The sequence below is a fragment of the Bacteroides faecis MAJ27 genome, from assembly GCF_900106755.1.
Taxonomy (GTDB): Bacteria; Bacteroidota; Bacteroidia; order Bacteroidales; family Bacteroidaceae; genus Bacteroides; species Bacteroides faecis.
In genome coordinates, this window is the sequence record NZ_FNNN01000010.1 from 57,672 (window position 1) to 115,342 (window position 57,671).

The 57,671-nt window shown below is 41.1% G+C and carries 33 protein-coding genes (2 of these 33 cut by a window edge); 20 read left to right on the plus strand and 13 right to left on the minus strand.

What is annotated here, in order from left to right; all coding sequences use genetic code 11:
- On the minus strand, nt 1-488 hold the beginning of the coding sequence (gene mnmG / locus BLW31_RS10490) for a tRNA uridine-5-carboxymethylaminomethyl(34) synthesis enzyme MnmG (protein ID WP_010536009.1). 1,399 nt of this gene lie to the left of the window's left edge; only the first 488 of its 1,887 coding nucleotides appear in the window; the start codon lies at nt 486-488; its stop codon lies off the left edge, out of view.
- Nucleotides 489-1,355: 867 nt separating this feature from the next.
- Between mnmG and BLW31_RS10500 the strand changes: the two genes are divergently transcribed.
- The 14 genes from BLW31_RS10500 to BLW31_RS10565 all read left to right on the plus strand — a co-directional run bounded on the left by BLW31_RS10500 (nt 1,356) and on the right by BLW31_RS10565 (nt 27,196).
- The gene (locus BLW31_RS10500) at nt 1,356-1,925 is read left to right on the plus strand and encodes an RNA polymerase sigma-70 factor (RefSeq protein ID WP_010536011.1); all 570 of its coding nucleotides are present in this window, start codon (nt 1,356-1,358) and stop codon (nt 1,923-1,925) included.
- A gap of 811 nt (nt 1,926-2,736) precedes the next feature.
- Nucleotides 2,737-3,945: a FecR family protein gene (locus BLW31_RS10505; protein WP_010536012.1), complete on the plus strand. Its 1,209-nt coding sequence runs from the start codon at nt 2,737-2,739 to the stop codon at nt 3,943-3,945.
- Nucleotides 3,946-3,988: 43 nt separating this feature from the next.
- Nucleotides 3,989-7,318 carry a TonB-dependent receptor gene (locus tag BLW31_RS10510; protein WP_010536013.1) on the plus strand — a complete coding sequence of 1,110 codons (3,330 nt, stop codon included), beginning with the start codon at nt 3,989-3,991 and terminating at the stop codon, nt 7,316-7,318.
- 13 nt (nt 7,319-7,331) lie between these two features.
- A complete protein-coding gene (locus tag BLW31_RS10515; protein ID WP_010536014.1) occupies nt 7,332-8,798 on the plus strand; it encodes a RagB/SusD family nutrient uptake outer membrane protein in 1,467 nt (488 codons plus the stop codon).
- Nucleotides 8,799-8,824: 26 nt separating this feature from the next.
- Nucleotides 8,825-9,535: a DUF4843 domain-containing protein gene (locus BLW31_RS10520; RefSeq protein WP_010536015.1), complete on the plus strand. Its 711-nt coding sequence runs from the start codon at nt 8,825-8,827 to the stop codon at nt 9,533-9,535.
- A gap of 19 nt (nt 9,536-9,554) precedes the next feature.
- Nucleotides 9,555-11,186, plus strand: coding sequence for a PKD-like family lipoprotein (locus BLW31_RS10525; protein ID WP_010536016.1), 1,632 nt, complete (start codon nt 9,555-9,557; stop codon nt 11,184-11,186).
- Between the two features lie 65 nt (nt 11,187-11,251).
- Nucleotides 11,252-13,834, plus strand: coding sequence for a zinc-dependent metalloprotease (locus BLW31_RS10530; RefSeq protein WP_010536017.1), 2,583 nt, complete (start codon nt 11,252-11,254; stop codon nt 13,832-13,834).
- An 8-nt stretch (nt 13,835-13,842) separates the two neighbouring features.
- Nucleotides 13,843-16,449: a zinc-dependent metalloprotease gene (locus BLW31_RS10535; protein ID WP_022301794.1), complete on the plus strand. Its 2,607-nt coding sequence runs from the start codon at nt 13,843-13,845 to the stop codon at nt 16,447-16,449.
- A gap of 262 nt (nt 16,450-16,711) precedes the next feature.
- Nucleotides 16,712-17,281: an RNA polymerase sigma-70 factor gene (locus BLW31_RS10540; RefSeq protein WP_010536019.1), complete on the plus strand. Its 570-nt coding sequence runs from the start codon at nt 16,712-16,714 to the stop codon at nt 17,279-17,281.
- Nucleotides 17,282-17,479: 198 nt separating this feature from the next.
- Nucleotides 17,480-18,664: a FecR family protein gene (locus BLW31_RS10545; RefSeq protein WP_010536020.1), complete on the plus strand. Its 1,185-nt coding sequence runs from the start codon at nt 17,480-17,482 to the stop codon at nt 18,662-18,664.
- A gap of 33 nt (nt 18,665-18,697) precedes the next feature.
- Nucleotides 18,698-22,246: a TonB-dependent receptor gene (locus BLW31_RS10550; RefSeq protein WP_010536021.1), complete on the plus strand. Its 3,549-nt coding sequence runs from the start codon at nt 18,698-18,700 to the stop codon at nt 22,244-22,246.
- Between the two features lie 14 nt (nt 22,247-22,260).
- Entirely contained in the window at nt 22,261-23,721 is a 1,461-nt protein-coding gene (locus BLW31_RS10555) for a RagB/SusD family nutrient uptake outer membrane protein (RefSeq protein ID WP_022301796.1), read from the plus strand.
- Nucleotides 23,722-23,727: 6 nt separating this feature from the next.
- A complete protein-coding gene (locus BLW31_RS10560; protein ID WP_032836648.1) occupies nt 23,728-24,627 on the plus strand; it encodes a hypothetical protein in 900 nt (299 codons plus the stop codon).
- Between the two features lie 19 nt (nt 24,628-24,646).
- Nucleotides 24,647-27,196, plus strand: a complete 2,550-nt coding sequence (locus BLW31_RS10565; protein ID WP_010536024.1) for a zinc-dependent metalloprotease — start codon at nt 24,647-24,649, stop codon at nt 27,194-27,196.
- A gap of 93 nt (nt 27,197-27,289) precedes the next feature.
- Here BLW31_RS10565 and ybeY read toward each other — a convergent pair whose 3' ends face one another.
- Complete coding sequence (gene ybeY / locus BLW31_RS10570) at nt 27,290-27,703, minus strand: rRNA maturation RNase YbeY (protein WP_008767506.1); 414 nt, start codon at nt 27,701-27,703, stop codon at nt 27,290-27,292.
- A gap of 15 nt (nt 27,704-27,718) precedes the next feature.
- Complete coding sequence (locus BLW31_RS10575) at nt 27,719-28,951, minus strand: nucleoside recognition domain-containing protein (RefSeq protein ID WP_010536025.1); 1,233 nt, start codon at nt 28,949-28,951, stop codon at nt 27,719-27,721.
- A 119-nt stretch (nt 28,952-29,070) separates the two neighbouring features.
- On the opposite strand from BLW31_RS10575, the gene ruvB reads away from it, so the two are divergent.
- From ruvB to BLW31_RS10600, 5 genes are all read left to right on the plus strand, one after another.
- Nucleotides 29,071-30,102 carry a Holliday junction branch migration DNA helicase RuvB gene (gene ruvB, locus BLW31_RS10580; protein WP_010536026.1) on the plus strand — a complete coding sequence of 344 codons (1,032 nt, stop codon included), beginning with the start codon at nt 29,071-29,073 and terminating at the stop codon, nt 30,100-30,102.
- A gap of 106 nt (nt 30,103-30,208) precedes the next feature.
- Nucleotides 30,209-30,976, plus strand: coding sequence for a carboxylesterase family protein (locus BLW31_RS10585; RefSeq protein WP_010536027.1), 768 nt, complete (start codon nt 30,209-30,211; stop codon nt 30,974-30,976).
- 35 nt (nt 30,977-31,011) lie between these two features.
- The gene (locus tag BLW31_RS10590) at nt 31,012-32,463 is read left to right on the plus strand and encodes a lipopolysaccharide biosynthesis protein (protein ID WP_010536028.1); all 1,452 of its coding nucleotides are present in this window, start codon (nt 31,012-31,014) and stop codon (nt 32,461-32,463) included.
- Between the two features lie 2 nt (nt 32,464-32,465).
- Nucleotides 32,466-33,821 carry a TIGR00341 family protein gene (locus BLW31_RS10595; RefSeq protein ID WP_029425178.1) on the plus strand — a complete coding sequence of 452 codons (1,356 nt, stop codon included), beginning with the start codon at nt 32,466-32,468 and terminating at the stop codon, nt 33,819-33,821.
- Between the two features lie 38 nt (nt 33,822-33,859).
- Nucleotides 33,860-36,001, plus strand: coding sequence for a S46 family peptidase (locus tag BLW31_RS10600; protein WP_010536030.1), 2,142 nt, complete (start codon nt 33,860-33,862; stop codon nt 35,999-36,001).
- A gap of 11 nt (nt 36,002-36,012) precedes the next feature.
- Here BLW31_RS10600 and BLW31_RS10605 read toward each other — a convergent pair whose 3' ends face one another.
- Nucleotides 36,013-36,879 carry a DMT family transporter gene (locus BLW31_RS10605; RefSeq protein WP_010536031.1) on the minus strand — a complete coding sequence of 289 codons (867 nt, stop codon included), beginning with the start codon at nt 36,877-36,879 and terminating at the stop codon, nt 36,013-36,015.
- A gap of 203 nt (nt 36,880-37,082) precedes the next feature.
- On the opposite strand from BLW31_RS10605, the gene BLW31_RS10610 reads away from it, so the two are divergent.
- Complete coding sequence (locus BLW31_RS10610; RefSeq protein ID WP_029425179.1) at nt 37,083-41,348, plus strand: glycoside hydrolase family 2 TIM barrel-domain containing protein; 4,266 nt, start codon at nt 37,083-37,085, stop codon at nt 41,346-41,348.
- A gap of 199 nt (nt 41,349-41,547) precedes the next feature.
- On the opposite strand, the gene BLW31_RS10615 is transcribed toward BLW31_RS10610, so the two are convergent.
- The 9 genes from BLW31_RS10615 to BLW31_RS10655 all read right to left on the minus strand — a co-directional run.
- Nucleotides 41,548-43,791 carry a GH92 family glycosyl hydrolase gene (locus BLW31_RS10615; RefSeq protein ID WP_010536033.1) on the minus strand — a complete coding sequence of 748 codons (2,244 nt, stop codon included), beginning with the start codon at nt 43,789-43,791 and terminating at the stop codon, nt 41,548-41,550.
- A 27-nt stretch (nt 43,792-43,818) separates the two neighbouring features.
- The gene (locus BLW31_RS10620) at nt 43,819-45,363 is read right to left on the minus strand and encodes a glycoside hydrolase family 76 protein (protein ID WP_010536034.1); all 1,545 of its coding nucleotides are present in this window, start codon (nt 45,361-45,363) and stop codon (nt 43,819-43,821) included.
- A 12-nt stretch (nt 45,364-45,375) separates the two neighbouring features.
- Nucleotides 45,376-46,380, minus strand: a complete 1,005-nt coding sequence (locus BLW31_RS10625; RefSeq protein WP_010536035.1) for a DUF4973 domain-containing protein — start codon at nt 46,378-46,380, stop codon at nt 45,376-45,378.
- A 19-nt stretch (nt 46,381-46,399) separates the two neighbouring features.
- Nucleotides 46,400-48,430 (minus strand): RagB/SusD family nutrient uptake outer membrane protein, encoded by a 2,031-nt coding sequence (locus tag BLW31_RS10630; protein WP_010536036.1) that lies wholly within the window; start codon nt 48,428-48,430, stop codon nt 46,400-46,402.
- A 10-nt stretch (nt 48,431-48,440) separates the two neighbouring features.
- Nucleotides 48,441-51,530 carry a SusC/RagA family TonB-linked outer membrane protein gene (locus tag BLW31_RS10635; protein ID WP_010536037.1) on the minus strand — a complete coding sequence of 1,030 codons (3,090 nt, stop codon included), beginning with the start codon at nt 51,528-51,530 and terminating at the stop codon, nt 48,441-48,443.
- 20 nt (nt 51,531-51,550) lie between these two features.
- On the minus strand, nt 51,551-52,969 hold the full coding sequence (locus tag BLW31_RS10640; protein WP_010536038.1) for an IPT/TIG domain-containing protein: 1,419 nt from the start codon (nt 52,967-52,969) through the stop codon (nt 51,551-51,553).
- A gap of 72 nt (nt 52,970-53,041) precedes the next feature.
- Nucleotides 53,042-55,195, minus strand: a complete 2,154-nt coding sequence (locus tag BLW31_RS10645; RefSeq protein WP_010536039.1) for a TIM-barrel domain-containing protein — start codon at nt 55,193-55,195, stop codon at nt 53,042-53,044.
- 48 nt (nt 55,196-55,243) lie between these two features.
- Nucleotides 55,244-56,710 carry a glycoside hydrolase family 125 protein gene (locus BLW31_RS10650; RefSeq protein WP_010536040.1) on the minus strand — a complete coding sequence of 489 codons (1,467 nt, stop codon included), beginning with the start codon at nt 56,708-56,710 and terminating at the stop codon, nt 55,244-55,246.
- A 44-nt stretch (nt 56,711-56,754) separates the two neighbouring features.
- Nucleotides 56,755-57,671: the 3' portion of a glycoside hydrolase family 76 protein gene (locus tag BLW31_RS10655; RefSeq protein WP_029425182.1), read on the minus strand. 274 nt of this gene lie beyond the right edge of the window; the window shows 917 of its 1,191 coding nt (coding positions 275-1,191); the start codon falls outside the window, past its right edge; its stop codon occupies nt 56,755-56,757.

Consider the following 57,671-nt stretch of genomic DNA (forward strand, 5'->3'; position numbering starts at 1 on the left):
ACGTGCATCAGTCCGTTCAGGAAAGTTCCTGCCGTCAGTACGATGCATTTCGCTTTGAATGTGACACCCCAGAGGGTAACGAGGCCGGTTACTTCGCCGTTCTCGACGAGCAGTTCGCTCACAGTGTCCTGCCAGATATGAAGGTTGGGGGTGTTTTCCAGCCTTTCACGCCATGACCAGATAAACTTGGCACGGTCGCATTGAGCGCGGGGGCTCCACATGGCCGGTCCTTTCGAACGGTTCAGGATTCGGAACTGTATGGCGGTTTCGTCCGTCACCAATCCCATCTGTCCGCCCAGTGCATCTATTTCACGTACTATTTGTCCTTTGGCGATTCCTCCTACTGCGGGGTTGCAACTCATCTGCCCGATCTTGTTCATGTCCATCGTGATGAGGCAAGTCTTGGAACCTAAATTTGCAGCAGCGGCTGCTGCTTCGCAACCGGCATGTCCGCCACCAATTACAATAACGTCGTACTTAAAATCCATTCTACCTTATTTATTATCAAACGCTGCAAAGTTACGGAAAAGTTGCGAGAAATGTGTCTTCTGCCTGTTTTTGCTTCCGAAATTTCGGGGAGGAGGCGGAGATGATTCTAAAAAACGCCGTAATTTTGAATTAGAAATATGCAGAATGTATTGTAATCTGGCTTGTATGTGGTGCGATGAGTCTGTGAATTCTTTCAAAATGCTAAGTATGTGCTTTGCTTTGATGCGTCAGACTTTCTTTTTGTCACATGAAAACGTGCAGGATTATTTGACGAAATAGAATGTGAAATGATTGTTCCGGCAAAAATAGTGTAAAACTTGTGGTCAGATATGTCTTTTGCATTCGATCTTCCCCCTTCTTCTTGACATAAGTCAAAAAAACAAGGGAAAAGATGTTTTTTAGCATAAAAGTTCTTGTTGTTTTCCAAAACACCTCTACCTTTGCATCGTAGTTGTGGAACTACTTATATTTTTAGGTATTAGAAAAAAGGTAATAACAAAAGGAAAAGAGTAGTTTTAGTTTATAGAATTAGGTATTAGATTATTTTTTTAAGGTATTAATTAGAAGATTAGTTTTTAGGAAAAAGATTGTTTGATTAGGTATTAGGAAAAAAGTAGTTTTTAGGTAACAAGTAAATTGAGATGCAGAAAAAAGAATCCCATTTATGGGGGATTCTTTAAGGGTGGGGCGGAATTATTCGCTCTTTTTTTATTTTATCCCCCTTTAATTCTGTTTTTTTATGTGTGGGTGTGAACTGACATTCTGAAAAAACAGATATATTTGTGGATTCTATATGCTATAACCAGTTTTTTGCAATAATCTAGGGAGAGTCGTATTCATGTTGATGAATAATGTTGTGTGGACATATGAATGGTAAAGATGATTTTATAGTGCTAGGAGTCAACCAGAAAGACAAGAAGATCTGGAGGGACTTTTATGATCGCTATTATGCTGCTTTGTGCTCTTATGTCAGCAAATTCTTATCCGTATCCGATGCTGTGGAAGATCTGGTGCAAGAAGTTTTTATTTCAGTGTGGGAAGGTAAGCGTATCTTCTCCGATTCCAAAGAACTGACTAATTATCTTTATCGTGCATGCTATAACAATGCATTACTCTATATCCGTAACAATCAGATTCGTGATTCTATACTAAGCTCCCTGCCTTCGGAAGAAGACTTTGAAGACGAGGAAATGATCTATGCGCTGACTGTAAAAGAGGAGGCCATCCGGCAACTCTATTTCTATATTGAAGAACTTCCTGCCGAACAACGCCGTATCATCTTGTTGAGAATTGAAGGTCATTCCTGGGATGAGATTGCATCTAAATTAGGTGTGAGTATCAATACGGTTAAAACCCAAAAGAGCCGCAGCTATAAATTCTTGCGTGAAAAGCTGGGCAATTCAACTTATTCCGTCCTGCTTTCTTTGATTTTTTAAGATACTATCCGGATAATTCTTTCATATTTACTCTCTATTGTTCGAAGATAAGAACCGTAATACAGCAGGTTTAATGCTGCAAGGTGGCGACATTAGTATGTAGCAAAGGCTTGATTAATGTGCTTGCTATATAGCATATTCTTGTTTCATGTACGTGGTTCGTTGAGCTTACGTACGTGATCCCGTCGCTCTATGTGCGTGAACCGATGGGACCACGTACGTGAACTGAAGTTTTGTTACTATGTGAAAATGTTAATTGAGGCTTCGTAACACATTGATGAACGGAAGGCTGACTATTAAATCCGGCATCTTTTATGGGGTTGTATGTGTTATTTGGGGGAGTATATTGTCTTTTGTTGATAGGAGCATCTTTGGGTAAAAGTGACAATAGAAAACTGAATATTTCTTATTGTCACTCTATTATCACCTCTTATTGTCACTTTTTAATTGTTGTATATCAGCCTACTAAGTCTTAAAAGTGATAAGTGACAATAGAAAAGTGTTTTTTGATTCTCCTGAAGAAGTTAAATATTGGATGAATTTAATAGCGGCAACCAAAAAAACAAATATTTTCTAAGATGTCTAATTGTCGTTCTTTAGTGCTTTTTATTTGCTATGCTGTAGTGACATTATTGTTAAAACACTCTGAATTGCCTGTGTTTAGTGATAAAATGATAGGATTTTCCTCTGTAAAGTCTTCGATAGGAATGCTTCATCTAAAAAATAATCATCTTTTTGTCACCCATTTATAGACGTTATGTATAACTATAGTAAAGCAAAGATAAAAATCTCACTAGAAATAGATAAAATTATGAAAAAGTTAGAAAACACATATCAGGATGCCTCTTTGATAAAAAAGGCTCTTTTGGGAGATGCAAGCGACGAAGAGCAGCTGGTGTTGGAACAACGTTTATCTGAGCACCCGGAACTGAAAACGGTGTATGAGAAATTGCAGGATAGTGAGGAACTGAAAGACTCTTTTAATAAGTATAAAGAATATTCATCGGAAAAGGCTTACGAGCATTTCCTTCAACAAATTCAACAAAAAGAAAATCCGTCTGACGGAAAGATACGTCGTATCCGGACGTGGTGGTATGCTGCTGCGGCTATGGTAGTATTGGCTGTGGGAATTTCTTTTTATGCCGTGAATCATTATCAGGCAATGGAGGACAACAAGGCACGTATTGCACTAATCGAGCCGGGTAGCAAACAGGCAGTGCTGACCTTACCCGATGGGAGCACAATTGATGTACAAAAGAAAGATATAAATGTAATAGTAGATGGCGTCCAAGTAAAATATAATAAAGGGGTGCTATCGTATCGACCGACCGTCACAACACAACAACACGCAGAAAAAAACGTCGATGAAAGTCCGGCCAAGTCAAATGAACTGGTTATACCGCGGGGAGGAGAGAATACTGTCCTTCTTGCTGATGGAACCACCGTTCATTTGAATGCCGGTTCTAAATTGATCTACCCGGCCCGTTTTGTCGGAAAACGCAGAATTGTAACGTTGGAAGGAGAGGCTTATTTTGATGTGAGGAAAGACGAGGAACATCCGTTCGTTGTCCGGACGCGCTTTGGAGAAGTAACGGTGCTCGGTACTGCATTTAATGTCAATGCATACAATGATGCGGACGCATGTTATACCACTCTTGTATATGGAAAAGTAAACTTCTCCACACCTGATCAGAAAATCATTACGTTGGCACCGGGTGAACAGGCTGTTGCTTCTTCCCGTGGAATTGAAAAGCGGGCAGTCGATGTAGATGAATATATCGGTTGGGCAAGAGGTGTGTATGTTTTCAATAACAAGCGACTGGGAGATATCATGAAAACCTTTGAGCGCTGGTATGATGTCCATGTCTATTATGAGGATGCATCTTTATGCGACTTGACATATAGTGGCGACTTACAGCGATATGGCACGATCAACACTTTCCTGGATGCTTTAGAACTAACCGGCGATATCTACTATAGAATAAACGGCAGAAATATATTGATATATAAGAATGAGTAATATTGAGTTTTGATTAAAAATTATGGAGAAAAGAAGAGTCTTTATGTTATGTCTGTTTGCATTGAGCATGATTCTCAGTGCATGGGCACTTCCACCTGATGAGAAGAAAGTGACACTTGATTTGAAGGATGTGCCGATGGAGACATTTTTAAACACGGTAAAACAGAAAGCTGGAATCAACATGCTTTATAACTCGAAGATGTTTAAAGGAGTTGAACCGGTGACTGTAAAAGCTACTAACGAGCCTTGGAGAGAATTGCTGGACCGCGTTCTTTCACCTAAAGGTTTCACTTATGCCACCAAAGATGGTATTGTAGTCATCAAGAAGAAAGATCAGAAAACACGTGTTTTGGAAGGTAGAGTGGTTGATGATATGGGTGGTGAACTGCCGGGAGTTACAGTTTTGATACTCGGAAAAGAGAGAAACATCGGAACCATGACAGATGCAGACGGTGCCTTTTCATTGGGACTCCCTGACGGAGACGCTACGATTCGTCTTTCTTTTGTGGGTATGCAATCTTTGGAAATACATACAGGTAAGTTGAATCTCGATAAAGTTCATACCTTTAAGTTGAAACCGGATTCCAAGCAGCTGGAAGAGGTGGTGGTAACCGGATATGCGAAAATTAGCAAGAATAGCTTTACGGGTACTTCAGTGACGGTTACGGCAGATCAGTTGATGTCGGTTTCCAAAACGAATGTATTGGGAGCTTTGCAAACGTTCGACCCCTCTTTTCGTATTGCAGAGAATAATTTAGCCGGGTCGAATCCGAATAATGTTCCAGAGTTATATATTCGTGGACGTTCAGGCATCGGAACCACTCAGTTGGATGCTCAAAGTCTTTCTAAAACATCATTGAAGAATAATCCTAACCTTCCGACTTTTATAATGGATGGTTTTGAGATCAGTGTGCAGAAATTGTATGATATGGACCCTAGCCGTATTGCAAGTATTACAATTTTGAAAGATGCTGCCGCTACTGCTATGTATGGTTCTCGTGCAGCAAATGGTGTAGTTATTATTACAACAGTTACTCCGAAAGCTGGTAAGGTTAATATTGATTATAATTTTACTGGAACGTTGGAATATCCTGATTTGACTGATTATAATATGATGAATGCGCGGGAAAAGCTTGAAACGGAGGTTGCAGCTGGTTTATTTAAGGCGGATTCAGAACAGGATTTTAATGAACAAAGTCGTTTGGATGCACTTTATAACCAAAAACTGAACAATGTAGTTCGTGGTGTTGATACTTATTGGTTATCCAAACCCCTTCGTACAGTATTCAATCACAAACATAGTTTGTATCTAGATGGCGGTACGGAGGATTTGCGCTGGGGAGCAGACTTTTCTTATAATAGTGGAGAAGGCGTTATGAAAGGTTCTTATCGCGATCGTATGGCTGGTGGGCTGTCTTTATCTTATCGGCTTGGAGCTTTTCAGGTAAGAAACTATTTCTCATATACTTATACTAAATCTCAGGAGTCTCCTTATGGAAGCTTTTCCGACTATACTTCAAAATTGCCATATGATGAATATATGGATGAGAATGGAAGATATTTGGAGACAACTTATCCTTGGACTGGAGGTTCAGGAGAAGTAAATCCTTTGTATGAAGCTACATTGAAGAATTATGATCGTAGTAAGTCTTGGGAATTGATTAATAATACAGAATTGTTGTGGAATATCGACAGTTACTGGTTATTAAAAGGACAATTTAGTGTTACGAAGTCAAATTCGGATGCACGTACTTTTCTTGATCCGCGTTCAAAGAAGAATGATGATTTGTTAGGTTTAAATAATGTGGTTTCAGGACAATTGGATATTGTTACTTCCAATAGTCTAAGTTGGGATGCTACTGCTACTTTATCTTATAATAGAAATATAAAGAAGCACAATCTGAATTTTTTGGTAGGTATTAATGCTACTTCAAGTACTGGTGATAGCTTTGGTATTACTTACAAAGGATTTCCTTCTGGCGAATTGTCTTCTCCAGGCTATGGTAATAAAGTCTCTGGATTGCCTTCAAATTCGGATAGTAAAAGTCGTCTTTTTGGTGCATTAGGGACATTCAATTATTCATTTGATAATATTTATTTGGCGGACGTTTCTGTACGCTTCGACGGAAACTCAGAGTTTGGTGCTGATCAACGTTTTGCACCTTTCTTTTCTGGTGGTCTTGGTTTGAACTTGCATAATTATAAGTTCATGAAACAGTTTGATTGGATGGACCGTCTAAAGATTCGTGGAACTTACGGTATTACTGGTAAGGTTGACTTCTCTCCCTATGAAGCGCAGACTATTTATAAAGTGGTAACAGATAACTGGTTTAAAACAGGTCTAGGAGCTTCATTGATGGCATTGGGAAATAATGGATTGGGTTGGGAAAAGACTCATAACATGGATTTAGGTCTAGATGTTGATATGTTTAAAGGACTACTCCAGATGAATTTTTCATATTATCGTAAGAAAACGGTGGACTTGGTTAATAGTGTTACATTACCTAGTTCTACAGGTTTTACTTCTTATAAAGATAATATCGGTGAGGTGATGAATAAGGGTGTTGAGATTCAATTGAGAAGTAATATATTGAATACTAAGGATTGGTTTGTTGCAGTTTTTGCGAATATGGCTCATAATGAGAATAAAATAACTAAGATCTCAGATAGTCTGAAAGAATACAATAAGCGCGTACAAGAAAAGTATGCGAAATATGATTCAGGAAAAGGAGATTCAAAATATAGTGAGACTTACTTGCAGTATGTAGAAGGTGGTTCGCTGACATCTATTTTTGGTGTTAGATCATTAGGCATCAATCCTGCAGATGGTAAGGAAATTTATCTTCGTCCTGACGGTACAATAACATATGATTGGAATGCGGCTGACCAAGTTGTAGTTGGAAACGAAGAGCCAAAACTCCAGGGTACTTTTGGATTTAACCTTCGTTGGAAGCAATTTTCTCTTTATTCTACCTTTATGTATGAATTTGGTGGACAACGTTATAATTCTACATTGGTAAGTAAAGTTGAGAATGCACATATTCAAAGTAGTAATGTAGACCGTCGTGTATTAACAGGGCGCTGGCAAAAGCCTGGAGATTGTACTCCTTATGGACGTTTGCAGACTGATGGGGTAGTTGCAGTAACTCGTCCTACTAGTCGTTTTATTCAGGATTATAATGTATTGACATTTAACTCTCTTACTTTAGGATATGATTTTAATGCTGAATGGTTGAAGAAAGCACATATCGGTCTGTTACGTGTAGAACTTTCAGGAAATGATTTATTCCGTGTTGCTACTGTACGTGCTGAACGTGGATTGGACTATCCGTATTCACGGTCTTTTGCAGCTTCGGTGAAAATGAGTTTTTAACAGTTTAAAGTAGATGAATAATATGAAGAAATTATATACGATATTACTGTTGGCTACAAGCCTGTTTACTACAAGTTGTAGTGATTGGCTGGATGTAGCACCGAGTAATCAGGTGAATGGGGATAAGCTTTTTGAAGTAGGAGATGGATATCGAAATGCTTTGAATGGAATATATTTGAATTTGGGGACTTCTTCCATGTATGGACGAGCAATGTCATGGGGATTTATGGATGCTATTGCTCAATATTATCAAACAGATAATAATTTTATACCTAAAAATTCAGCTTATTATAAATCGGCTAAGTTTCAATTTGATGATTCGGATGTGAAAACTTTTATTTCCAATATATGGTCTATTGGTTATAATAATATAGCTAATTGTAATAATTTGATTCTCAATGTTAGCAAAGCTAGTCCTTCTGTTTTCAAAGAGGGAGAATTTGAGAAAAATATGATTTGGGGAGAAGCATTGGCACTACGAGCTTTTATACATTTTGATTTACTTCGTTTATTTGCTCCCGCCATATCGAAAGATGATGGAAAGTCTTATATTCCCTATGTAGAGGTATATCCTACCATTATTCCTCCATATGAGAGTAGTAGAGAGATTCTTTCTAAAATAATTAGAGATTTAAAAGCTGCGAAAGAGATGTTAGCTAAATGTGATATAACTGATGAACATAAAATTTGGATGAGCACAAGTTATCGTATGTTGGCATCAAGCATGCTTTCTAACGATATAGCTTCTAGTGATGTATTCTTCGCTTATAGAGGATATCGTATGAATTATTATGCTATAGTAGCGACATTAGCACGTGTATATTATTGGGAAGGAGAATATGAACAGGCTTATAAAGAAGCAAAAGAGGTTGTAGAAGCGACTTATCCATATGGAAGCAAGCCTGAATCCTGTTTTAATTTTGTGGAATATTCAAGTTTAGGTACGAATCTCAAAGACTATAATAGCATTATTATGTGTTTTTTTAATAAAACATTACAAGAAGATTATATACCTTATATAACAAGAGGAAATCAAACACTGTTTATCCTTGACAGTGATAATATCTTTGCTGATAATAAAGAACAGGATCGTCGTTTCCTTCTACAGACAGGTTCTTATAATTCTAATGCATATTCCTTAAAATATGATATTAAGTTGGGACAGGATGGTTCAGATATGGTTCCAGGTATACGCTTGAGTGAGATGTATTATATCATGGGTGAGTACTTTGCTCGTAAAGGTGAATATTCTCAAGCTGGCAAAATGCTGGATGAAGTACGTTATGCGAGAGGAATTCTGACTACTAATATGGAGAACAGTATTGGGTCATTGGAAGGATTTCATACAGAGTTATTGAAGGATATGCGTAAGGAATTTGTAGGAGAAGGACAAATGTTTTTTCAATACAAACGTATGGATAAGAAACCGGTAGATAATGCAATTTTTGTATTTGATAAACCGGATAATGAGGATATTTAATGTGTGATAATCAACGAAAAAGAAAGATGAAAAAAAATATTCTATTTGCTTTAATATCTCTTTGTTTTTGGGGATGTTCGGAAGATGAGATAAAACCCTATCATGGTGGACAATATCTTTATTTTAGCCAATTGAAGGAATTTGGTGATGAGGATTTCGAAGTATCTTTCAATAACTATCCTACTAGTGATGCTATTATTGTGAAGATTGGTCTGGGGCTAGTCGGAAAACCGTTTTCAACAGATACACCTTACGAAGTAAGTGTGGTTGCGGAAGATGAGAGTGAAGATAAGATAAAGAATGCTGATCAGAAAAATTATCATTTGCCTGATAATCCAATGTTTAAAGCTGGATTATCTAATGATACATTGGAGGTTGTGTTGTTAAAAACGGAAGATTTGAAAGAGAATGTGAAGTTGTGTTTGAAAATTCTTCCAAATGAGTATTTCGAAGGATCAATACCGGAATACGAACAAATTAAAATTGTATTTAATAATATTATTAGTAAACCTTTATGGTGGACCAATGATGTCACGAAGTTGTATTTAGGTACATATTCTAGAAAGAAATATGAAGAGTTTGTAAAATGCACTAATATCTCAGATTTTGGAAAACTAAGTACTGCCGAAAAACGGCAATATGCATTGACATTCAAGTATTACATTGCAGTAAACAATGTAATGGATAAAAATGATACAACTGGTGAGGAGTTTCCGATGACTGTACCTATTAACTAATTAGAATAGAAATTGAAATATGAAAATGAAGATATTATTTGTTGTAATGTTCCTTTTGATCATCACGTCTTGTTATGAGGATAAGGGAAATTATGATTATAGAGAAATGAACGATATCGAGATTTCTGTAGAGACTGAAAGTTCTTCGTATGCGTTAGGAGATAAAGTGATATCAAAACCAAAATTAGTTTTCACTTTAGGAAAAGAACCTTCTGATTTATCATATGAATGGACGTTTGATGGACATGTCATAGCTGATACTAGAGACCTGGAGTGGATAGCGGATACAATTGCTAGTACTAAAGAACTTCGGTTGGCTGTGATGGATAATAACACAGGAGTTACCTATTTTGGTTCTACGTACATTTCTGTTTCTTCTGCTTATGCCTCTAACGGCTGGGTAGTACTCTCCGAGAAAGAAGGTATCAGTACTTTAGCTTTTTTGAGAGAACAGACTGAAGAGGGAATATTAAAACCTGTTGTTACACGTGATATTTATCAAATGATTAATGGTGTACCGATGGGAACACAGCCTGTTTCTATGTATCCTCACTGGACAGAACGCTGGGATGGAGAAGATAAAACCAGTTGGCTATGGGTAGCACAGAAGGGTGGCCAAGGAGCTATTGATATATCAGGTAGCAGTTATAAGCAGGAAGGGATATTGTCTCAAATGTTCCTTAGTAAATCATATCCAGAAGGATTTGTTCCGGTAGGTGTTATTGATATGCAGTTTCTTACAATGGCAATTGGTGAAGATGGAATTATTTATACCCGCGTTAAAGATAGCAATTTATTGTTTAACTCTAGTAATTTCCTTGACCGACCATTAACATCAGATGAAGAAGGTAAAATAAAGGTGGATGGTAGCATGATTGCTTATGCTCCTTTTGATGAACATGGAGGTATGGTTCTTTATGATAAAAATTCTTCGCAATATTTGCATATTGCTGATTATAAGAGTTGGCAAGGTTATAACTATTCTGGCAAGGTGCTACCTTTGAAGGTGGAGGAGTATGAGTATGGTCCTTCTGATGCTAGGCTAGATAACATGAAGGATTATTCTGTATACTTTGTAGGTGCTAGTTTGGTTGACTGGGGAGATGTCTCTTATATGTCTATTATTAAAGATAAGGCTGGCAAGTTCTATATACAGAAATTTACGGTAGAAGCTTATGGAGGGGGTAGTTCTGTCACCAAAGTTGGCGCTAGTTTTACATCTCAAAGTGAGATTGAGGGGCTAAGTTCAGTAATTGACGGAACGTCCAAAAACTGTTTTTATCTTTGTCGGAATCAGGATAAAGCTCCTTATCTGTTTATAAGTAAAGGGGAGACTCTCTATTTTTATTATACAGATGGGAATAAGTTATACACATGTGCTCAATTTGATTCTCCTATTGCTTCTATTGATGCCGAATGCTTTAATAATAAATATATTATAGTAGGTTTGGAAAATGGAGATGTCTATATTCTGAAAGGGGATGATGATAATTCGGATTATACTCTTAAGAAATATGTAATCCAACAGAATAAGGTAATTCAGGTGAATGATGCTGAAAATAAATTTGTATTGTTCCATGAAAAAGATTTTGGGCGGATTATTCAGGTTCGTTATAAATGGAAAGAATCTTGGAATGAATCATTTAGTTAAAACTTAAAAACGATAAAACTTTGAAAAAACTGTATTTACTTCTTCTAGTCGTACTATGCGGGGCTATGACTAACCCCGCTGTGGCTAAGAAGAAAAACAAGAAGAAAGCTTCTACCGAAGCGACTACGAAGAAAGAGAAGAAGGAAACCAAGTATGACAAACTGTTTAAAGACAAGAAGGTCACCACAGCTAAAGGTTTCATCACTCTTCATAAGTTGGACAATAAGATCTATTTTGAGTTACCGATTAAGGTGATGAATCGGGATATCCTGCTCGGTTCTACTATTGCTGAAACTACCGATAACCAGTTCGGTTGTGTAGGAGAGAAGTCCGGTGATCCGTTCCTGATCCGTTTCGTACAGCGTGATTCTACTATTACGTTGCGCCGCGTGCAGGCAGGACAGTTTTCTGAGGACCGTGAGATCAAGAAACGGTTGACAAGCAGTACAATGCCGGCTATCGCCGAAACATTCGAAATTAAGGCTTATAACAATGATAGCACAGCAGTCGTATTCGATATGACAGACTACTTGTTGAGCGACCAGAAACTTCTTTCTCCTTTCTCTCCTTATTCAATGATGGAGATGATGGGAGCGGATATCGATAAAGATTTCGAGAAAGAAAGTTCCTTTATCCAAGGAATCAAAGGATTTGAAGATAATATCAGCGTACGTTCTTTGCTGACCTATAAAATCAGTGTAGGGGTGAAAGGAAACTACGCCGTGAAGAAAATGCCGTTTACAGCAGTCATGAACCGTAGTTTCATTCTGTTGCCCGAGCAGCCGATGCGTCCTCGCTATGCTGATCCACGTATCGGTATTTTCGAGCATTCGGTAGTGGAGTTTGCTTCCGAAGGACGTGGATTACGCACTCGTCACATTGCTCACAGATGGAATCTGGAGCCATCTGACTCTGCTGCTTATCTTCGTGGTGAACTGGTGGAGCCCAAGAAGCCCATCGTTTTCTATATTGATGATGCGTTCCCTTTGAACTGGAACAAATATATCCACAAAGGAGTTGAAGTATGGCAGAAAGCATTCGAAAAGATTGGTTTCAAGAATGCTATTGTAGCTAAAGACTTCCCGAAAGACGACCCGAATTTTGATCCCGAGAATATTAAGTATTCTTGTATCCGTTACGCACCGTCTACGGTAGCCAATGCGATGGGACCATCCTGGATTGATCCGCGTTCCGGAGAGATTATCAATGCATCTGTGACTGTATTCCACAACATCGTGCAACTCGTTCAGTACTGGCGCTTCTTGCAGACTGCCCCTGCTGATAAAGATGTTCGCGATATCGTATTGCGTGAGGACTTGTTGGGCGATTGCATCGCTTACGTACTTTCTCATGAAGTAGGTCATACATTGTCATTGATGCACAATATGGCCGGTTCTTCCTCTATTCCTGTAGAGTCATTGCGTGATCCGAAGTTTACTCAGGAGTTCGGAACTACTTATTCTATCATGGACTATGCACGTAATAACTATGTAGCGCAACCGGGTGATAAAGAGAAAGGCGTACGTCTGACTCCGCCGGAATTGGGAGCTTATGATTACTATGCTATTGCCTGGCTGTACACCCCGATATTTGAGGCTAAAACAGCTGAAGAAGAAATTCCTATACTGGACAAATGGATCAGCGAAAAGTCAGGAGATGATAAATATCGTTATGGTAAACAACAATTCAAACGCCGCTTTGACCCGAGTTCTGTAGAAGAGGATTTGGGAGACGATCCGGTGAAAGCTTCTGAATACGGACGCCGTAACCTGCAATATCTGCTGAAACATATCAACGACTGGGTAGCAGATAAGGATAAGGATTTTGAGTTCCGTAGTGCGGTTTATGACGAAGTGGTGTATGCTTATGTACGTTATCTGAGTTTCGTATTGGGAGATATCGGTGGTATCTATTTGAATGAACGCTATGACGGTGACCAGCGTCCGAGCTATAAAACGGTATCTAAGCAACAGCAGAAGAAGGCACTGAACTTCCTGTTGAACGAGTTGAAAGACCTTTCCTGGCTGGATGCCCGCGAGACATTGAAAGAGTTCCCGATTCGTACTTCTGTTGCTATGCAGATGGAAGATGCTATTATAGATGGTATTCTGTCCCGTTGTGGTGCAGTAGCTATTTGTTCGGACAAAGCTACATCGTCTCCTTACACTCAGAAAGAATATCTGGCTGATATCGAACGTTTCGTATGGGCTCCTACACGTGCCGGCAGAAATCTGACTGAAACGGAAATGCGCTTGCAGATGAATTACCTGACTAAATTGATTGAAGGTTCGGTAGCCGGAGTTACCAAGAATGCCAGCCGCAGAGGAATTGCAGATATGTATGCTTACATTGAAGTTCCCGAATGGTTGAAATCGGCTTCCCGCGAACGTTTCGGTATTATTTCGGAAGAGTTTATGGGATGTTTCAATAACAAACCTCGTGAAATGCAGGCTGCCCGTCTCGAAGAGATCAGCGGTTTTGATGATGATGTGGATTTGAAAGCACCGATTGAACCGATGGAACACGTTTACTACGGTGAGTTGAAGAAAGTTCGTAGCCTGGTTGCGGCCAATGCTTCTACTGGCTCTGCTGATACCCAGCGCCACTACCGCTTATTGTTGTACAAGATTGATCAGGCATTAAAATGATAGGAAGTATGAGAAATAGATATAGTAAGATACTTTGTTTATTACTTCTTTTTGCCTGTTGCCTGCCACAGGAAGGAAATGCTTTCTGGCCTTTTAAAAAGAAGAAAAAAGAAGATAAGAAGGAAAACCTGACACCTTACCAGAAGTTGTTCAAGAACAAAAAGGTGCAGACAGCACATGGCCTGATGACCATTCACAAAGTGGAAGGAAAGATATATGTGGAATTTCCGATCGATATGTTAGGACGCGAAATGCTGTTTACTTCTTCTATCGAGAATACAAGCGACGGCGGTGAGGGTGCTCCGGGACAGCTGGGCGGTACGGATGTACGTTTCCGCTTTGAGATGATCGACTCTACACTGGTGGCACGTATGCCCTTGCTGAGCAAACCGGTGAATACGAGCGGTGACAGTTATATCGCCCGTGCACTGGACAATTCGCACAATCCGGGTATTTTCAAAAGCTTTAAAGTACTGGCTTGTACACCGGACAGTTCTGCGCTTGTAGTGGATATGAAGGGACTGTTTATGGAAGGATCTGCATTTACCAAGCCTTTCCCTTCTACTTCTGCCAACGGTTATTACGGATTCGTTTCACGTGATCACTCCCTGCAGTCTGATAAGTCGGCTATCCTTGGAGTATCGGCTACAGAGAATAATATAGCTGTACGTGAAGAACTGTCTTACAAGGTTGACCACACACTGATGGGCGCTTACAGCATGTATAAGGATGTGCCTCTGACAGCTGTGGTCAATAAAATGTTGTGCATCTTGCCGGAGGAACCGATGGCTCCCCGTCTGGCTGATTCGCGCTTGGGAATGACAACGCAGCTGAAAAGTGACTTTGCGGGAGCTACTCAGGAAGTGAAAAGCATACGTTATGCAAAGCGCTGGCGTATCGAACCGTCTGACTCTGCTGCTCATCGTCGTGGAGAATTGGTTCAACCTAAAAAGCAGCTGGTCTTTTATATCGACAGCCTGATGCCTGCAAAATGGAATCCATATATCAAAGCCGGTGCAGAATCATGGAATAAGGCGTTTGAGAAGATAGGATTTAAAGATGTTATCTGTGTGAAGGAGTTTCCGAAGAACGATACATTGTTCAATGCAAACAGTCTTGATTGTATGACCGTACGTTATTCTGCTTCCTGGATGAATTCCGCGCAGACTACGATACACTCTGATTCACGTACAGGTGAGATTCTGAATGCTTCTATCCTGATCAATGCAAACATGATCAGTGTGCAGTATGCTGACCGTGTCGGAGCAACTGTAGCTATCGACCCTCGTGTACGTACTACTGTTTTCCCGGAAGATATACAAGGTGAGTTGATCGAGGCTGCTATCGCTCAGGCGGTAGGTACCGGTCTGGGATTGACTATGAACTGGGGGGCTTCCTGTGCTTATCCGGTAGATTCGTTGCGTTCGGTAGGCTTTACACAGAAGTACGGACTGGCTTCTTCCGTTATGGGAGGAGTAGTGATCAATGATGTGGCTACGGAAGACGATGTACGCAAAGGAGTATGCCTGGTTAATACCAAGCCCGGTCCTTACGACGAACTGGTGATTAAATATTTATATCAGCCTATTTATGCTTCTTCATTGCAGGAAGAGAAAGATACGCTGGACAGCTGGATTCGTGAACATACAGGAGATCCGCATTATGCCTATATCCGCAATCAGTCCCGTTTCGATTCCGATCCCCGTAACAGCCGTGGAAGTTTGGGAGATGATCATTTGAAATCATTCGACTATATGCTTCCCAATGTCCGCAAAGGATTTGAGAACTATTATAACTGGTTTGCCAAGGATGACCGTGATTTCTTAATGCGCAGACGTGTACACTCTGCCCTAAGTGAAAGGCTGAGCGGACGTATTTACGCTGTTCTGAGTTATATTGGGGGTATTTACCTGAATGATATTCGTGAGAAGGATGCGATACCGAGCTACTCAATGGTAGATCGGGAGAAGCAGAAAGCAGCATTGGATAAGGCACTGGAACTGGCGAAGAATTTGGAGTGGGTGGATGATGATGCTCATGCCAAGGAATTCGAGATTGCAGATGAGAAGGCAGATCGTCTTCGTCTGGATATCTTCAATGGAATTTTCGGACGTCTGCCTTATGTCGAAGTTTGTACGGAACGTTTCCCCGATGCGGCTTACACGGCTTCGGAATATCTGGATGATATTTACGGAGTTGTCTGGGAAGGCGTATTGAAACACCGTCCGTTGAAAGACTTTGAAAGAGCTTTGCAGACTGCATTCCTGGAAAGTATCATTTCGACATCGACAGCCACTTCGCCTGTCGGTAGTTTCAAAGCTTCTAAAACTGCATTTGCAGCTTCCGGCAAGCCGGAGATTAATCTGGCTGCTCTGAGAAACGGAGAAAGAGTGGATATGAAGATGCAACTCCTGCAGAATCCGGAAGAGATAGCAGGTTTTTCTTCAGTACCGCCGATCTACACTAATCAGACGAAAATTGCTGCGTATTATTTCGACTTGTTGATGAAGACGAAAGATATGCTCGAAAAAGCTGTATCAGCAGCTCCCGAAGCAGATCGTTCTCATTACGACTTGTTGATCTACCGCATCAAGAAGGCTATAGAAATTGAATAAATCTCTATTACATAAACTCTCTCTTAATTAATTTGTCTCTATGAAAACAATATTGTAAGAGGTATTTTTAAGGATTTCTTCTATGCAATATTGAGCATTTTTCACCTGGGTTTACATTGTCGAATGTAAATCCGGGTGAATCTTTTATAGGCGGATATCTTTTGGAAAGTACCATACAACTAGATTGTCCGAGAGAAAAATATCAGTCTTTCTGTATAGAACATTATTATTTAATTTGTATTTTTGGCGCAAAACTCCCGAAATGACTAACAATGAGATTTCCATAGAACAAATTAATAAGTTGGATGCGGCTGCTTTCCGACTGCTTTATAAGAATTATTATAAAGCATTGGTTTGCTATGCAATAACAATTGTCGGAGATTCAGAATCTGCAGAAGATATTGTCCAGGAGTTATTCTCCACTATTTGGGAGAAGAAGATGCTTTTCCGGTCTCTGGCTTCATTTAGGGCTTATCTGTATAATTCTGTCAGAAATGCTTCCCTGGATTATTTGAAACATAAGGATGTGGAAGGTAGCTATCTTCAGAAGATGCTTGATAGCCACTCCACTACATTTAGGATGGAAGAAGAGGAAGAAGGGTTCTTTAGTGAAGAAGTCTATCGCCAGTTACTTCAGACAATTGATGCTTTGCCAGATCGATGCCGGGAAGTTTTTTTGATGTATATGGAAGGTAAGAAGAACGAGGAGATTGCTACTGCACTCCATGTTTCTCTTGAAACTGTGAAGACTCAAAAGAAGAGAGCAATGTCCTTCCTTAGAAAAAAATTAGGCTCCTATCATTTTCTATTATTGCAAATGTTACTTCCCTAAAAAGAAGCATAACACTCAATCCACTTTACTTGTTAACACCTGTTTGCAATGAACAAAATGTTCGTTGTTTTTCTTGATTATTGTACAAAAAGAACGGTCTTCTAAATAAATAAAGTATCTTTTGAATAAAAAAACTTCAGAATCCTGTCCCCCATTTCTTCTTCTTAGTCGTCTTTACTATAAATAACCTGAAATAATATGATAAAGCGTAAAAGAAGTATAAATTCTATCATCCATGATCAGTTGCTGGGATACGCTTCGGAAGAAGATAAAAAACAGTTGCAGTCATGGCTTGATAGTTCTCAAGAAAATAGAGAGAACTATGATCGTCTGATGCGTGAGGCTTGTTTGATTGACAGGTATAAACAGTTTGCCCAGGTAGATGAAGAACGTGCTTGGGAAAGGTTTCAGAAAAAGCATTTCTCTATTCGCTCTGCTCGTTGGGTCAAAATAGGACGCTATGCTGCAATCTTCTTATTGCCGATAATCGGTTTTGCAATATGGTTTTGGACTTTGCGGCTGATGGATTCTCAGCCGGTGATTTCGGATGAAGTTCGTATTGCTATGATCCGGTCGGAGAAGATGGGTAAACAAAAGGCAACACTGGTTCTGGCAAATGGACAGAAGATGGATTTAAAATCAGTGCCTGCTAAGCCATTACAGGATTCGGTGGAACAAGTTCCTGTTGCTCAGCCGTCAGTTCCTAAGACTGATATGAATGAATCGGAAGAGGTCTCTGTTGTAGAAAATAATAAGTTGAGTACTTATGATGACAGTGAATTCTGGATGACGTTTGAAGACGGGACCAGGGTGCATCTGAATTATAATACGACATTGAAATATCCACCACATTTCGGTACTACCACTCGCACGGTCTATTTGGATGGGGAGGCTTATTTTCAGGTAGCCAAGGATAGCAAACGCCCTTTCCGTGTCATTACGGCGAATGGAGTGGTCAAGCAGTACGGGACAACTTTCAATGTAAATACACATGTGCCCGGAATAACGAAAGTAGTGCTGGTGAAAGGTTCTGTAAGTGTGCTTCCTAATCAGGGAGGGGAATATAAAATAAAACCGGGGGAATTGGCGGTTCTTCAGGCTGATACGCAAGATGTACAAATTAGCGTAGTGGATATCGAGCCGTATATCGCATGGAACAGTGGACGCTTCGTTTTTGATAACTGTTCTTTGGAGAGTCTGATGAATGTAATATCACGTTGGTACAACAAAGATATCGTATTCGAATCGGAAGATACCAAGAAGATACGTTTTACAGGAGATATTGATCGCTACGGCTCAATAGAGCCCATATTGAAAGCGATACAGCGGGTGACTCATCTGGAAATGGAAATACAGGGGAAGACCATAATTATAAAGAAATAAACATATTAACTACTATTAAAAAAGGAGGACGACATGCAAAAAAAGAGAGCTCGAGAACGCATTATCATGTTTCTCTGTATTATTTCCTTGTTGTTTACACCGGTGTTGGCTGCATCGCAATCTAATGCAATGAGGGTATCCTTAGATCTTAAATCTGCAACAGTTAAAGAATTTTTTGATGCTGTAAAAGTACAGACTGGCCTGAACTTTATTTATAGTACGGAGCAAGTGAAGAATATGCCTCGTATCACTATTCAGAGCAATAGTCAGCCTATCAGTGAGGTGTTGAACAAAGTGCTGGCAAATACCGGATACAGTTATGAAATAGAAGGAAATATTGTAACCATTGTATATCAGCAACCTAAAGAGAATGTCCGCACGGCTACGGGCGTTGTGGTTGATGAGGGAGGGTTGCCCTTGCCGGGAGCTTATATAAAACTCTCTAAAACGGAACATTCGACGATAACTGATAATGAAGGTAAGTTTTCTATTAATTTATTCCGTCAGAAAGAGCCTGTCCTGATTGTCTCGTATTTGGGAATGATTGTACAGGAAGTAAAAGTTGCCGGTACTAAACCTATGACAATCGTGATGAAATCGGATGTGAAGTCAATCGATGAAGTTGTAGTGACAGGTTATCAGGAGATTGACAGACGCAAGTTGGCAAGCTCCATATCCTCTATAAAGGGAGCTGATCTGATTGGTGGGGAGTATCTGTCTATCGACAAAATGTTGCAGGGACGCCTGCCGGGTGTTGCTGTGATGAATATGTCATCTACTCCGGGAGCTGCTCCTAAGATTAGAATTAGGGGATCTTCCTCTATTACAGGAAATAGAGAACCGGTATGGGTAGTCGATGGGATTATTCTGGAAGAACCTGTCAATATCTCTACAGAAGAGTTGAATAGTCCGGATAAGATAAACTTGATCGGAAATGCCATCGGTTCGGTCAATCCGGAAGATATTGAACGTGTGGATATTCTGAAAGATGCCAGCGCTACTGCTATCTATGGCATCAAAGCGGCCAATGGAGTTATTGTGGTCACTACCAAGCAAGGAAAAAAACAGAAACCGAGTATCACGTATACCGCTACATTGGGGATAACAGCTCCTCCTACTTACGATAAAATGTTTCGGATGAATTCTGCCGACAGAATTGATATGTCTATCGAAATGCAGGAGAGGGGATTATCTTTCGGAAGTTACAAACCTTCGGATATTGGCTATGAAGGAGCATTGCAACATCTGTGGAATAAAGATATTACCTATCAGGAATTCTTAAACCAAGTAAAGATATTGAAAGGACTGAATACCGATTGGTATGACTTGCTGTTCCGTACAGCATTTACACATCAGCATTCGGTATCCATTACAGGTGGAAATGAGCGGAGCAATTATTATATGTCCATAGGATATGCGAATAATAACAGTGTGACTACCAAGGAAGGACTGGAGCGCTATAACGTACTGGCTAAAATAAATACTAGAATCAACCGGAATATACATTTGGGACTGAAGGTAAGCGGCTCTCTTTCTAAAGCAGAACATCCTCATACTTCCATTGATGTGTATGAATATGCTTATAATACTTCACGAGCTATTCCTTTGCGGACGGCTTCTGATGAGTTGTATTTTTATGCGAATGAGGCAGGACACAATGGGATTCTGCCTTATAATATTATGAATGAACTGAACCATACAGGTAACAAAAATGATAATTCTTCGATAGATGTAGCTATAAACTTAGATTGGAATGTGGCTTCATGGATAAAATTCTCATCGATATTGGGAGCATCTAGAAGTAACGTAACGCAGGAGAACTGGGCGGATGAACAATCATATTATATTTCATCTATGCGGCAAAGCCCTTATGGAAAGAAACTACCGGATCTAACGGAAGATCCCAAATTTGTAGAAGAATACTGTCTACTTCCATTTGGAGGAGAATTAGCGACGACCAATACCCGTAACACTTCTTATACCTGGAGAAATAGTCTGGCTTTGATGCAAAGTTTTGGAAAACATGAAATCTCAGGAAGTATTGGACAGGAAGTCAGATCTTCCAAATATGATGGATTAAAATCCACACAATATGGATATTTGCCGGAAAGAGGTAAAAAGTTTGTAGATATTGATCCGACGATATGGAAAAGGTATGCCGCTTTGGTTAAGAATCATCCGGATGTAGTGACCGATACAAAGAATAATGTGATTTCGTTGTACGCTACTGCTTCTTATGTGTATGATAGCCGATATATTCTGAACTTTAATATACGAACTGATGGTTCCAATAAATTCGGTCAGAGCAAGAGCGTGCGTTTTCTGCCGATATGGTCTGTATCTACCCGATGGAATGTTATCAATGAGAAATTTATGAAAAACGTCAGTTTCCTGAATGATTTGGCAATCCGTGCTTCATACGGTATACAAGGTAACGTACATCCGGACCAGACTCCTAATCTGATTGCCAGTCTGGGAACGCTGGAATCGTTGCCACAGGAATATGTGTCAACTCTTTATAAATTGCCGAATAATAAGCTGAAATGGGAAAAGACCAACTCTTACAATATTGCAATTGACTGGGCATTTTGGAATAACAGAGTTTATGGCTCTCTCGATGTGTATTACAAAAAGGGCGTTGATCAGGTTGTTACGAAAAACGTAGCTCCTTCTACGGGAGCATCGAGTGTTTCTATTAATGATGGAGATGTTGAAAATAGAGGCTGGGATTTGGCTGTATCTTTTGTTCCTGTCCAGACTCGGAACTGGATGTGGAGTATATCATTTAATACAGGTAAGAACTATAATAAAGTATTGAATGCTGGAAACTCGGCTGTTACCTGGCAAGATTATATTGCAGGAACATTGGTGAGTAATGGTAATGCGATTAACAGTTTCTATTCTTACAAGTTTGATAAACTGGATGCACAGGGATATCCTACCTTTAAGGATGTTAACGAGAAGGATGAAGAGGGTAATGCTGTCGTTCATTCGCAGCAAGAGATGTATGACCGTGCCTTTGTCCTTTCCGGAAAACGTGAGCCGGACCTGACGGGCGGATTCTCTACTTATTTGAAATACAAGAATATTACATTCAATGCATTGTTCTCGTTTAGTTTTGGCAATAAGATACGTTTGAACGATTTGTATGAGTCATCTGGACAACGGCTTCCTTATCCAGACCAGAACATGTCCAGTGAGTTCGTGAATCGTTGGAGAGAACCGGGTGACGAGGACAGAACTATTATACCGGTTTTGTCGGATAAAAGTTTGCAGATCAATGATAAGGCTGTGACTTATCGTATTGCAGATAATGGATGGGATATGTATAATAAAAGTGATATTCGGGTAGTTTCAGGTAGTTTTCTCAGATGCCGTTCGATGTCTGTCCGTTATGATTTCAAATGTGAATGGTTGAAACCGATCTATCTCAAAGGAGCTAGTGTCAGTTTTGATGCTGGTAATGTTTTTGTCATCAAAGATAAAAGTTTGAAAGGGAGAGATCCTGAACAAATCGGATTTGGTTCGAGAAGCATACCGCCACAGCGTTCTTATTCGCTTCGCTTTAGTCTTACTCTTTAATAATGAAAATGACGATGAAAAAGTATAATTTATATCTCTTATTGCTAATAGTCATATTGTCATCATGTAGTGACTTCCTGGAGGAAAGTTCGCAGGATTTGATGATCCCGAAGTCGGTTAAAGACTATAAAGAATTACTCTTCGGTGAAATATTGAAGAATGGTGAAGTTTTACATCCTTATCTGGAGTATATGACAGATGATGTGAAAGACCAGTGCTATTACGGAACTAATCCGGGTGTAATCTCGAATGATTTTAGGGAAAGTGTATGGGCGTATTATACTTGGCAGGCTAATCCTGAAGTCGGAAAACTGAATGAATTTACTGCTGATAATGCATGGGTTTCTTATTTCCATAAGATTTTGATGACTAATATTATTTTGGATAACCTACCTAAAATGACGGGAACAGATATCGAACGTCAGGATTTGGCTGGAGAAGCCTATTTCATGCGTGCTTTTTCGTACTTTATGCTTGCAAACCTCTATGGGCAGCCTTATCATCCCGCTACTGCTGACCAGGATCTCTGTGTGCCGGTAAATAATGAGATCAGTCTGTCGGACAAAATGATGAGGCGAGCTACTAATTCTGTGGTTTATGCACAAATGGAAAAAGATATAAATCGGGCTATCCAATGTTTTAAAATGGTAGGGGGAGAAAAGAGTATTTACCGTCCGAATTTGCCTGGCGCCTATTTATTAGCATCGCGTATTGCTCTTTTTCAGGAGAAATATGATCAAACGATTTTGTATTGTGATTCGGTATTTAAAGTGTCTTCCCATGCTCTTTATAAGCTAAAAGAGAAAGACGATAATTATTTCTTTTCTCTTGCCAATAAAGAAATATTGTTTTCTTATGGAACTACAACCCTTGAATCATACATGAGGGAAGACTTCAGATATGCAGGCGAATTGGTTGTATCTGATGATCTACTGAAACAGTATTCTGCAGACGATTTGCGAGTGACTAACTTCTTTAAGCATACGAAAGGTTCGCAGAGGAGGCCTGTCGCGAAAGAATATAATATCTATACCCCTATTAAATGGAGTAGGAATTCTGCTACTGTTTATTCCAATGCTTTCCGTATTTCGGAAGCTTATCTGAATCGTGCTGAGGCTTTTGCTGAACTTGGCAATACGAACAAGGCTCTTGCTGACTTAAATGAGCTCCGTGAAAATCGTATGAAACCGGGAACTCCGCCGTTAGCTGTCGATGAAGACGGAATTGTAGCAACCGTACGTAAGGAACGCCGTAGAGAACTGGCATTTGAAGGATTCCGCTGGTTTGATTTGCGCAGGTATGGCTGCCCTCCTTTGAAGCATACTTACAGTTCAAAGGAGAACGAAGGAGCAGGGGATGTCTTCGAACTGAAAGAGAAAGGCTCATACGTGTTGCCGATTCCTAAGAGCGAAAGAGAGAGAAATACGGAAATAGAAATATTCGACCGTCCGAATAGTGAACCTGTTAATAATTGATCGATTATGAAGAAACTTATATTATTAATTTGTATGCTGGCAGGTATGTCTTCTTGTTATCATGAAGATGCGTTAATCGTTCCTGATCAACCGGATAAGTATAACATTCTGACAGATGACCTGTCAGATCCGACACAGCATTTTATATACCAGTTTTATCAGAAATATCAGACTGTGATTATAACCAATCCGACTGAGGCTGATTATAAATTCAACTTTACGGCGAATAACGGAATTAAAATAACTGCTCCCGAACAAAAGCAGGAGATTATTGATGAAGGGATTGAGTTTTTGCAAAAGGTATTATTGAATTTGTATTCGGATAGTTTTTTAAAGAAGAATTTACCTTTTTCTATATTGTTATCTGAAGAGGTCCGGATGGCCTCTTATGGTGAGACAACCATCATGAATTGCTATGCTAGTAGCAGCTTTATAGCCTTAGGTAATGTATCATCTTCTCTGAAAACAATGACCGATGAGGAGTTTGTGAAAATCAGAGCAGATGTGAATGCCAGCTTTTGGGCAAAGTATATGTCGGAAGTCAGAGGATTGTTTACTATTTCAGATGCTTTTTATGAAGCTAGTGAAGAAGTTGAACCGAAATTGTACGACCCGAACTGGTATCGTTTTAAAGGAACGGACCCTAATGAAATCGATTTTTATAAGTATGGGGTGATTACTTATTCTGAGAACTCCTATATTGATGAAGATTGGCCGGATTTTAATTCCATTTATGCTCCTTTAAAGAGTGAAGACCTTGCGCAATGGATGAATTTCGTCTTTGAGAAAACTCCTGCCGAGATTCAGGAAATCTGCGATAAATATCCGGTAATGAAGAAGAAGTATGATGTGATTCGGGAAGCTATGCTTGAAAACGGATTCGATCTGTCCAAACTGGAACTATAGAACTTAAAAACAACATGATATGAACAAAATTTTCACTTTATTACTTGTAGGAGCATTAACTGCCGGAGCGGTAACTGCTAATGCCGAAAGTCAGATTTTTAAAAAGAAAAAAAAGAAAGCAAAAGCGGAAACAGAGCAGTCGGCGGCAAAAGATTCCACGAAGAGTAGTATGACCGAATACAAAAAACTGCTGAAAGGAGCCAAGACGATTGATGGTATGTTTAAGATACACATCGTTAAGGATAAGTATTATTTCGAAATACCTAAAGACTTGATGGGGCGGGATTTTATGATTGCGTCCAGAGTATCGAGTACCAGTAATAATAAAGATATAGCTGCCGGACAAATGCCCCGAAATCCGGTACTGGTAACCTTCTCAGCAGATAAAAAGAAAATCTACATGCACAAAAAGATGGTGCGCAATTTGTGTGACACTACTTCCAATATGTACGCTGCTTTTCAGCGCAACTTCTCGGATCCTATTTGGGAAGCATATAAGATAGAAAGTCTTTCACCGGACTCTTCGGCATATGTCATCGATATGAGTTCGCTTTTTATAACGGATGTACCGGAATTCAGCCCATTTCGTTCGGAGAATATAATGGATGTATTGATGAAGAGAAAAGCATTGAAGGGAAGTCTTGTTTCTTCCAAGTCGGCTATCCTGGGAATGAAGTCTTTTCCGTTGAATATAAACATCAAGACGCTGATGAGTTATACTGTTGACGGAGGACCGTTCACTGTAACTATGACGCGTAATATTATTTTGCTGCCGGAGGAAATTATGCGTCCCCGTTATGGAGACTCGCGTATCGGTTATTTTGATGAAAGCAAGAGGTTTTATACTGAAAAGAAAGATGGTTTGCAAGAACTTACTTACATCAACCGATGGGATTTGCAACCAAAACCAGAAGATTTGGAACGTTATAAGCAAGGTGAGTTGGTGGAACCTCAGAAGCCGATTGTATATTACGTTGATACTGCTATCCCTGACAAGTGGAGAGATTACATAAAGAAAGGAATAGAAGACTGGCAGGTTGCGTTTGAGGAAATTGGATTTAAGAATGCGATTGTAGCGAAAGACTATCCGAAGGATGATCCGAACTTTGATCCGGATGATATTCGTTATAGCTGCTACCGAATGATTACCACTCCGATACAAAATTCAATGGGACCTTCCTGTGCCGATCCTCGTTCGGGTGAAATCATTCAGGGAGACGTCTTGTTTTATTCAAATATCATTAAGCTGTTGCATAACTGGCGGTTTGTTCAGACTGCTACTGTTGACCCCAAAGTACGCAAGGCAGTGTTTGATGACGAGACGATGGGAAGTTCGTTACGTTATGTAGCAGCGCACGAGATCGGACATACCCTGGGACTGATGCATAACTTCGGTGCATCTTATTCGTATCCGGTGGACTCGCTCCGTTCGGCCACTTTCACTCAGAAGTATGGTACAACTCCGTCCATCATGGACTATACGCGCTATAATTATGTAGCTCAGCCGGAAGACAAAGGAGTTGCTCTGACTCCTCCGCTTTTGGGTGTATATGATAAGTTTGCCATCAAATGGGGATATAAACCTATATTTGATGCGGCATCTCCTGAAGATGAGAAAGCTACTTTGAACAAGTGGATCAAAGAGAAAGAGAATGATCCGATGTACAAATACGGTCCGCAGCCTTTTATTAATGAGGTCGATCCTTCTTGTAAATCTGAGGATTTGGGTGATAATGCCGTGAAGGCAGGAAGATATGGCTTAAAGAATCTGAAACTTATCATGAAAAACCTGCCGGAATGGACCTGTGAAGATGATCATCAATATGAACGCCTGACAGAATCATATCAGGAAGTGATTATGCAGATGCAACGCTACTTACTGCATGCCATGGTGTCCATCGGTGGAATTTATTTTGATGAGCCGAGACGGGACAGCGAAAAGCCTGTTATCCGTTTTGTGTCGAAAGCAGAACAGAAGGAGGCATTGAAGTTTGTTATGGAAACCATGATGGAACTCCCCGAATGGGTACTTGACAAGAAGGTGATTGAGTATACCGGTCCGACTTATTCGCCAAGTACTTTGCAGTCAATCATTATGAATCGTTTGTTCTTCACATACATTACATCCAGTCTTGTTTTGTACGAGGAGTTATATCCCAAACAGGCTTATACTTTTGCTGAGTATATGGATGATATTTATGATTTTGTGTGGAAGAAAACTATATCCGGTGCCCGGTTGAATATGTACGACCGTAACCTGCAAATTACTTATGTGGAAAAGTTGTTGAAAGAAGGAGGAATGCTGAAACAAAAATCTTCTCCATTCTCATTTAAAGACTTGAATGAAGTGGAGAAACAACTGCTTACGGATAATGTCGATTGGACGAAAGCCGGCTTTGAACTCAACCCGCTCGGAAGTGTGGATATGGTTAAGAATCCGGCTATTCATCAGAAGGTAATGGATAGCTATAGTTTGCTGCGAAGCAAAGTAAATACGGGTGATGCTACTACCCGGGCACATTATCAAAGTCTTGTCTTTAAAATAAAGCAAGCGTTAACGGAACAATAACTATCTCTCTTAGATACTTGGGGGCACCTCGTCGCAGTGATTGTGGCGGGGTGCTAGTTTTATCCGGTCAATGGCTTTTTATTGCATCGCCAACTATCGCATTGCCAACGCCTTATTCTCCGCCTCTTCCATGATTTCCCTTTCCCCGGGACCTTTGTCATTGATACCGCAGAGATGAAGAATACCGTGAATAATAACCCGGTGTAGTTCATCATCATAAGCTGCCCCGAATTGCTCGGCATTGGTGCGTATCGTATCCAGACTGATGAACAGGTCGCCCGACAGACGATCACCTTCGCAATAATCGAAAGTAATGATATCCGTGTAATAATCGTGTTGCAGATATTGTCGGTTTACCTCCAGAATCTTTTCATCGGAGCAGAAGATATAAGCGATTTCACCGAGTCTTTTTCCATAAGAGGCAGCTACATTCTTTATCCATTCTGTAGTTTCCCGTTTTTTGATATCAGGCATCTTGACGCCTTCGGTTTGATAAGTTACAGCCATAATTGAGTCTATGCTTTAAAAGAAAAATAAATAACTGATTAAGATGGCGGCTATAATACCGGAGAAATCCGCTATTAAGCCGCAGGTCACTGCATTCCGGGTTTTACTGATCCCAACGCTGCCGAAGTAAACGGCAAGGATATAGAAGGTAGTATCCGAAGCTCCGCGTACAACACAGCTCATTCGTCCTACAAATGAGTCGGGGCCCATCTCTTTCATTGTGTCGATCATCAGGCCGTTGGCACCACTGCCGCTGAGAGACTTCATCAGCGCTGTCGGCAATGCTCCCACAAAACTGGTATCCACTCCGCACAGACCGACTACATAACCAATGCCCCCCACAAGGAAATCCATCGCTCCCGAAGTACGGAATACGGCAATGCCTACAAGGAAGGCAACCAAGTACGGAATGATTCGTACGGCTGTCGTGAAGCCTTCTTTGGCACCTTCTACAAAAGAATCATATACGTTAATCTTCTTCCGGACTCCTGTCAGAATAAACAGGATGATCACCCCGAACAGAAGAATATTTGCTATCAGCGTAGAGTAAGTACCCATTTCCTCACGCGAAATATTCAGAAACAGATAAATCAATCCGGAGAAGAAAAGGCAGATAACGCCCATCAATATCAGGATAGGCTTGTTGATCAGATTGATCTTCTGGGCGATACTGACAGCTATGACGCCGACCAGAGTCGAGATAAAAGTACTCAGCAGGATAGGGATAAACACATCCGTAGGTTGGGCAGCCCCCATCTGCGCACGGTATACCATGATACTGATCGGGATAATGATGAGCCCGGAGGTGTTGATTACTAGAAACATGATCATCGGATTGGAAGCCGTATCTTTCTTCGGGTTCAGTTCCTGCAGTTCTTTCATTGCTTTGAGCCCCAATGGGGTGGCAGCATTGTCGAGTCCGAGCATGTTGGCGGACATATTCATAAAGATGGAACCCAATACCGGATGCCCTTTGGGAATGTCCGGAAACAGGCGGCAGAGTACCGGACTCAGAAAGCGGGCGAGTGCATTAATCAGTCCGCTATTCTCGCCGATTTTCATGATACCCAGCCAAAGAGCTAATACTCCGGTCAGTCCCAGAGATATCTCGAAAGCGGTTTTCGAAGAGTCGAAAGTTGAGTTCATGATAGCTGTAAATATCTCCGTGTCTCCCAGAAAAATTACTTTTATCAGGGCGATAACGAAGGCGATGATGAAGAATGCTATCCAGATGTAATTTAGAACCATAGTCGATGATGTGTATATAGATGATGCAAAAGTAGTTATTACGTTTTAAATAAACCTCCTTTCTTATGCTGAAAATAAAGGTAATTCTCTATCTTTGTCTCCTACTTTTCAAGAAGAAAATGGAACAAGAAGATTTTAACATACGCGAACATCAGCTGACTTCAAGGGAGCGGGATTTCGAAAATGCGCTCCGTCCGTTAAGCTTTGAAGACTTTAGCGGGCAGGATAAGGTGGTGGAAAACCTTCGCATCTTTGTGAAGGCGGCACGGTTACGTGGCGAAGCGCTCGACCACGTTCTGCTGCACGGACCTCCGGGATTGGGTAAAACAACGCTTTCAAATATTATAGCTAACGAATTGGGAGTAGGCTTTAAAGTAACCTCCGGTCCGGTGCTCGACAAACCGGGCGATCTGGCAGGAGTTTTGACCAGCCTCGAACCGAACGATGTGCTCTTTATCGATGAAATTCACCGTTTATCGCCGGTGGTAGAAGAATATCTCTATTCGGCCATGGAAGATTACCGGATAGATATCATGATTGATAAGGGACCTTCGGCACGTAGCATTCAGATTGACCTGAATCCGTTTACGCTGGTCGGTGCAACTACCCGTAGCGGATTGCTGACGGCTCCACTTCGTGCCCGTTTTGGTATTAATCTGCATTTAGAGTACTATGACGATGATATTCTGAGTAATATCATCCGACGTTCAGCATCCATACTGGACGTGCCTTGTTCGGTGCGGGCGGCATCGGAGATTGCATCCCGAAGTCGTGGTACGCCCCGTATTGCCAATGCTTTGCTTCGTCGCGTACGCGATTTTGCGCAGGTGAAAGGTTCCGGCTCTATCGATACGGAAATAGCTCAGTTTGCACTGGAAGCGTTGAATATCGACAGGTATGGTTTGGATGAGATAGACAACAAGATACTTTGCACCATCATAGACAAGTTTAAAGGCGGTCCTGTCGGTTTGACAACCATTGCTACCTCTTTGGGCGAAGATGCGGGCACTATTGAGGAAGTGTATGAACCTTTCCTGATCAAAGAAGGTTTTATGAAACGGACTCCTCGTGGACGTGAAGTGACGGAGCTTGCCTATAAGCATTTGGGAAGGAGCCTCTATAGCAGTCAGAAAACCTTGTTTAATGACTGATAGTTTGATCTGGTGGCTGTCGGAATGGAGAGTGTTGGCGACAATTAAAAGCAGGCTTTTTGAGGAACGTTTAAACAGATAACTGATTTTATTGAATGATTGGAGTATGAAGCAGTGGAGTATCTTACTTGTATTTCTCTCTTTGAGTCTGTCATTATCAGCTCAACAAGGTTATGAGAAGGACGTATTTGTCTCTTCCACAGGAGATTCTTTGCCTTATCGGATGATTCGTCCCGAGCCAATGAAGGCGGGGAAGAAATATCCGCTGGTCCTGTTCCTGCATGGAGCCGGTGAGCGTGGAAATGACAATGAAAGACAACTGACGCATGGCGGACAGATGTTTCTGAATCCTGTCAACAGAGAGAAGTATCCGGCTTTCGTACTTGTTCCTCAATGTCCGGCAGGTAGCTACTGGGCTTATACGGAACGTCCGAAATCACTGTTTCCGGCAGATATGCCTGCAGGACAGGAGATGAGTTCTCTTATCCGGACTCTCAAACAATTGTTGGACACTTATCTGGTCATGCCCGAAGTCGATAAAAAACGGATATATATTGTCGGATTGTCAATGGGAGCGATGGGGACGTATGATTTGGTGGTCCGTTATCCGGAGATTTTTGCGGCTGCCGTTCCCATTTGCGGATCGGTGAATCCGGACCGTTTGCCGGCTGCCAAAGAAGTGAAGTTCCGTATATTTCATGGGGATGCCGATGATGTGGTAACAGTTGAAGGGTCGCGTGAAGCGTACAAAGCACTGAAAGCTGCCGGAGCAAAGGTGGAATATATCGAATTCCCCGGTTGCAATCATGGCAGCTGGAATCCTGCATTCAATTATCCGGGCTTCATGGAGTGGCTGTTCAAACAAAAGAAATAATATTATTCATTGATAATAAAGAGATCTAAATAAACATGGCAGAATTAAAGTCATTGGCAAAGGACACTGCGATTTATGGTGCCAGCAGTATTATTGGTAAGTTTCTGAATTATTTTCTGGTACCGATTTATACTTTTTCGCTTCCTGCTGCTTCCGGAGGATACGGAGTGATCACCAAGATGTATGCTATTGTGGCGTTATTGCTTGTGGTGCTTACCTTCGGAATGGAAACCGGCTTTTTCCGTTTTGCCAATAAAGGAGATGACGATCCGAAGAAAGTATATTCTGTTTCGTTATTGATGGTCGGGGGCGTATCGCTCATATTCTTGCTGTTGTGTCTGGTCTTCCTCAATCCTATTGCGGGATTAATGGGTTATGGTGAACATCCATGGTATTTGGGTATGATGCTGATTGTATTGGCTATGGATGCCATTCAGGCTATTCCGTTTGCTTATCTTCGTTATAAGAAACGCCCTATCAAGTTTGCCGGACTGAAACTCTTATTCATATTTGTCAGTATCCTGCTGAATATCCTCTATTTTGTGGTCATGAAAGGTGATGATGTGGGAGTGGCTTTTCTTATTAATCTGATCTGTTCTTTTGTTGTAATGCTCGGACTGATACCTGAGTTCCGTGAATTCCGCTATTGTCCTGACCGTTTATTGATGAAGCGGATGTTATATTATTCATTTCCTATTCTGATATTGGGGGTGGCAGGCATTGTGAATCAGGTCGGGGATAAGATTATTTTCCCTTTTGTATACCCTAATAAGGTGGAAGCGGATGTACAGTTAGGTATTTACAGTGCGGCTACTAAGATAGCGATGATTATGGCAATGATCACGCAGGCTTTCCGTTTTGCTTATGAACCTTTTGTCTTTGGTAAAAGTAAGGATAAGGATAACAAGCAAATCTATGCGCAGGCAATGAAGTTTTTCATTATCTTTACGCTGCTGGCTTTTCTGGCAGTCATGTTTTATCTGGATATTCTGCGTTATATCATTGCCAAGGATTATTGGGAAGGACTTAGGGTAGTCCCCATCGTGATGATTGCAGAGATGTTTATGGGAATCTATTTTAATCTTTCTTTTTGGTATAAACTGACGGATGACACGAAATGGGGAGCTTATTTTTCGATAATAGCCTGTCTGATTGTTGTTCTGATGAATATCTTCCTGATTCCTGTATATGGGTATGTAGCTTGCGCATGGGCAGGTTTTACCGGCTATGCCATCGCTATGTTACTATCTTATTTGGTAGGTCAGAAGAAGTATCCTATTGCTTATGATTTGCGTGGAATAGGTTGTTATGTAGGATTAGCCATTATTCTGTATCTGATTGGTGAATGGATGCCGATTCATAACACAGTTTTGCTTCTGGCCTTACGTACAGTGCTTCTGTTGCTGTTTGTTGCCTATATTATCAAACGGGATTTGCCATTGCAGCAGATTCCTGTTATTAACCGAATTATAAAAAAGAAGAAATGACTATGAAGACAGATGAACGTAATAAGTTTGCTATCAAGTCGTTCTTAGGTGAATACCTGGACTTGAAAAAGGATAAAGACAACGAACTGGAAACAGTAGATTCTATCCGTAAAGGAGTGGAATTCAAAGGAGCCAATTTGTGGATTCTTATTTTTGCCATCTTCATGGCGTCACTTGGATTGAATGTCAACTCTACAGCGGTTATTATCGGTGCCATGTTGATTTCTCCATTAATGGGACCTATCATGGGCGTCGGTTTATCTGTCGGTCTGAATGACTTTGAACTGATGAAACGTTCGTTGAAGAGCTTTCTGATAACGACTGCTTTCAGTGTGACAACGGCCACTATATTTTTTCTTTTTACTCCTATTGCAGAAGCGCAATCAGAATTGCTGGCACGAACTTCACCAACGATTTATGACGTATTCATCGCACTCTTCGGTGGTTTGGCAGGCGTTGTCGCTCTTTCTACCAAGGAGAAAGGAAATGTGATTCCGGGAGTTGCCATTGCTACGGCGTTGATGCCTCCGCTTTGTACGGCAGGCTATGGATTGGCTTCGGGCAATCTGGTTTACTTTTTGGGTGCTTTCTATCTCTATTTCATCAACTCCGTATTTATCAGTCTGGCTACTTTTATCGGTGTGCGGGTGATGCATTTTCAACGTAAAGAATTTGTTGATAAGGCACGTGAGAAGATGGTGCGTAAATATATCATTCTGATTGTTGTACTAACGATGTGTCCGGCTGTTTATCTGACATTTGGTATTATTAAAAGTACTTTTTACGAGACAGCAGCCAACCGGTTTATCAACGAGCAGCTGAACTTTGAAAATACGCAGGTACTTGATAAGAAGATCAGCTATGAACATAAAGATATCCGTGTGGTTCTGATTGGTCCTGAAGTGCCGGATGCTTCTATCTCCATTGCTCGTAGCAAACTGAAAGAATATAAGTTGGAAGAAACAAAGCTGACAGTGCTGCAAGGAATGAATAATGAGGCGGTGGACGTTTCCTCCATTCGTGCTATGGTGATGGAAGACTTTTATAAAAACAGTGAACAACGCTTGCAGGAACAGCAGAAAAAGATCACCCGACTGGAAGAAAATCTTGCTCAATATAAAGAGTACGATACGATGGGACGTACATTAGTGCCTGAGTTGAAGGTACTTTATCCTTCTATCACTTCGCTTTCAATTGCTCACTCGCTGGAAACACGGGTAGACTCGATGAAGACGGATACAGTGACGCTGGCTGTTTTGAAATTTGGCAAACACCCGTCAGTTGCCGAGAAGGAGAAAATCAGTGCATGGCTGAAAGCACGGGTGGGAGCGAAGAAGTTGAGGCTCATTACCGAATAATGAGTCCGGATTGAACATATAAATCTAAAAATAATAGCATGAAACTCAGACTAACCGCAATGATTCTCCTCTCTTTTTGTCTGTCGCAGGCATTTGCTGACGAGGGAATGTGGCTATTGGGGAACCTTCGCAAGAACAAACAGGCAGAACGGGTGATGAAGGAACTCGGTTTGCAGATGCCTGTAAGCAAATTATATAATCCGAAGAAACCGGCTTTGGCAAATGCTGTTGTCAGCTTCGGAGGATTCTGTTCGGGAGTGGTGGTTTCCGAAGATGGTCTGGTATTTACCAATCATCACTGTGGTTTCAGCAGTATCCAGCAGCATTCTTCCGTAGAACATGATTATCTGAAAGATGGTTTTGTTGCCCGTAACCTAGATGAAGAACTGCCGAATCCCGAATTATATGTCCGCTTCCTCCTTCGTACGGAGGATGTGACCAAGCGCGTACTTTCGGCTGCCAAGCATGTTCGCACAGAAAGTGAGCGTCGGGTAGTTGTTGACTCTATCATGAATGTAATTGGCATGGAGGTATCGGAAAAGGATTCTACGTTGACGGGAATTGTCGATGCTTATTATGCCGGAAATGAGTTCTGGCTTTCTGTCTATCGTGATTATAACGATGTCCGGCTGGTTTTTGCTCCTCCTTCTTCTGTCGGTAAGTTCGGATGGGATACGGATAACTGGATGTGGCCTCGCCATACAGGTGATTTCAGTGTTTTTCGTATTTATGCCAACAAACAGAATGGCCCGGCGGATTATTCACCTGAAAATGTCCCTTATCGCCCTGAATACGTGGTTCCTATTTCGCTGGACGGATACAAGGAAGGCTCTTTTTGTATGACTTTGGGTTATCCGGGCAGTACGGAGCGTTATCTCTCTTCTTATGGTATCGAAGAAATGATGAACGGAATTAACCGGGCAATGATTGATGTACGTGGGGTAAAGCAGGCTATCTGGAAACGGGAGATGGACCGTCGTCCCGATATTCGTATTAAATACGCTTCTAAGTACGATGAAAGCTCCAATTACTGGAAGAACAGTATCGGAACTAATAAAGCTATCCAGCATTTGAAAGTCTTGGAAAAGAAGCGTGTCGCGGAAGCTGCACTTCGTGAATGGATTCAGGCTAATCCGGAGGAAAGAGAGAAACTGATTCGCTTGTTTTCGTCTCTGGAGCTGAATTATAATAATCGCAGTGAAACTAACCATGCATTGGCTTACTTCGGTGAGTCGTTTATCAACGGTCCCGAGCTTGTACAGCTTGCACTGGAAATTCTGAACTTTGATTTTGAAGCCGAAGAGAAGCAGGTGGTTACCCGAATGAAAAAGTTATTGGAGAAATACGATAATCTTGATTTAAATATTGATAAGGAAGTATTTGCCGCTATGTTGAAGGAATATCAGACGAAAGTTGACAAGAAATATCTTCCGGCGATGTATGCCCAGATAGACACCTTGTATAATGGTAATATTCAAGCTTATGTGGATTCTTTGTATGCAACGTCTCATATTACTTCTCCAAGGGGGCTTAAACGTTTCCTGGAACGGGATACGACTTATAATCTGATTGAAGATCCTGCTATTTCTCTCAGCCTCGATCTGATAGTGAAATATTATGAAATGAATCAGAGCATTTCAGAGGCTTCCGAACAAATAGAGCAGGATGAGCGCTTGTTCAATGCAGCTATGCGTCGCATGTATGCAGATCGTAATTTCTATCCCGATGCTAACTCTACGATGCGTCTTAGCTTCGGAACTATTTGTGGTTATTCTCCTTTCGATGGAGCTGTTTATGACTATTTTACGACTGCAAAAGGAATTTTTGAGAAGGTGAAAGAACATGACGGGGATATTGATTTTGCTGTTCAGCCGGAGCTTTTAAATATACTTTCCTCCGGTGACTTCGGCAGATATGCCAATGAAGAAGGAGATATGAGTGTTTGTTTTATCTCGAACAATGACATTACGGGAGGAAACTCCGGGAGTGCCATGTTCAATGCAAAGGGAGAACTTCTTGGACTGGCTTTCGACGGCAATTGGGAAGCAATGAGCAGCGATATTGTCTTTGAACCCGAATTACAACGTTGTATCGGGGTGGATATCCGCTACGTACTTTTTATCATGGAAAAGTACGGAAAGGCTGCTAACCTGATTGAAGAACTGAAGATAAACCGATGAAAAGGCTGATTTTATCGTTTTAATATAATAACCATTACCGCAGCAATAATCAGTGCGATACCTACACCGATACTGGTGGTAAAAGCTTCTCCGAAAAGGAAGATACCTACACATACGGCAGTTACCGGCTCCATAGCTCCCAGCACAGAGGCGAGTGTGGAGCCGATGCTTTTTACGGCTCTCACCAGTGCAAGGTTGGAGACAACCGTAGGGATAAGTGCCAGTAATATCAGGTTGCCGGCAGTATGCCATTCGCTGATAGGTTGCAGTTGGCTGACTGTTCCTATTCCGATGAAAAGGAGGATACCCCCGAAGAGGAATACATAGAAAGTAAGCAGTAATCCCTTCATTCGTCCTATCTTTAGCTGACTCATTGTGACAAGATAGAGTGCATAACCAAGTGCTGACAGCAGGACAATGAAAAGACCGGAAAACGAGATACTTCCAGTTTCCGTATTTCCGCCGGACAAGAAGTAGACACCGGTTATGGCAGATACGATGGCAGCCATTCTCCAACCGGACTTTTTTTCTTTAAAGAAAAGCATCATGATTAAAGTAGTGAGCACCGGATACATAAAATGAATCGTAGTAGCAACTCCGCTTGCCATGAACTTATATCCCCAGAATAAAAAGACGGCAGACATCAGATAAAGGAGAGCGAGAAGGAGCAGTGAAGGTATATCCCGTCGGCTGATCCGGAAAGATTGACCGTCAATCAGCAGAATTCCACCCAATGCCATACATGCAAACATGAAACGATAGAAAAGTATCGATTCGAAATGCATACCCGCCTGCATGGCAGGGATGGTAAAAAGGGGAATAAGCCCAAAAGAGGCTGATGAAAGCAGCCCATACAGGAAACCATTAACTTTATTCATAGTCAAGTATATATTCGGAGTGCAAAGATACAGTTTTTTGAGCTATTTACCGAAGAATGTCGGTTAACGTCGTATATGGGTATAATAATGTCACGAATAAATGAGGAATAATCATTGAAACGCACTATTTTTGTAAGCGAAAGTTGACAGAACTATTATTACGAGAAAACATGGAATTACCTAATAACTAACTAATCCTATTTATGAGAAGAAAAATCATGCCCGGTGTAATGGCGGCATTTCTGTTTGTGCCATTATCCGCTTTTACTCAAACGACAGAACAACCCGAATGGTGCAATGAGTATGTATCGGGAGTAAACAAGGAACAAGCCTGCCAGATAGCTATTCCTTTTGCTGATGAACAGCAGGCAATGAATTTGGCGATTGAAGAATCCACTTATTACAAAACGTTGAACGGTACATGGAAGTTCCATTGGGTACCCGATCCGAAAGACCGGCCCCAGGATTTCTGCAAACCCGAATATGATGTAAGCCAGTGGGATGATATCAAGGTTCCTGCCACGTGGCAGATTGAGGCGGTACGTCACCACAAGAACTGGGACAAACCATTGTATTGCAATGTTATTTATCCTTTCTGCGAATGGGATTGGAAAAAGATACAGTGGCCGAATGTGATTCAGCCACGTCCCTCCAATTATACCTTTGCAACAATGCCTAATCCTGTAGGAAGTTATCGCCGGGAGTTTACCATCCCCGAATCGTGGAAGGGGCGCGACGTCTTTATTCGTTTCAACGGAGTGGAGGCTGGATTCTATATCTGGCTAAACGGCAAGAAGGTAGGTTACTCGGAAGATAGTTACCTGCCTGCTGAGTTCAACCTGACTCCCTATTTGCAAGCGGGGAAGAACGTACTTGCAGTTGAGGTCTATCGTTTCACGGACGGCAGTTTCCTGGAGTGTCAGGACTTCTGGCGGTTCAGTGGTATATTCAGGGATGTTTTTCTGTGGTCGGCTCCCAAAACGCAGATCAGAGATTTCTTCTTTCGTACGGACTTGGATGGAGAGTATAAAAATGCATCTGTTTCTTTGGACGTAGAAGTTACGGGAAAGAAGAGTAACTGTGAGATACAGGCAAGGTTGACAGACCTGGAAGGTAATGAAGTCGGTACACAAAGCATGCGTGCCCAGATGGGTGCGAATAATCTCCAGTTTGAAGTGATGAATCCTTTGAAATGGACAGCAGAGACTCCTGATCTTTATAATCTGACTGTTGTATTGAAACAGAAAGGGAAAACTGTAGATATTCGTAGCGTAAAGGTTGGTTTTCGTAAGATTGAGCTTGCCAAAGATGGCAGAATGCTGGTTAACGGAAAATCTACTTTATTTAAAGGGGTAGACAGACACGATCACAGCTCGCTGAATGGACGTACGGTATCCAAGGAAGAAATGGAAAAAGATGTGCAACTGATGAAGTTGCTGAACATAAATGCTGTACGTACTTCTCACTATCCTAATAATCCTTATTTCTATGATTTATGTGATAGATACGGTATCTATGTGCTTTCTGAGGCCAACGTGGAATGTCACGGACTGATGGCGTTATCCAACGAGCCTTCGTGGGTGAAAGCATTTACGGAACGTAGCGAGAATATGGTAAGACGTTATAAAAATCATCCTTCTATTGTAATGTGGTCATTGGGAAATGAGTCTGGTAATGGCATTAACTTTAAGTCAGCAGCAGAGGCTGTTAAGAAACTCGACAATACCCGTCCTACTCATTATGAAGGAAATAGCTCTTATTGTGATGTAACCAGCTCTATGTATCCCGATGTGCAGTGGTTGGAGAGTGTAGGTAAGGAACGGTTGCAGAAATCGCAGAATGGAGAAACTGTGAAACCTCATGTAGTCTGTGAGTATGCCCATGCAATGGGAAATGCAATTGGAAACTTTAAGGAATATTGGGAGACTTATGAACGTTATCCGGCACTTGTCGGCGGTTTTATCTGGGATTGGGTAGATCAAAGTATTAAGATGCCTACTCCGGACGGTTCCGATTATTATATGGCCTTCGGAGGAGATTTCGGCGATACTCCGAATGACGGCAACTTCTGCACGAATGGTGTTATATTCTCCGACCGTACGTATTCTGCCAAGGCTTATGAAGTAAAGAAAATGCATCAGCCTGTATGGGTTGAGGCTATGGGAAGTGGAAAATATAAGCTGACTAATAAAAGATTCCATGCAGGGCTGGATGACCTCTATGGAAGATATGAGATTGAAGAGGACGGAAGAGTCGTGTTCTCGGGCAATTTGGAAGAATTGTCACTGGATGCGCAAAGCAGTAAGGTTATTACTATAGATGATAGCCGGATAAAGAGACTTCCCGGAGCCGAATACTTCATTAAGTTCAGCTTCTGCCAGAAGCAAGATACTGAATGGGCAGAGGCAGGGTATGAAGTAGCATCGGAACAATTTAAGCTCTCTGATAGTGCGAAGCCAATTTTTAAATCAGAAAAAGGCAGTATTGAACTGGTGGAAACCAGTGACGCATATCTGGTAAAAGGATTACAGTTTGAAGCAACCTTCTCAAAGCAGGAAGGTACTATTTCTGCTTATACATTGAACGAAGTGCCGATGATAAGCAAGGGACTGGAATTGAACGTTTTCCGTGCTCCTACCGACAATGACAAACAAGTGGACGGAGACTGGTTCCAAAATGGACTGAATCGTATGCTTCTTGAAGCCGGACACTGGGAGGTGCATAAAGAAGACGGTAAAGTGAGATTGCAGATAGAAAATCTGTATCGGGGACAATCAGGTTTCGATTATCGGACGAATATAGAATATACAGTTGGTGCAGATGGCTCTATCATGGTGAATAGTACCATAATTCCCGGAACAAAGGGAGCGGTTATCCCTCGTGTGGGGTATCGCATGGAAATGCCGGAAGGATTTGAACGGATGCGCTGGTATGGACGTGGTCCATGGGAGAATTATGTAGATCGTAAAGATGCTACGTATGTAGGCGTCTATGATGATTTGGTGTCTAATCAGTGGGTGAATTATGTGAGAGCTCAGGAGATGGGCAATCATGAAGATGTACGTTGGATTTCAATAACCAACCCCGATGGTATAGGCTTTGTTTTTGTTGCAGGAGATAAGATGTCTGCCTCAGCATTGCATGCTAGGGCACAGGATATGGTTGATCCTGCTAATCGTCGTAGATTGCTTCATAAATATGAAGTGCCGATGCGAAAAGAAACTGTTCTTTGTTTGGATGCACAGGTGCGCCCACTTGGTAATGCAAGCTGTGGACCTGGTCCGATGCAAAAGTATGAACTTCGTTCACAGCCTACTGTTTTCAGCTTTATCATGCTGCCTTTGGAGAGAAGTTATTCAAAAGAGGAACTTGTAAAGAAAGCACGGGTACAGATGCCTGTATGTATGCCTGTACTGATAGAAAGAGATAACAACGGCTACCTGAATTTGCAGACTAGTACCCCGGGAGCGACTATTCATTATAGCTTGAATGGCGGAGAAGATAAAATATATGACGGGCCATTTGAATTAATTTCTGGTGGTAACGTAGAAGCATATGCTATTTCAGAACAATTGGCGAAAAGCGTAAAGTCTTCTGCTAAGTTACCGATCTATGTAGATCGTTCTACCTGGAAGATTGTTTCAGTTAGTAGTGAGAATGGAGGTGAAGAAGCCCGGAATGCAATCGACGGAGACTTGAATACGATCTGGCACAGCCGTTGGAACGATCCGGTGGCAAAACATCCGCATGAGATAGTAGTGGATATGTCTTCTTTGCTTGAAATAGATAAGTTTATCTATCAGCCGCGTAATTCTGAAAATGGACGCATCAAGGATTATGAACTTTATTTTAGCCAGGATGGAAAGAACTGGGGGAATAAGATGAAAGGTAGCTTTGAAAATTCGGCTTCTGCACAGTTCGTTACATTGGAAAAGCCTATTGTAACCCGCTATTTCAAACTGATAGCTTTGTCTGAGATTTATGGCAGAGATTGGGCTTCGGCTGCTGAACTTAATGTAAACGCCATACGGAATTTGTCAGGTGTGTCCGGAGGCAGACAAAAAGTGGTGTATGTAGACAGTGATGCAGACGGAAGTATGAAATTGGCTGCTGATGGTGATATGAATACATATTGGCATACGGTACATAATCAGTTCTATCTGGCACCTTATCCTCATGAAATACAAATAGGCTTAACCAAAGAAACGGTAGTAAAGGGAATCAAATATACTCCCCGACAGGATGCTGCCGAAGGTCGGATAGCTAAATATGAAGTGTATGTCAGTCGTGATGGAAAAGAGTGGGGAAAGGCAGTAACCTCCGGTACGTTCGCTGATTCCAAAGAAGTGCAGACGATTGAATTTACTCCGTGCAAGGCACGCTATGTGAAACTTCAGGCTTTGTCTTCCGTCGTGAAGGATGGTAAAATGGCTGCTGTAGCAGAGTTGGAGGTACTTTTAGATGAATAGGAGCTTGTAAGGTTTTCAATAAAAAGGACTGTCCCAACTACAAGAGTGGGGCAGTTTCTCTTTGAAAATAAGCATTGATCCTATAAAAGAGTAAATATAGGAGGTGCTTTTTTGATGGTTGTGAAAATAAATAATCTACTCATCAACATTCTTTTTAAAGTTGATGAGTAGATTATTTATTTTAAACGAATTAGTTGAATTATCGTTTTTCGGACATAGATGGAGGGAGTTCTCCTTCTTTTGACCATTTTGAAGGTTTAGGTCCCATTACAAATTCTAATATACCTCCTTCACATATGTCTTTATGACGGAACCAGTTTTTGTTAAGTGGTTTGCCATTTAAGGTAGCTGATTGAATGTAGATGTTTTTATCGTTATTCTTTTTTGCTATAACCTTCAAGGTTTTACCATTTTCAAGATGTATAGTAACTGTATTAAACACAGGGCTTGAGATAAGATATGTATCCTGTCCTGCATTAGGGTAGAATCCTATAGAATGGAAAATATACCAGGCAGACATAGAACCGGAATCATCGTTACCCGGGATACCGTCACGTGTTGTTTTATATCTATTTTTTAAAATATACCGTACAATCTCGGCTGTTTTGTCTTGTCTGTTTACATAATTGTATAATGACGGAATTAAGAAACCTGGTTCATTGGCTATTTGAAATAATCCTATATGATAACGTTGATCCCATATCTTGTGAGTAAAAAAGGTATCTAGTCTCTGCGTAAAAATATCTTCTCCACCGCATTTTTGGATTAAACTTTTCATATCATGTGGTACATAGAATGACAACTCAAAAGAGAAGGTCTCATAAGTAGGCTCTCCCCAATTACCGCCTTTCAAGGTGCTGAAATGCTCTTTATCCCAGTACTTACCTTCTTCGTTTCTTGGCCATGCAAAGCCCGAAAATCCCAAACTTGTTATCTTATCATTCCATGTATTTTGCCAGTTAGATGCATTTTTATAGTATTTGTTGGCAATATCTTGTTTCCCTAAACGATCGGCTACTGTAGCAATAGCGAAATCACAATTAGAGTATTCAAAAGTACGTGTCAAGCATCTTTCATAAGCTGATGAAACATAACCTAATGAATTATAGTCTGCTAAACCTCCACGGCCTTCTTTTCTTTCATTTCCTCCAGGAGCTACTTCTGCATTCTTCAACATAGCTTGTAAGCCTGCTTCATAATCAATTCCTTGCAGATTCTTTACCATTGCATCGGCAATCAGAATATCACAATTACTTCCTCCTTGAACCCGGCCATTATCATTTCCACTACGTGCATCAGGCATGTATCCTTCATTGCGATAAATGTCAATGAGTGAACGTATCATGTTCGACTGGACGGAAGGGGTAAGCAAAGTAAATAATGGATGGGTAGCACGGAATGTATCCCAAATGGCATAGAAATCATCAAAGTTCGGTTCTGTTGATATCCATTTCGGATTTTCTCCGGTTTTGTCTACTGGCTGAAGATAACAATGATATAAAGCTGTATATAGTTTAATTTTGTCTTCTTCATTTCCTGCGACTTCAATTTTATCTAAGATATTATTCCATTCAGACACAGCTTGAGTATGTACTTTGTTGAAGTCCCAGGTTGTTATCTGCTTCAGATTTTCTTTAGCTTTGCCGCAACTGATATAGGAGATGCCGACACGTACGTTTATTTTTTGGTTTTCAGAAGTCGAATAACTCAAATAAGCACCTGTTTTTTCGCCTGAATCGAATTGTTCGTTAGTATTCGGCATTAAAGTATTTCCCTTCCATGTACCGAAGCTTTCTGCTGGTGTATCTGTTTCTGCATAGAAATAGACTGTATAGGCTTCTCCTTCATTCCAGCCTCCGCGTACACGGGTATATCCTTCTATTGTTGAGTTGGAAAGTATGCGTACTTCCGAACCTACAATCGTTTGAGTTTCGCATACTTGTAGGGCTAGGCAACTACCTAAATCAAAAAGAATTTTGGAGTCTTTGCCGGAAGGGAAAGTATATTCATGAAAACCGGTTTTGCTTAATGCTGTCAGTCGGGCTGCGGTGTGGTAGCGCGGCAACTCAACTTTGTATTCGCCTAAAACGATTTTTTCGTTGGCACGGGGGGAAGAATAGTCTTCCAGATGTATATCTCCGGTCAGAGGTAGCATCAATACATTGCCATATTTGCATCCTCCGCCTGTTCCGCTTACATGGGTATGGCTGAAACCGTGTATATTGCCGTCGGGATTCCATCCGGCATTCCAATCTTTATTGCCACAATCGGGACCTAATTTTACCATTCCAAATGGAGTACATACTCCCGGAAAGACATTGCCACCTCCGTCTACGCCAATGAAAGGATCTACATAGCGAGCGTTGCCTGTCACGATTTGGGCTCCGGCACTTGTTACTGCCATCCATGCAGCAATACAAATTAAAAATTTTGTTTTTAACATATCTTTTCGCTTTTGATTATACTCAAATTATAATAAGTCAGCCTGGTCTTTGCCAGACTCCCAAGTAGCCAAAAGGGCATATAACTCAACGAGTGCTCCTTGTTTCAGAATCTGCCATTTGTTCATCGAAACGGCTCCGCTTAAGTCCTCGTCATTGATTAAACCACTGATGTGATGTGCCTTGCCAAACCATGCGTGTAACATTGTGTTGCGCACGTCTTCCAGATATGAAGGATTCTTATCAATAGAATAGAGTTCAAAGAATCCGCGACACATGACAGTGTTGAACCAAGCATCTCCTGGTGCCAGAATATTAAAGTCACGTTGCAGAACTTCTGAATGATAGGAAGTGAACCACTTTTTGTGACAGGCTTCCGCAATTTGATGTGCTGCTGCCAAATACGACTCATTCTTGGTTATTTTATAAAGAAGACAGGCTAATTGCAATGGTTGTCCCGAATTATAAGAATATTTATTCGTCTCCATACGTCCTGGTTGGGTGGGATCTTCTGTATCAGGAGAAACATTGTCGTAATACAGATGGTCGCTAGGGTCCTGCATATAGGTTTGCAGCCAGTTGAAGCATTCAATAGCTTTATCCAGATATTTCTGCTCATGGGTTAGTTGGTATAGTTTACAACTCAGTACACCCGTTGGGGCGGTGGAACAAGTATGTTTTGACTTGCTTGGTTCATTCAGTTCTTTCCAATGAACTCCGCCGCCACAGGTATTGTCCCATCCATACTGTGACAGATAGTTCCAAACGGCTTTAGCTTGATTTAAATAGCGTATATTTTTAGATATGGCATACCATTTTGCCATATCTAGTCCTATCCATACATTATCATCATAAAAACGGTCATTTCCTGAATCTGGATATACACTATATGCAGTGCGCCCATGATCTGTTACCCAAAAATGCTGGATTCCGTTGAACATATCATCTTCTAAAGAACGATAATATTCTTCCTGTTCCGTGTCTACGGATGCTTCTCTCAAGGCAACAAATGCGGATAATCCTCCCCCTTGCCCCCATACGACTGCATCTCCGTCCCAATATCCTTGTTCTTTGGGATAATATGTTTGCCAGCATGTTCTGGGTCCTTTATGGTAATAGTATTTTATGACATATGTCATCATAGAGTGGGCGCAGTCGAACATACTTGTCTTTACGTACTCGAATGTGCTTGCGATTTGGCTTTTGCTTTCTGAACGTAGCTCATTGGCTCCTATCAAGGTGATTGCAACCTCATATGTTCCTTCCGCAGGAACTTGCAATAAATAATTTCCTCCATATTTATAGTTGTCACCATTTAGCATAATAGCAGTCCATTCTCCGGTTTCTTCAGCCCCCATATTCCGATAAGCTATTTCTATCTGTGTGTCTTTCACATAACTTGTTCTTACAAATTTCACCAGAATTTCTTTTTCCCGGTTTGTTTTGTATACTTCCAATTGTCCCACCGGATCGATCTTCTGGATATCTTTGCTTTCCACAGGGTCATCATTGCAAGATAGTGCTATACATGCCATGGTTAATAAAGATATAAAAATGATGTTTAATTTCTTCATAAACAGATTTTTTTACCATAGGATTGCCTGGTCCTGATCTGGTATTGTTATATTAATCTTACGTTCCATAGTTAATGAACCTTCCGCTCGATAAGAAGTAGGTACATTTGATGTAGTTATGTCATCATATGTATATTTGATATATAATACATAATAACGATGCATCAGGTAAGGTTGATTGGTATCCATTTCATCCCAAATCTCGTAGGTAGGATGCTCTGTGAGCTGGAAGTTTATTGAAGAATTTGCTGGCTGTATCGTCAAGCTTCCTTTCTTTTTAGTTTCAGTAACCTCTGAAGGTTCTTCAAATTTTACATTGATTTTATAAGTTTCTCTATCTATTGCATTGTCTTCTTTTGTACCTGCATAGAAGAACACTGTGTTTTCGTCTACGACATGTGCTCGACGATTGTCTACTACCAATGGATCATCGCTCGAATCGGCAAAATAGATATTCATGGCAGTTGCCGAGTAATTTCCGGAATAATCATTGAATGGCAATACATGAAGCAGGGCTTTCCGCCATCCTTTTCGTTTATTGGTAATGTAAGAGGGATCTTCCTCAATTGTCAACGGCAACACCCACTCCTTCGAAAGGTTCATTTCTGAAAATTTAAACTTGATGGGGAATAGTTCCTTCCTCGAACCTGCCGGAATATGGCAGGTGGTGGAAGGAAATTCGTAATTTTCCTGTGGTAGTAGGTTATACCATAAGTCTTTTCTGAGTTCGTGAAAATTGGCTTCATTCATGGCGTTCAATGTATCCGGGTCTACAGCGATTCGTACATCAAGATCCTTGTCCAATGGAGTAGAACCGCTGACTAGTACCGGAAGGTTGTAGATAACCTCACCATTAGGCTTGTAGCGGACGTAGATGTTTGAAACCTCTCCATCATTGATTGGAGCTTTTAGTGAAACCATGTGAACATACAGTTCGTCTTTCCATTCGTCATTGCATGCACTGAACGAAAACAATGCGATGAATAATGTGGCTATATAAATATGTCTTCTTTTCATTTTTATGTATAATTTTAGATTAATCGAAAGTTTCCCATCCCGGAGCTTGTGTCATTTTACGGTTCCGTTTTAATTCATCTTGTGGCATTGGCCAAAAGTACATCTTACGTGAGAAATTTGCTTGCAGATTTTCTACTCGTATACGTTCATAAAAACGATCTTTCTTGCTTTCAGTCATCAGTACATTGTAGCCATAGATTTGTTCGGACTCTTCTACCGGAGCAAGCTTCCAGCGACGAAGGTCGTAGTAGCGTTGATTTTCGCCCATGAATTCTACCTGACGTTCGTGTATTAGTTTCTTGCGGAACAATGTTTGGTCATTATATGTCTCCTCGTTGTAATCAGGAACTCCGGCACGCATTCTGACAGGCAAGACAGCTTTACGGATATCTTCAGTATTTCGCGAAACTGTAATTGGTTCTCCTTCCCAAGTTGTAACTTCGTAGTTACTACTTGGAGTCAGCTCGTTTAGGGCTTCCGCATACATCAGCAGGATGTCGGTATAGCGAAGTGGTATGTCTACTTTATCATAGATTCTTCCATTGTTCGTGTTGCAGTCATTGGGACTGACAAATTTCATGATACCGATTCCTGTAGGAATCCAATAGTCGGAACTATTTTTTCTTCCGTTATCGCTACCTCTGTAGTACCATACCTGTTGATTACGCCTATCTCCATCCTGGGCGCTTGCCAATGCCCAAAAAGCACCGTTGAATGCTACGCTGGCATAGAAACGCGGTTCGCGGTTCGCATATTCTTTCCATACTCTCGGACGTATCTGCGGATAAAGTCCGCGGTTGTGTTCATCTTCCGAGACGAAACGTTTGTCTACCTCACAAGTGTCTAGGAATGTATCTAGATTGAAGCTACTTCCGTCTGCCATATCATAGGCATCACATTGTTTGATAGTCAGTCCGTGGCGGTTTCTTCCTCCCGCATTTGTGGGTAAATGATCGAGAACGAGATCTCTGACTTGATCATTTAACGCATTGTTTCCTCTCGTAAATATCAATTCGGGATTCTCGGTAGCATACAAGTCTCCATTGAAAATAGAGCGATAAGAGGCGAACGGGTCAATATCAGCCCATCCTTCCGGGAAATTTTTGTTGGAGTATACCGGGTGATAGGGAGGTCTTACGGTTGCCGGATAAGCGTTATCTCCTTTAGACTGATAAGGAGCAGTGTAGAGTTTGTATACACCAGTTGTATTGGCTAAGTCAATGACATCTTTAGCCGCTGCTGCTGCTCTGGCCCATTTGCTTTCGTCATACGTCTGAGACATTAGCATGCGTCCTTGCCAATCTGTAAAATCAGAGAACTTATCGGAGTCACCGGGGCGTGGATTATTTATCGGGCTTGCAGTATATAATAGTACTTTTGCGCGTACGGCCAAGGCGGCTCCTTTCGTACAGCGGTTGACATTCTGTCTGTCTCTCTTCTCAGGCAGCGATTGGGCGGCGAGTACCATTTCCTCACTGATGTAGTTTACTACTTCATCGTAGCTGTTGCGTGGATAGGACATGTCTATATAATCTTCATCAATGCTGATTGTTTCTTCAGGAATTAGAGGAACTGGTCCGTATTTTCTTAATAACAACCAATAAAAATAGCTTCTTAAAAAGCGGGCCTGTGCTTTATAGTCTGCTATTTCTTCTGCTGACAGTTCTTCATTAATATCTACATTGTTGATTAAGATAGAAGCTTGACGGATGCCTTCGTAGCAACGGATATATGAGTTGTTTGTCCAAGTATTGTCATATTGTCCGAATTTGAAAGCATTGTAAGTTACCGCTCCGTCGCTTTCATTAAAAATCATATCATCTGCAAAATTAGTAGTGGAATAGCCGATACGTGTGATTTCCAAATTTGTTTCTAACAGACAGTTGTAGCATTTGGCTAGCCATTGTTCCGTAAAATTCTTGCTCTTGAAAATTTTCTCTTCACTTTGACGATCTTTAAAAAAACGTTCCACGCTCAAATAGTCTGAACAGGAAGAAATTCCCAGCCCGATGACTAAAATGGTTACTACGGATAATATATGTTTTTTCATCTGTTTTAATTTAAATGTTAATTGTAAGTCCTAAGGTATATGATCTTGATAATGGATAAGCCTGACCGTTGGTGCTGCCCAGCTCCGGATCCCATAACTTAAAATTGGAGAATGTTATCAAGTTAGTTCCCATGAAGTATAAGCGAACATTGTTCAGATGGATCTTATTGATAAGGCTCTTCGGAATATTGTATCCGATTTCGAGGTTTTTCAAGCGCAGATAGGAACCGTTACGAAGCCAATATGTGGATGGGCGATAGTTGTTACTGTTGCCTCCGTAGCTTAGACGTGGGTATTCTGCATTCGGATCTTCATTTTCGCCTAATATCCAGCGATTGGAGTTTGCCATATCGGTGAGAATATTTCCCCAATCACCGTCCTTGAAGGGATATACAGTAGGACCTTCGATACAAAAAGTTGATTTGCCTGCACCCTGGAAGAGGACGTTGATGTCAAATCCTTTCCATTCTGCGGAAACACCAAAACCATAAATAAGGTTCGGGCGATTGGTTGCACCGATGGGAACTTCGTCATTTTCATCTATCTTTCCGTCACCGTTGACATCCGCATACTTGATATCACCCGGCATTACGTCACCCCAGCTCTGTTTAGGACTGTCACGGATGTCATCATAATCTTTGAATAATCCCAGTGAAATAAGTCCGCGGGTTTGATTTACACGGAAACCTTGTTGACTTTTATAAGGGTAATTACTAAATTCTTCGTCATATTTCAGAATTTCACTCTTACTGTATGTAAAATTACCTCGCAATGTCAGATTGACATCTCCGATACGTTGTTTATATCCCAAGTTACCGTCGAATCCTTTGGAAACCACCGAACCTATATTGGTAGATAGTTTCATGCCTGTTCCTGTACCATACATTCCAACGGAGAGGGGGATATAGTTACGTTCTTGGTAAATACCGTCACGTTGTTCGTGAAAGTAGTCAATTGTACCGGTCAGCTTGTCATTGAACAATGAGAAGTCGACGCCTACGTCATGCTTGGTTGCTATTTCCCAAGTAACGGCATTAGTTGCGTAGTAAGTATAGGTCAATCCATCGAACTGATAGTTTTGTCCCAGGTCTGCATAGTTGTAGTTATTGCTTGCTCCGAAAGTAGACAAGTAAGGAAAGCGTCTTTCCATATTGTCATTACCTACCTTACCATAAGAGTAGCGTACTTTAAACATATTGATCCATGGTGATTTTTCTTTGATAAAAGACTCTTCTGCCATGTTCCAAGCTATAGAGTAAGCGGGGAAGAAACCGAACTGATGACCTGCTGCAAAATTCTCGGACCCATTGTAACCAAAGTTAAAGTCAACGAAGTATCGGTACTTCCAACCGTAGGTAAAACGTCCGGAAAGTCCTTGATGGCGTCTGTCAATGCCTTGCATAATGTCATCTTCCTTTTTTACAGAGGCATTGATGGTCTTATCTTGTGTATATTTCATTACAGCTCCCACCATGTGATTACCAAAGGTACGGTCGTAGTGCAGCTCTGCTTCTAAATATTCTTTTCGTTCGCCGGTTGAATTGGCTTCTTGTGACATCAATTGTTCATCTCTGATTTTTCTCATCACAAGACTACCGTCAGAAGCACGATTCTGTTCCGCTCTCCATAATTCTGGTATTTTTTTGCGGTTGATCCACTGGTAATTGTTGGTATCGAATCCATAACGTCCGATGAACTTTAGACCTTTGGTGATAAAACTGAAGTCTTGCTCGAGAGTGATATTGGTCTGTAATTTATTATTCCATGTTTCTTGATAGCCGGTTTGCGTAGCAATGGTCCAAGGATTGATTTGTTCATCGTTCGAACCGAAAGCGGGCGTATATCCATTGGAATACATGATTGGTACTGAAACTGGGTTATAATTCATAGCAGAAGCCCAAATATTGCTTGACATACCCGGCTCGTTCTTTTTGTCCAGCGAACCGGATACACCTACTTTTAGCAGTGTAGTTTTGGTGATATCCATATCCACGTTCAGACGGTAGTTCCAGCGACGATAATTGGCATTGGTATTATAGTCTTTTAGTCCTTTGTCTACTTTATACATACCGCCTTCGTCTACATAGCTTGCAGATACATAATAGCGTGCCAATGAACCACCGCCATTCATGTTGATAGTGGCACGATAAGTAGGCGCTCCTTTTTTCAAGAGTACATCCATCCAGTCTACATTGGGATATAAGTCCTGATCCAGTCCGTTACGGAGTATATACAATTTGTCTTCAGGGAAGAAAGGTTCTTGGTTGCGAGTAGTACGTGCTTCATTCATCATTGAAGCATACGTATATCCGTCAATGAGGTCTGGGGTTATGGTACGTGTGTTGTAGGTTGTTTCTACCTTTGCATCGATTTGTACCTTTCCTCCTTTACCACGTTTAGTTGTTATCAATACTACACCGTTAGCACCACGCGAACCGTAGATTGCTGTGGCAGAAGCATCTTTTAGTACAGTGAAGGATTCTATATCCTCAATATTGAGCTCGTTCATACTGCGTTCAAATCCGTCGACCAAAATCAAGGCACTTGAACCGGCTCCGAATGTCGAGATACCGCGAATCCAGAATTCGGATATGTTGTTGCCGGGCTGTCCGGATGTTTGACGAGCCATTACACCTGCTATGTTACCTGCCAGCGCATTGGTAATGCTTGATGTGGAAGTCTTCAGTGTATTTACATCCACATTGGTAACGGCACCGGTCATCGTTATTTTCTTCTGTGCACCGGTACCCGTTACCACTACTTCATCCAAAGCAGTGGCAGTAGCTTCTTTCATAATGACCCTGATTGTTTTTTGTTCTTTTATCAGGATCTCCTGATTTTCGAAACCGATGAAGGAGAAAACCAGTCTGTGGTAAGGTTCCATCTTGATTTTGAACTTACCGTCTATGTCGGTGATGGCGCCTAACCCCGGGATGTCTTTGATGATTACGTTGACACCAATTAATGGTTCTTTATACTCGTCTGTCACGAGACCTTCAACCTCTATTTTGTTTGTCTGTACCTCTACCGAACTGTTTTGGGCATACAGGCTGAATGTGCAACAGAACAGGAGAAATAAGTTAAAAATATATCTTTTCATTCGGAATGCGTTTTTAATAGTTATTCTATAGAAATGGTACGGATACTGTGATTTTCTTTATCGGCGATGTAGAAAGTCTGTGTTTCTTCATCATAAGCGATACCGCATGGGTTATCAAAACGTGCTTCTGTTTTTAATTCTCCGTCAATATTGCCATGTACCTTGTTGTCGGAAGAGACACTGCCTCTTCCTGCAAAAAGAGATACGTTACCGTCGGGAGTGATTTTAAAGATACAATGGTTTCCTCTGTCGCATATATAATAATCATAAATGTTTCCGTCCGGACGAGGATTTTTTATGTATTCTTCATTTTTTACAAACGTACCCTGGTAAGGTTCCTGAAAACGGGCGCTTGGACCGGGGGATGGGCTGTAGCCGGGTTCTCCTTCTCTACCGGCAAATGTGGTCGGCTTCTGAAATTCATTGGTTGCTTTATTATATTGGGATACCAAGATACAGTTACGTCCTGTGATATACATAAATCTTCCGTCCGGATGGATACACATAAAAGTACCGGAATCGCTGTTTTCGTATACACCAAATAATTCTACTCCTTTTTTACCGCCGGTTGCAGGATCGTGGACAGCCTTTTGAAGTCCTCCTTTCCAATAAGTGTTGTAGTAAAGTGATTTATTTAGGGCACAGTAAACATTGTTATATCCTGTGCGGTCATAAACATAGGGGTGAGCTTTTCTGAATTCTTCAGATCGCAGAATGTAAGCAATTTCACGGTTGTCTTTATTATTTTGTCCATGATCATCTGATACGAAAAGCGTGTCTCCGGTTGTATCAAAAGACATGTATTGCATATTTCTAAATCCTCCCTGTCCGTTGGTAAGAAGAGTTGAAACTTCTTTTGTTTCTAGATTGATTCGACGTATAGGACCGCCTTGACCATTAATAATTAAGCATTTCTCAATACCAAATGTGTCCATTAATAACCATTGAGGATTTCCGAATCTTGCTTTCTCAAAATTCCCGTCTACGTCAGATGAATTTCCATTTTCATCTTCGCTACCAACAAGCGTACTTACTGAAGGCTGTAGAGTATAATTAAACTTCTTTTCAAATTCATATTCTATAGGAGCGGTTTTCCCGTCGGCACTTTCGATTGTTATTTTAATATTACCTTCGAAAGCTTTCGGTGGGACTATACAGTAAATTTCGGTGTTGGTACAGCCGATAGTTGTCGTGTATTGTCCACCTATTGTGATGTGGATTTTAGAGGGATCAGTCCCGAAATTATCTCCATAGATATGGATTTGAGTACGAAGACTCCCATGATCGGGAGTAAAATCTGAGAAAACAACCGGCTTAGACGGGTCGTATCCATTGGAACTAATTTTGTCGTCCTGACAGCCGATAAGGCATACGGTCAGAATCAACACCAGTGCCTTATACCAATAGAGGCATCTTTTTTCATGTGTTTTTCTTTTCATATAGTTTTTTTAATTAAGAATAAAATATTGATATTTTTTATATTAAGACTTACGCAATGAGTGCGCGCTAGTTTATAATTTCACTTCGATACCTTCCACAAGACTGCCACTAGCTTGGCAAACGCCTTGGTCTGTGATCACTTTGACGATAGCCATATTTTTGTTTTCTGTTTTAAATTTGCCTTTTTCGCTAGTCAGTTTTACTATAACTTTGTCGCCTTGTTTTTCGGCTTTGAAGACTTGTTGGCTATAATCTCCTTTCTTGAATGCCCAACCATCTCCTGCATCCCAGTACATTGATCCATCGGCCTTTCCTTGTTCATCCAGACAAACTAGTAATGTAAGCGGGTCTAATGAATTTTCTGTAGTATTTTGAATGATCTTTCCGGTAGGAATAATCGAACCGCCACGTATCTTTATCTTTGCTTGATATTTCTCACTATTGTCGCCTTTAACAAGTGACAGTTCTTTCCAAATGCCTTTCGGCAATGCAGGTTGCTTAGCGTATGCCGGTATAATAAGCAGATTATCACCAATCAAGAATGCTTCTTCTTCGGCACGCAACGACAAGTCTTTAGGATCGGCGAAAAAAACAGGTCGCATGATGGGCATACCATTTGTTGAGGCTTCGTGCAGCAGCGTATAATAATAGGGGAGAAGCATGTATCGACGTTCTAATGCTATCCGTGCAGCATTTTCTACTTCTTGTCCAAATGCCCATGGCTCTTTGTTGTTTGTTCCTGCACAAGCGTGACCACGTGAGAATGGGTAGAAAGCGCCAACACCAATCCAGTTACCGAATAAGTCGGCATCAGCGTTAAATAGAAAGCCGCCGATATCCGAACCGCTAAATGGTTGACCGGACAATCCCAAGGTTAAAGACATGGGGATTGACATTTTCAGATGATCCCACCAAGAGCCGTTATCGCCGGTCCATGTGGCCGCATAGCGCTGACCACCTAAGAAGTTGGAACGAGTAAGAATAAACGGTCGTCTTTCAGGTCGGGCTTCCATTATGCCTTCTCTGGATGCTTTAACCATTAGAAAACCATAAACATTGTGATATTGCAGATGTGTTCCTGCAGGCAATTTTCCGCCTCCACGATGGAGATTATCTTCCGGCATTGTTTTGTTGGGAGTATCATTGATTTGTGGTTCATTTACATCGTTCCAAACGCCGTCTACCCCTTGTGCCATGAAGTCTTTATATAAATTTCTCCACCATTTATTTACTTTAGGACATGTGAAGTCTGGGAACGCTGCTGCTCCCGGCCAAGCATCACCATGGAAATTCTTACCGTCTGCAGTTTTTACCCAAACGTCATTTTCGGTTCCAGATTTATAAACGAAGTAGTTGGGGTCAACTTTGGCTCCCGGGTCAATCATCCATGCGGAATGGAAGCCGCGTATATGCAAATCACGATTAACAGCCTTAGGATTGGGGAAATCTTGCGGATTGAATGTGAAAATGCGGTATCCGTCCATATAGTCAATGTCCATCCAGATAACATCACACGGTATTCTCTTGTGTCTGAAAGTGTCTGCAATCTCAATCACGCGGCTGTCTGGTGAATAAGAGAATCGGCTTTGTTGATAACCTAATGCCCAGCGGGGAATCATTGGCATAGTACCTGTTAGTTCCGATAGTCCGCGAACTACAGCTTGTGGAGATTCTCTGTCAATGATAAACACCCGGAAAGGTGCCCCTTCACTTCTTAGTTCAATCTTTTCATCTGTACTACTTAATTCAGCTTTCCATGTGGTGTCGAATAAAATACCGAAGGCTGTTCCGTCTTTTCTAACTCCCATCATCCAGGGATGTGATTGATATAGTCGTGTACCATTATCTACACCGTAAGCACCAGAATCTGTATTCCAGAGCTTAATTGTTTTACCATTTCTTAGGAGAGAGCCGGTCACTTCTCCTCCTCCATAGATGCTTGTGCCTTCCGGTATTGTCAGTGATGCATTCGCTTTACCATCTGTGAGGGAGAATTCGGGAATAAGTATCCAATTGGTAGGAAGCGTACCTTTCTCACGTGGTTCTTTTTCAATAGCGAATGAAGGTATTTTCTTTGCGTCAAAACCTTCTGGGATAAATTTGGCGATGCCGTCTCCAACCAATACGCTTTGTTTGATGGATACTTTCTGTGTTGCTGCGTTTGCCAATAGAGGCAAAGCAGTGAGCAAATATATTGCTACTGTTTTAATAAGAGGATATTTCATGTTTTAGTGATTTGAATATTAAATGTTTTTTCGGGAGTAGATGATTGCCTACTGAATACTGTTAAGTAACTCTAGTTTTCCTCCGTTAACTAATTTGAGGATAAGTTCTCCGAATAATGTATTCTGCCATGCAAACCAGGCGCGTGTGAATTTTTTCGGGTTATCTTTATGAAAAGATTCGTGCATGAACCCTGTATTTGCATCGGTATCAATCAGCATCTTGATGCATTCCTTTATTTCCTGATCGTCCTGACTCGTAAATGCTTTCATCATAATGCTCATTGGCCATATCATATCATAACCGATATGTGGACCTCCAATACCTTCACCAGCCTTCCCTTTGAAGAAGTACGGATTGTCTTCACTCCATACGAAGCGACGGGTATTTTGATAAATAGGGTCATTTACGTCTATATCACCGAGATAGGGCATTGCCAGTAGACTTGGTACATTTGCATCATCCATCAGGAGATGATTGCCGAATCCGTCCACTTCAAATGCATAGATTGTTCCATACTTAGGATGGTTGTAAGTAGCATATTGTTTCAAGGCAGTCTCTACTTCTTGTGCCAGTTCAGTGCATTGTACCGCAAGTTCGGTCTGTTGATTAACTGTTTTCAGTATTTCAGCTGCTTTTCTTAGCGAGGTTACTGCGAAGAAATTTGAAGGGACCAGAAATTGCAGGGTAGTAGCGTCGTCTGAAGGACGGAAAGACGAGACGATTAATCCTGTGGGATTGACAGGAGCACCGAGTCCATCATTGTTTAATGTATCGAGAGCACGTTCCGTTTTTCTCTGGAACTTATAAGGACCGACTCCTTCTTTTCTCTGCTGTTCTTTGAATGTTTTTAAGATATTGATAATAGCCTGTATCCATTCATTGTCGAAAATGCTAGCATCTCCTGTTTCTTTCCAATATTGGTAAGCCAGGCGGATAGGATAACAAAGAGAATCAATTTCCCATTTGCGCTCATGAAGTTCCGGCTTCATATCGGTTAGGTCTGTCATCCAGTCTCCTCCTTTTGCACCATCGTTGAAAGCATTTGCATAAGGGTCGATATTGATACATTTGAACTGACGGCGAATAACGCCTTCAAGCATTTTTTTTAATTTAGGGTCTTTGAATGCCAGTTGGACATAAGGCCATACTTGCGCTCCTGAATCACGAAGCCACATAGCATGAATGTCGCCTGTGTAGACAAAAGTATCCGGTTTGCCGTCGATGGTGCGATAATGTACAGTAGTTTCCAGCGTATTGGGAAAACAGTTTTCGAACATCCAGGCAAGTTTGCTGTTTGTCAGCAGTTTTTTTACTCTTACGATTTCTGTTTCTACTGCTTCGGAAATAAATAATCGTTCTTTTAGAGCAGGACGTTGACTTTTATATTTTTCGGCAACTGATGCTGGGCTGATAATCATTGTATTGTCTTTGGAACAGACGAGGTTAAAGGCATTCATGTAACCTCCTCCGATAAGCAATGCTGCTGTAATTGTACAAAGGCGCATATTTTTCATTATCTTGGTGTTTTTATTTTTAGTTGTCGTTTTTTCTAATAATATTATTGGATAGTGGCAAGGCGGGCGTACATTTCTACCATGGCAGCTTGTGTCAGCAACCATTTTCTCTCATCTTTGCTTTTGCCGCTTAAGTCTGTATTGAACAATCCTTTTTCATCGCGTGCATTATCCCATGCATAGGACAAACTCTTGTTAAAAGCATTAATATAAGTTTTATCCTTATCTATCTGGTAAAGTTCGATAAATCCTCTCAGCATAACGGCAGTAAACCAGATATCTCCTTTTTTAAGCATTCTGAAAGCCTCTTCATTGGTTGCAGGGGTAAAGTCTGTAAAGAAATAGTTGAAGCATTCTTTGGCAATATTTTGAGCATCCTTCAGATAGATAGGATTCTTTGTCAACTGATAGAGCAGGGCAGCCGATTGCATCATTTGCCCGCTGTTATAAGCGAATTTGGCTTTTCCTATTTTACCGTCGAGGCGAATATTATCAAAGTAGAGATAGTCTGCGGAGTCCTGTAGGTTTCTTTGGGTCCATTCATACAGTTTCTTTCCTTTTTCAAAATAGCTGCTGTCGTTGGTTGCTTTGAATAGTTTGAGTGCCAGAACCGATCCCGGAGCATTTGAACAAGTATTTTTGGATTCTTTCTTTTGTTCACACCAGTAGATACCACCTCCCAATATACTGTCAGTTCCACTTTCGATAAATTTCCATATTAGTTGGGCTTTATCCAGGTACTTTTGTTCTTGGGTCATTTGATATGTATCGGTAAAGTCGATACCTAACCATACATTATCATCGTAAAACCGATCGGAAGCTGGAGCAGTCCGGATATATGACGAATAGGCATTGGGTACCCGTTGGGTATCGAAATATTCTTCTAATCCCGGTAATACCCGGCTATCTAATAGTTTCTTATACTTTTTATCATGTGTGGCTTCGAACAGTGCATTGACTG

Excerpts from the sequence above, each read along its gene's own strand:
- BLW31_RS10500 (WP_010536011.1), top strand. The coding sequence starts at position 1,356 with ATGAATGGTAAAGATGATTTTATAGTGCTAGGAGTCAACCAGAAAGAC.
- BLW31_RS10505 (WP_010536012.1), top strand. The coding sequence starts at position 2,737 with ATGAAAAAGTTAGAAAACACATATCAGGATGCCTCTTTGATAAAAAAG.
- BLW31_RS10510 (WP_010536013.1), top strand. The coding sequence starts at position 3,989 with ATGTTATGTCTGTTTGCATTGAGCATGATTCTCAGTGCATGGGCACTT.
- BLW31_RS10515 (WP_010536014.1), top strand. The coding sequence starts at position 7,332 with ATGAATAATATGAAGAAATTATATACGATATTACTGTTGGCTACAAGC.
- BLW31_RS10520 (WP_010536015.1), top strand. The coding sequence starts at position 8,825 with ATGAAAAAAAATATTCTATTTGCTTTAATATCTCTTTGTTTTTGGGGA.
- BLW31_RS10525 (WP_010536016.1), top strand. The coding sequence starts at position 9,555 with ATGAAAATGAAGATATTATTTGTTGTAATGTTCCTTTTGATCATCACG.
- BLW31_RS10530 (WP_010536017.1), top strand. The coding sequence starts at position 11,252 with ATGACTAACCCCGCTGTGGCTAAGAAGAAAAACAAGAAGAAAGCTTCT.
- BLW31_RS10535 (WP_022301794.1), top strand. The coding sequence starts at position 13,843 with ATGAGAAATAGATATAGTAAGATACTTTGTTTATTACTTCTTTTTGCC.
- BLW31_RS10540 (WP_010536019.1), top strand. The coding sequence starts at position 16,712 with ATGACTAACAATGAGATTTCCATAGAACAAATTAATAAGTTGGATGCG.
- BLW31_RS10545 (WP_010536020.1), top strand. The coding sequence starts at position 17,480 with ATGATAAAGCGTAAAAGAAGTATAAATTCTATCATCCATGATCAGTTG.
- BLW31_RS10550 (WP_010536021.1), top strand. The coding sequence starts at position 18,698 with ATGCAAAAAAAGAGAGCTCGAGAACGCATTATCATGTTTCTCTGTATT.
- BLW31_RS10555 (WP_022301796.1), top strand. The coding sequence starts at position 22,261 with ATGAAAAAGTATAATTTATATCTCTTATTGCTAATAGTCATATTGTCA.
- BLW31_RS10560 (WP_032836648.1), top strand. The coding sequence starts at position 23,728 with ATGAAGAAACTTATATTATTAATTTGTATGCTGGCAGGTATGTCTTCT.
- BLW31_RS10565 (WP_010536024.1), top strand. The coding sequence starts at position 24,647 with ATGAACAAAATTTTCACTTTATTACTTGTAGGAGCATTAACTGCCGGA.
- ybeY (WP_008767506.1), bottom strand. The coding sequence starts at position 27,703 with ATGGCTGTAACTTATCAAACCGAAGGCGTCAAGATGCCTGATATCAAA.
- BLW31_RS10575 (WP_010536025.1), bottom strand. The coding sequence starts at position 28,951 with ATGGTTCTAAATTACATCTGGATAGCATTCTTCATCATCGCCTTCGTT.
- ruvB (WP_010536026.1), top strand. The coding sequence starts at position 29,071 with ATGGAACAAGAAGATTTTAACATACGCGAACATCAGCTGACTTCAAGG.
- BLW31_RS10585 (WP_010536027.1), top strand. The coding sequence starts at position 30,209 with ATGAAGCAGTGGAGTATCTTACTTGTATTTCTCTCTTTGAGTCTGTCA.
- BLW31_RS10590 (WP_010536028.1), top strand. The coding sequence starts at position 31,012 with ATGGCAGAATTAAAGTCATTGGCAAAGGACACTGCGATTTATGGTGCC.
- BLW31_RS10595 (WP_029425178.1), top strand. The coding sequence starts at position 32,466 with ATGAAGACAGATGAACGTAATAAGTTTGCTATCAAGTCGTTCTTAGGT.
- BLW31_RS10600 (WP_010536030.1), top strand. The coding sequence starts at position 33,860 with ATGAAACTCAGACTAACCGCAATGATTCTCCTCTCTTTTTGTCTGTCG.
- BLW31_RS10605 (WP_010536031.1), bottom strand. The coding sequence starts at position 36,879 with ATGAATAAAGTTAATGGTTTCCTGTATGGGCTGCTTTCATCAGCCTCT.
- BLW31_RS10610 (WP_029425179.1), top strand. The coding sequence starts at position 37,083 with ATGAGAAGAAAAATCATGCCCGGTGTAATGGCGGCATTTCTGTTTGTG.
- BLW31_RS10615 (WP_010536033.1), bottom strand. The coding sequence starts at position 43,791 with ATGTTAAAAACAAAATTTTTAATTTGTATTGCTGCATGGATGGCAGTA.
- BLW31_RS10620 (WP_010536034.1), bottom strand. The coding sequence starts at position 45,363 with ATGAAGAAATTAAACATCATTTTTATATCTTTATTAACCATGGCATGT.
- BLW31_RS10625 (WP_010536035.1), bottom strand. The coding sequence starts at position 46,380 with ATGAAAAGAAGACATATTTATATAGCCACATTATTCATCGCATTGTTT.
- BLW31_RS10630 (WP_010536036.1), bottom strand. The coding sequence starts at position 48,430 with ATGAAAAAACATATATTATCCGTAGTAACCATTTTAGTCATCGGGCTG.
- BLW31_RS10635 (WP_010536037.1), bottom strand. The coding sequence starts at position 51,530 with ATGAAAAGATATATTTTTAACTTATTTCTCCTGTTCTGTTGCACATTC.
- BLW31_RS10640 (WP_010536038.1), bottom strand. The coding sequence starts at position 52,969 with ATGAAAAGAAAAACACATGAAAAAAGATGCCTCTATTGGTATAAGGCA.
- BLW31_RS10645 (WP_010536039.1), bottom strand. The coding sequence starts at position 55,195 with ATGAAATATCCTCTTATTAAAACAGTAGCAATATATTTGCTCACTGCT.
- BLW31_RS10650 (WP_010536040.1), bottom strand. The coding sequence starts at position 56,710 with ATGAAAAATATGCGCCTTTGTACAATTACAGCAGCATTGCTTATCGGA.